This window comes from Bradyrhizobium sp. STM 3561, from assembly GCF_045571455.1.
Taxonomy (GTDB): Bacteria; Pseudomonadota; Alphaproteobacteria; order Rhizobiales; family Xanthobacteraceae; genus Bradyrhizobium; species Bradyrhizobium vignae.
On record NZ_CP120695.1, the window covers coordinates 5163991 to 5220441 of the forward strand.

The 56451-nt window shown below is 61.3% G+C and carries 49 protein-coding genes and 6 pseudogenes (2 of these 55 cut by a window edge); 28 read left to right on the forward strand and 27 right to left on the reverse strand.

What is annotated here, in order from left to right; translation table 11 throughout:
• On the reverse strand, positions 1-772 hold the 5' portion of the coding sequence (locus tag P6U28_RS24470; RefSeq protein ID WP_209295033.1) for a hypothetical protein. Its footprint begins 44 nt before the window's first position; only the first 772 of its 816 coding nucleotides appear in the window; its start codon is at positions 770-772; the stop codon falls past the left edge of the window.
• A gap of 156 nt (positions 773-928) precedes the next feature.
• Between P6U28_RS24470 and P6U28_RS24475 the strand changes: the two genes are divergently transcribed.
• Positions 929-3667, forward strand: a complete 2739-nt coding sequence (locus P6U28_RS24475; RefSeq protein WP_407120107.1) for a MobA/MobL family protein — start codon at positions 929-931, stop codon at positions 3665-3667.
• 678 nt (positions 3668-4345) lie between these two features.
• Here P6U28_RS24475 and P6U28_RS24480 read toward each other — a convergent pair.
• The 4 genes from P6U28_RS24480 to P6U28_RS24495 form a co-directional block, all read right to left on the reverse strand.
• Positions 4346-5671, reverse strand: coding sequence for an MFS transporter (locus P6U28_RS24480; protein ID WP_122401635.1), 1326 nt, complete (start codon positions 5669-5671; stop codon positions 4346-4348).
• 113 nt (positions 5672-5784) lie between these two features.
• Positions 5785-6633 carry a fumarylacetoacetate hydrolase family protein gene (locus P6U28_RS24485; RefSeq protein WP_122401634.1) on the reverse strand — a complete coding sequence of 283 codons (849 nt, stop codon included), beginning with the start codon at positions 6631-6633 and terminating at the stop codon, positions 5785-5787.
• Positions 6630-8237, reverse strand: a complete 1608-nt coding sequence (locus P6U28_RS24490; RefSeq protein ID WP_209295031.1) for a bifunctional 3-(3-hydroxy-phenyl)propionate/3-hydroxycinnamic acid hydroxylase — start codon at positions 8235-8237, stop codon at positions 6630-6632. The genes P6U28_RS24485 and P6U28_RS24490 overlap by 4 nt, the downstream gene beginning before the upstream one ends.
• Complete coding sequence (locus P6U28_RS24495) at positions 8234-9136, reverse strand: VOC family protein (protein WP_122401632.1); 903 nt, start codon at positions 9134-9136, stop codon at positions 8234-8236. The genes P6U28_RS24490 and P6U28_RS24495 overlap by 4 nt, the downstream gene beginning before the upstream one ends.
• A 174-nt stretch (positions 9137-9310) precedes the next feature.
• On the opposite strand from P6U28_RS24495, the gene P6U28_RS24500 reads away from it, so the two are divergent.
• Positions 9311-10036 carry a GntR family transcriptional regulator gene (locus P6U28_RS24500; protein ID WP_122401631.1) on the forward strand — a complete coding sequence of 242 codons (726 nt, stop codon included), beginning with the start codon at positions 9311-9313 and terminating at the stop codon, positions 10034-10036.
• Positions 10037-10222: 186 nt separating this feature from the next.
• Here P6U28_RS24500 and P6U28_RS24505 read toward each other — a convergent pair.
• Positions 10223-10564: pseudogene (locus P6U28_RS24505) on the reverse strand (DNA polymerase/3'-5' exonuclease PolX); the annotation flags it as partial.
• Between P6U28_RS24505 and P6U28_RS24510 the strand changes: the two are divergent.
• From P6U28_RS24510 to P6U28_RS24540, 7 genes and pseudogenes are all read left to right on the forward strand, one after another.
• Positions 10457-11191 (forward strand): hypothetical protein, encoded by a 735-nt coding sequence (locus P6U28_RS24510; RefSeq protein WP_162500032.1) that lies wholly within the window; start codon positions 10457-10459, stop codon positions 11189-11191. The pseudogene P6U28_RS24505 and the gene P6U28_RS24510 sit on opposite strands and share 108 nt — an antisense overlap.
• 58 nt (positions 11192-11249) lie before the next feature.
• Positions 11250-11387: pseudogene (locus P6U28_RS24515) on the forward strand (hypothetical protein); the annotation flags it as partial.
• Positions 11388-11396: 9 nt separating this feature from the next.
• A complete protein-coding gene (locus P6U28_RS24520; protein ID WP_347338440.1) occupies positions 11397-11573 on the forward strand; it encodes a hypothetical protein in 177 nt (58 codons plus the stop codon).
• A gap of 88 nt (positions 11574-11661) precedes the next feature.
• The gene (locus tag P6U28_RS24525) at positions 11662-12123 is read left to right on the forward strand and encodes a hypothetical protein (protein ID WP_407120108.1); all 462 of its coding nucleotides are present in this window, start codon (positions 11662-11664) and stop codon (positions 12121-12123) included.
• Positions 12062-13405, forward strand: coding sequence for an SIR2 family protein (locus P6U28_RS24530; protein ID WP_407120109.1), 1344 nt, complete (start codon positions 12062-12064; stop codon positions 13403-13405). The genes P6U28_RS24525 and P6U28_RS24530 overlap by 62 nt, the downstream gene beginning before the upstream one ends.
• Positions 13402-14613 carry a hypothetical protein gene (locus P6U28_RS24535; protein ID WP_407120110.1) on the forward strand — a complete coding sequence of 404 codons (1212 nt, stop codon included), beginning with the start codon at positions 13402-13404 and terminating at the stop codon, positions 14611-14613. The genes P6U28_RS24530 and P6U28_RS24535 overlap by 4 nt, the downstream gene beginning before the upstream one ends.
• A 205-nt stretch (positions 14614-14818) precedes the next feature.
• Positions 14819-15418 (forward strand): hypothetical protein, encoded by a 600-nt coding sequence (locus P6U28_RS24540; protein ID WP_407120111.1) that lies wholly within the window; start codon positions 14819-14821, stop codon positions 15416-15418.
• Positions 15419-15581: 163 nt separating this feature from the next.
• On the opposite strand, the gene P6U28_RS24545 is transcribed toward P6U28_RS24540, so the two are convergent.
• The 4 genes and pseudogenes from P6U28_RS24545 to P6U28_RS24560 all read right to left on the reverse strand — a co-directional run bounded on the left by P6U28_RS24545 (position 15582) and on the right by P6U28_RS24560 (position 17381).
• The gene (locus tag P6U28_RS24545; protein WP_244607909.1) at positions 15582-15707 is read right to left on the reverse strand and encodes an isocitrate lyase/phosphoenolpyruvate mutase family protein; all 126 of its coding nucleotides are present in this window, start codon (positions 15705-15707) and stop codon (positions 15582-15584) included.
• 402 nt (positions 15708-16109) lie between these two features.
• Positions 16110-16496: a response regulator gene (locus P6U28_RS24550; RefSeq protein WP_122406464.1), complete on the reverse strand. Its 387-nt coding sequence runs from the start codon at positions 16494-16496 to the stop codon at positions 16110-16112.
• A gap of 46 nt (positions 16497-16542) precedes the next feature.
• Positions 16543-17001, reverse strand: a pseudogene (locus P6U28_RS24555) (hypothetical protein).
• 83 nt (positions 17002-17084) lie between these two features.
• Entirely contained in the window at positions 17085-17381 is a 297-nt protein-coding gene (locus tag P6U28_RS24560; protein WP_122401626.1) for a hypothetical protein, read from the reverse strand.
• A 261-nt stretch (positions 17382-17642) separates the two neighbouring features.
• Between P6U28_RS24560 and P6U28_RS24565 the strand changes: the two genes are divergently transcribed.
• Positions 17643-20027, forward strand: a complete 2385-nt coding sequence (locus P6U28_RS24565) for an AI-2E family transporter (RefSeq protein ID WP_122401625.1) — start codon at positions 17643-17645, stop codon at positions 20025-20027.
• 484 nt (positions 20028-20511) lie between these two features.
• On the opposite strand, the gene P6U28_RS24570 is transcribed toward P6U28_RS24565, so the two are convergent.
• Positions 20512-22461, reverse strand: a complete 1950-nt coding sequence (locus P6U28_RS24570; RefSeq protein WP_162500149.1) for a PAS domain-containing sensor histidine kinase — start codon at positions 22459-22461, stop codon at positions 20512-20514.
• Positions 22462-22771: 310 nt separating this feature from the next.
• Between P6U28_RS24570 and P6U28_RS24575 the strand changes: the two genes are divergently transcribed.
• Complete coding sequence (locus P6U28_RS24575; protein ID WP_122401584.1) at positions 22772-23188, forward strand: ester cyclase; 417 nt, start codon at positions 22772-22774, stop codon at positions 23186-23188.
• 230 nt (positions 23189-23418) lie between these two features.
• Here the strand turns inward: P6U28_RS24575 and P6U28_RS24580 are convergent, their stop codons facing one another.
• The 4 genes from P6U28_RS24580 to P6U28_RS24595 all read right to left on the reverse strand — a co-directional run bounded on the left by P6U28_RS24580 (position 23419) and on the right by P6U28_RS24595 (position 27324).
• Entirely contained in the window at positions 23419-24219 is an 801-nt protein-coding gene (locus P6U28_RS24580) for a class I SAM-dependent methyltransferase (RefSeq protein ID WP_407120112.1), read from the reverse strand.
• A gap of 152 nt (positions 24220-24371) precedes the next feature.
• Positions 24372-25160, reverse strand: a complete 789-nt coding sequence (locus P6U28_RS24585; protein ID WP_122401623.1) for an ABC transporter ATP-binding protein — start codon at positions 25158-25160, stop codon at positions 24372-24374.
• Positions 25154-26173, reverse strand: a complete 1020-nt coding sequence (locus tag P6U28_RS24590) for an ABC transporter permease (protein ID WP_244607908.1) — start codon at positions 26171-26173, stop codon at positions 25154-25156. The genes P6U28_RS24585 and P6U28_RS24590 overlap by 7 nt, the downstream gene beginning before the upstream one ends.
• 20 nt (positions 26174-26193) lie before the next feature.
• A complete protein-coding gene (locus P6U28_RS24595; RefSeq protein ID WP_407120113.1) occupies positions 26194-27324 on the reverse strand; it encodes an ABC transporter substrate-binding protein in 1131 nt (376 codons plus the stop codon).
• A gap of 494 nt (positions 27325-27818) precedes the next feature.
• Between P6U28_RS24595 and P6U28_RS24600 the strand changes: the two genes are divergently transcribed.
• The gene (locus tag P6U28_RS24600) at positions 27819-28148 is read left to right on the forward strand and encodes a hypothetical protein (RefSeq protein ID WP_122401621.1); all 330 of its coding nucleotides are present in this window, start codon (positions 27819-27821) and stop codon (positions 28146-28148) included.
• A 350-nt stretch (positions 28149-28498) separates the two neighbouring features.
• Here P6U28_RS24600 and P6U28_RS24605 read toward each other — a convergent pair whose 3' ends face one another.
• The 3 genes from P6U28_RS24605 to P6U28_RS24615 all read right to left on the reverse strand — a co-directional run bounded on the left by P6U28_RS24605 (position 28499) and on the right by P6U28_RS24615 (position 30379).
• Entirely contained in the window at positions 28499-29089 is a 591-nt protein-coding gene (locus tag P6U28_RS24605; RefSeq protein WP_129146347.1) for a hypothetical protein, read from the reverse strand.
• A 208-nt stretch (positions 29090-29297) separates the two neighbouring features.
• A complete protein-coding gene (locus P6U28_RS24610) occupies positions 29298-29939 on the reverse strand; it encodes a transporter (RefSeq protein ID WP_312016243.1) in 642 nt (213 codons plus the stop codon).
• Positions 29936-30379, reverse strand: a complete 444-nt coding sequence (locus P6U28_RS24615; protein ID WP_208738583.1) for a hypothetical protein — start codon at positions 30377-30379, stop codon at positions 29936-29938. Before P6U28_RS24615 ends, P6U28_RS24610 begins: the two co-directional genes overlap by 4 nt.
• 425 nt (positions 30380-30804) lie before the next feature.
• On the opposite strand from P6U28_RS24615, the gene P6U28_RS24620 reads away from it, so the two are divergent.
• The 3 genes and pseudogenes from P6U28_RS24620 to P6U28_RS24630 form a co-directional block, all read left to right on the forward strand.
• Positions 30805-34149 carry an AAA family ATPase gene (locus tag P6U28_RS24620; RefSeq protein WP_407120114.1) on the forward strand — a complete coding sequence of 1115 codons (3345 nt, stop codon included), beginning with the start codon at positions 30805-30807 and terminating at the stop codon, positions 34147-34149.
• Between the two features lie 127 nt (positions 34150-34276).
• Positions 34277-34459, forward strand: a complete 183-nt coding sequence (locus P6U28_RS24625; RefSeq protein WP_376707334.1) for a pentapeptide repeat-containing protein — start codon at positions 34277-34279, stop codon at positions 34457-34459.
• Between the two features lie 753 nt (positions 34460-35212).
• Positions 35213-35569: pseudogene (locus P6U28_RS24630) on the forward strand (hypothetical protein); the annotation flags it as partial.
• 48 nt (positions 35570-35617) lie between these two features.
• Here P6U28_RS24630 and P6U28_RS24635 read toward each other — a convergent pair.
• Positions 35618-35791 carry a hypothetical protein gene (locus P6U28_RS24635; protein ID WP_174221560.1) on the reverse strand — a complete coding sequence of 58 codons (174 nt, stop codon included), beginning with the start codon at positions 35789-35791 and terminating at the stop codon, positions 35618-35620.
• Positions 35788-36024 carry a hypothetical protein gene (locus P6U28_RS24640; RefSeq protein WP_122401616.1) on the reverse strand — a complete coding sequence of 79 codons (237 nt, stop codon included), beginning with the start codon at positions 36022-36024 and terminating at the stop codon, positions 35788-35790. The genes P6U28_RS24635 and P6U28_RS24640 overlap by 4 nt, the downstream gene beginning before the upstream one ends.
• 345 nt (positions 36025-36369) lie before the next feature.
• Here P6U28_RS24640 and P6U28_RS24645 point away from each other — a divergent pair, with 345 nt between their 5' ends.
• Entirely contained in the window at positions 36370-38553 is a 2184-nt protein-coding gene (locus P6U28_RS24645; protein ID WP_122406458.1) for a PAS domain S-box protein, read from the forward strand.
• Between the two features lies 1 nt (position 38554).
• Positions 38555-38950, forward strand: a complete 396-nt coding sequence (locus P6U28_RS24650; protein WP_407123112.1) for a response regulator — start codon at positions 38555-38557, stop codon at positions 38948-38950.
• Between the two features lie 175 nt (positions 38951-39125).
• Here the strand turns inward: P6U28_RS24650 and P6U28_RS24655 are convergent.
• Positions 39126-39320, reverse strand: a pseudogene (locus tag P6U28_RS24655) (nuclear transport factor 2 family protein); the annotation flags it as partial.
• Positions 39321-39692: 372 nt separating this feature from the next.
• Here P6U28_RS24655 and P6U28_RS24660 point away from each other — a divergent pair.
• From P6U28_RS24660 to P6U28_RS24675, 4 genes are all read left to right on the forward strand, one after another.
• Positions 39693-39908, forward strand: coding sequence for a hypothetical protein (locus P6U28_RS24660; protein WP_407120115.1), 216 nt, complete (start codon positions 39693-39695; stop codon positions 39906-39908).
• A gap of 129 nt (positions 39909-40037) precedes the next feature.
• Positions 40038-40451 (forward strand): transposase, encoded by a 414-nt coding sequence (locus P6U28_RS24665; protein WP_407120116.1) that lies wholly within the window; start codon positions 40038-40040, stop codon positions 40449-40451.
• A complete protein-coding gene (locus P6U28_RS24670; RefSeq protein ID WP_407120117.1) occupies positions 40342-41220 on the forward strand; it encodes an IS3 family transposase in 879 nt (292 codons plus the stop codon). Before P6U28_RS24665 ends, P6U28_RS24670 begins: the two co-directional genes overlap by 110 nt.
• A 427-nt stretch (positions 41221-41647) precedes the next feature.
• Positions 41648-43606: an APC family permease gene (locus tag P6U28_RS24675; RefSeq protein ID WP_122401612.1), complete on the forward strand. Its 1959-nt coding sequence runs from the start codon at positions 41648-41650 to the stop codon at positions 43604-43606.
• 1148 nt (positions 43607-44754) lie between these two features.
• On the opposite strand, the gene P6U28_RS24680 is transcribed toward P6U28_RS24675, so the two are convergent.
• A complete protein-coding gene (locus P6U28_RS24680) occupies positions 44755-45369 on the reverse strand; it encodes a hypothetical protein (protein WP_209296577.1) in 615 nt (204 codons plus the stop codon).
• A gap of 68 nt (positions 45370-45437) precedes the next feature.
• On the opposite strand from P6U28_RS24680, the gene P6U28_RS24685 reads away from it, so the two are divergent.
• A complete protein-coding gene (locus P6U28_RS24685; protein ID WP_283809948.1) occupies positions 45438-45569 on the forward strand; it encodes a hypothetical protein in 132 nt (43 codons plus the stop codon).
• Positions 45570-46158: 589 nt separating this feature from the next.
• On the opposite strand, the gene P6U28_RS24690 is transcribed toward P6U28_RS24685, so the two are convergent.
• From P6U28_RS24690 to istA, 3 genes are all read right to left on the reverse strand, one after another.
• Positions 46159-47685, reverse strand: coding sequence for a transposase family protein (locus tag P6U28_RS24690; RefSeq protein WP_407120118.1), 1527 nt, complete (start codon positions 47683-47685; stop codon positions 46159-46161).
• Between the two features lie 500 nt (positions 47686-48185).
• Complete coding sequence (gene istB / locus P6U28_RS24695) at positions 48186-48947, reverse strand: IS21-like element helper ATPase IstB (protein WP_122404610.1); 762 nt, start codon at positions 48945-48947, stop codon at positions 48186-48188.
• A 14-nt stretch (positions 48948-48961) separates the two neighbouring features.
• On the reverse strand, positions 48962-50503 hold the full coding sequence (istA, locus tag P6U28_RS24700) for an IS21 family transposase (protein WP_407120119.1): 1542 nt from the start codon (positions 50501-50503) through the stop codon (positions 48962-48964).
• 177 nt (positions 50504-50680) lie between these two features.
• Between istA and P6U28_RS24705 the strand changes: the two are divergent.
• The 5 genes and pseudogenes from P6U28_RS24705 to P6U28_RS24725 form a co-directional block, all read left to right on the forward strand.
• Positions 50681-51045: pseudogene (locus P6U28_RS24705) on the forward strand (DNA ligase); the annotation flags it as partial.
• Between the two features lie 441 nt (positions 51046-51486).
• Complete coding sequence (locus tag P6U28_RS24710; protein WP_122406454.1) at positions 51487-51699, forward strand: hypothetical protein; 213 nt, start codon at positions 51487-51489, stop codon at positions 51697-51699.
• Positions 51700-52083: 384 nt separating this feature from the next.
• Positions 52084-52260, forward strand: a complete 177-nt coding sequence (locus P6U28_RS24715; protein ID WP_174221559.1) for a hypothetical protein — start codon at positions 52084-52086, stop codon at positions 52258-52260.
• A gap of 681 nt (positions 52261-52941) precedes the next feature.
• A complete protein-coding gene (locus P6U28_RS24720) occupies positions 52942-53241 on the forward strand; it encodes a hypothetical protein (RefSeq protein WP_145986995.1) in 300 nt (99 codons plus the stop codon).
• Between the two features lie 105 nt (positions 53242-53346).
• Complete coding sequence (locus tag P6U28_RS24725; RefSeq protein ID WP_407120120.1) at positions 53347-54207, forward strand: hypothetical protein; 861 nt, start codon at positions 53347-53349, stop codon at positions 54205-54207.
• A 580-nt stretch (positions 54208-54787) separates the two neighbouring features.
• On the opposite strand, the gene P6U28_RS24730 is transcribed toward P6U28_RS24725, so the two are convergent.
• Together P6U28_RS24730 and P6U28_RS24735 are read right to left on the reverse strand one after the other, a co-directional pair.
• Positions 54788-55132: a hypothetical protein gene (locus P6U28_RS24730; RefSeq protein ID WP_407120121.1), complete on the reverse strand. Its 345-nt coding sequence runs from the start codon at positions 55130-55132 to the stop codon at positions 54788-54790.
• On the reverse strand, positions 55132-56223 hold the full coding sequence (locus tag P6U28_RS24735) for an IS5 family transposase (protein ID WP_122402508.1): 1092 nt from the start codon (positions 56221-56223) through the stop codon (positions 55132-55134). The genes P6U28_RS24730 and P6U28_RS24735 overlap by 1 nt, the downstream gene beginning before the upstream one ends.
• Positions 56224-56449: 226 nt before the next feature.
• Here P6U28_RS24735 and P6U28_RS24740 point away from each other — a divergent pair, with 226 nt between their 5' ends.
• Positions 56450-56451 carry a 2-nt sliver of a hypothetical protein gene (locus P6U28_RS24740; RefSeq protein WP_407120122.1) on the forward strand. The gene runs 241 nt beyond the window's last position, so a 2-nt sliver of its 243-nt coding sequence is all that appears in the window; the start codon is cut by the window's right edge — 2 of its three bases fall inside, at positions 56450-56451; its stop codon lies off the right edge, out of view.

A 56451-nucleotide genomic window follows, 5' to 3' on the forward strand; every position in this document is an offset into this window, starting at 1 on the left:
GACGGGCAAGTGGCCTGGGAAACGCACCAAATCTCGGCGGCGCGGCCGGCCTGGCAACAGCATCGCCGGCGCTGGTGACGACGGCGGCATCGGGGTTGTCGTAGGCGTCGTCCGCGGGTGGAGTGGCAGCGCCTACAATCATCCCGGCCTCAGGCATCGAACCCAAATCGACACCTTCATCCTCTGCTGGAGTGGCGAGTGCATCTGAGGAGGAGTCCGGCCCCATTGGCGCCGGAGGTGTGCTTTCGTCCGCTGATCCAGCCTGTGAGGGGGGCTCCTGCTCGCCGAGGATTACGACGCGATCCACGAAGTGATTCTGCAATTTCTCGATCGCCGTGCTGTCCACCCTGCCCTTCCAGCCCCCGAGCTTGCCGTTCCAGCCCAAGCCTGCATCGTCGATGATTGCACGATTATCGGCCGAAACATTGCGAGAAATCTTGACGAACACCTCGCGCACAGCCGCGTCCTCGGAGCCGTACAGCGATCCACCCGACGCACGCTCAGTGGCCTCGAGCGCACGGTTCCTGGGGATGTCCTTCGCAGCGGCCTCGGCCCCAAGCGCACGGATTGTGGCCAGAACCTGCGTCAGCGGCAATTTCGTCAATCCCGCCTCACGGAGACTGCTCAGGATCGTGGCTTCCACGGCCTCATCGTGAGCCTTCTCGTCCTTGGCCAACTGGCCAGCCTCCGCCTCATGGCGCAGGCGCCGTTTGAGCAATCGTGCGGCTTCTGCCTCCAACTTTTTGATCTCGGTCGCCGCCTCGCCTCTCATGACATCCTCGCCTGTTGCGCCCCCCTAAGACCCTGATGCCATGAGAAAATCGCCTCCGCCACCCGATTATTTTTGACTAGTTTCAAGGTCGCCCCTTTGAATTTTCCGGAATCGACGGCAAGCTCAATATGCAGATCGGAGTATTTGGTTGCATCAATGGCAATTATCTACCTAGGAGTTTCATTTACCCACGTTGAGCGAGACGCCGGCGCGCCCGGATTTCTAGGGTACCTGGGCCGTAGCCGGGTGTTGGACACCCGTTTGGCGCGGCACTTTGATTTCTCGAATTTGGACGGCGACCTCGTTCATAGCGAAATCATCCGTACGGACGAGGTCTCCGAGTGGTTCTGCGAGATTGAACATTTCGCCAATTGCGTCGATGAGGCTGAGGTTTATTGGGGCAACTTTGGCGCCGATAGCCGTAGGCAAAATGGCGTTGCCGTGGTCGTGGCTTTGCCACCAGACTCGGAAATCACGCTTGCCGAATGTGCGGAGTTCATTAAACGCATCGCGCTGTTGATCGCTGGAAAGCGGCGCCTTGCGATCCACGCAGCGATCCACGATCCGGCGCGGATGCGACCACGCGATCGAAACCGGCACGGTCATGTGTTTTTTCCGCGCCGTGAGATCCATCTCGACGAAATCTCGGGACCCGCAATTCGCGACATGTTCGCGCATCCCCTACAACTTAAGACGGGCGGAAAAACAGCGACGATCGAAGGCAATCGCTGGCCCGAATTTCATCAGCGCCAACTGCTGGGCTACTTTGCCGAGCTCGGCATCGATCTGGTCGTCGACCCAATTGCCCCGTTTCCCGGCCGTCATTGGCCGGTCGGTACGAAATTTGACGACCCTCGCGTTCAGCACACACGGGCGCGGACGACGCGTCTGAACATCGAAGCGATCCACGGTGATGCCGTCCGCCTGATCGACAAGCTGTTGCGCGGACGCTCGGCGATCCGCGTTGCCGAGCTGCAGCGCTTGATGGACCGGTTCGTAGACAACGAGAACGAACGGAGTTTGCATCTCGAGACTATCCTGAGCCATTGCGATCTCGAAAGTTTTGCTGTGCTCCCTACGGCGACCTACCCCCGGGTCGTTACCACTGCCCCAGTTCGCTCAACCATCGAACAGGCCTGCAGGCTGGTGGATCGAGCGGCTGATAAATCGCAAATCAGCACCATTCGCGCGGTCACCGCCCAAAGTCACGAAGCGGCAATCGACTGCTTCAAAAGCATCGTCGACACAGCGGAACATGACAACCCACCCCTGGTGCTCGGAAACAATCATTCCGATTGCCGCCAATTAGCGCAGGCGATTAAAGCAGCGAAGCCGCAAGTAGGTACCATTAAGGCTGCGCTGGCCGAGTTGCCGAACACGCAGTCACTGATCGTTAAAAATCGGCTGGTCATCGTTCCGCGAGCTGAGTCCATCCACGATCAGACACTTGCCCGCCTAATCGCAACGGCAGACGCGCGAAGTGCGCCTCTCGTTCTAGTGCATGATCAGAGCAAACAGACTGGCATCGCGAGCCATCGCTTGGCGGCGTATGCGGTGGATCGCCTTGCAGCCCTGAATCCGGCTCAGAGCGAAGATGACGTCGAGAGATATCTGCGCTGTGGGCTTATCGCTAGGAGCATTGAATTGATGGCCCAACATCGAAAGATCGAATTCGATCCCGCCGAGCGCTTCTTCGATAAGAGCACCAGCTTCGATTTTCTAGTCTGCAATGATCCACGCCTTCTCGAGGGGCTTAATGACCAGATTCGCACGCTTCGGATTCGCAGCGGCGAACTCGGGACTTCCATCCAGTTGGGCCATCCGCTCAAACCCATCCAGTTGTCACACGACGAGTGGATCGTGTTCACACGGGACGACTATTCCAGCTGCCCACCTGTCATACGCCGCGGCGAACTTGCACAAGTCCTGAACATCGATAGTCAGAAGAACCAGATAACGGTCTCGCTGTTCAGCGGAGGGAACGCGACAATCGATTTGAAGCTGTTTGCCCATTTCCGTCCGGCGCACGCTCTTCTCATCCGGGAGGCAAGGAATGTCGATCGACGACACCGTCTTCTGATTGACATCAACGATGTCCACCATGTGTGGGCAGCAACGCTGCTTGCGGCTCAAGCGCAAGGCTCGGTACTTGCAGTCAACCCGCAGGTTGCAACCAATATCTCATCCCTAATCCTGGCAACCGCGGCGTCGCTTCCCGGTGCTCTCCCGCATCAATTGACACTTCGGCGTGACCCCAACGCAGAGCTCGCTGGCATATTGCGGGGGGAAGGTCCCGTAGGACCGCTTTCGTCGTCGCAAGTCATCGAACCCATGCCGGATCCACAAGCACCGGAAATTGGTTTTGTCAGAAAAGCAGAATCACCGGCACCGGCCGGGACGGTCGAGATCGAGGCTTTTCCGGAGCCTAAGCCGCCGCGCGAAATTGGACATCTGCCAATTGCGACCCTTCACGAAAGCGTCAGAGCCATCGTGGACTCCAACGTTCATACGCGAAGAGGCATGGATCGTCTGCGGCGGAGGCTGCGACGTGGTGAGCCTGAGAGAGATGTCAACGCTCGGCATATTCTTGGACTGTGCGGTGACGACAGCCCGTTAGGGGCCATTGTGAACATGCTAATGAAGTCCCAGACGCCGGCCCCTGCGGATGAAATGGCTGAGCTCGATCTACCCACCGAGATCGAACAACTGTCGCCCCAAGCATGGAATGAATGGGACCTGTACCGGCTAAAGATCGAGTTCGCGACGCTGCAATGGAATTTCACGAGCTGGGAGATGACCCCGGTTGAATTCAAACCACCGGTCCGAGACAGCTGGCGGCGGTTGTTCAAGAACGGCGAGATGTCCCAAGATGAGATCCGGACGCTCTCGATGTAGGTGACATCGCCACTCTTTCGCGTTCTCGACGCTGCGGTCAAATGCGATGCCGCGCGATAGGACGAGTTCATCCGGCGATTCCGCTACTGACTAGGTTAGTCCAGTAGAGGTCCAGGTTATCCTAAAAGCCTTCAGTAGGAAGGTTGCGCATGTGGGAGACCTCGCGCGTCGTGGCCAGGCTTTGAGGCCTCGTTTGCTAATAGCGAGAAGAGTAACTACGGCCAGCACACGCCCGACCTACGGTTTAGGAAACCGTTTTGATGGCAATAATGTCAATACTTTAGATATCGCGTGTCGCAGATATGTTGCGTGCGCGCAATCTCTCCGAGACGAACTCACCAGATTCGTAGTCTGGTCAGGGCCGTTGAAATTGCTAGGATTTGTTACCGTAACGCGAAGCTCAATCCCTCAAACGCGCAAATTCAGCCTTGTCGCTTGGGCAGAGTTACCAGGCATCGATCAGTGCTGATCGTAAGGTGGCGGAGAGAGTGGGACTCTCTTCCTCACAGCGCCGCGTGTGCGAATACCGCCGAAAAACAAGGATTCCCGGAAGGCCCGCCGAAGCTTGTGACCACCGCTGTGTACCACCGGTTCGGCCCGGTGGGCGGTCAATCTCGGGCGATTTCGAGGGGTATCAAGCCCCCGTCGAGCTCGGCTCCTCCCGGGGTGCGGGCTTGCCTAGAGGGTTCGTTTCGCGCTTTCCGGGGCGAACAGGATGCCGATGAAGGCGCAGGCCGCGATCGCCTCGAAATAGAGGATCACCGGGGTGAAGCTGCCGCTCGATCCCATCAGGGCGGTGCCGACCAGGGGCGCGATGCCGCCGCCCAGGATGATGCCAAGCTGCTTGCCGAGCGAGGAGCCGCTGACGCGGACCTCGGTCGGAAACAGCTCCGCCGTGAAGGCAGCCTCCGGCGCGAACATCAGCGCGTGGATGATCCCGATCGAGACAACGAGGCCCATGATCAGCAGCGTCGGATCCTTGGTCGCGACCAGCTGGAAGTAGATCGGATACCAGGCCGCGGCCAGCAGGATGCCGAGTGCGATAAACGGGCGGCGGCCGAGGCGGTCCGAGTAACTCGCGATCAGCGGCACCATGCACATCTCCAGCACATTGGCGACCATGGTGCCGAAGGTGACGCTGGATTGCGCCATGCCGAGCGTCTTGACGGCATAGCCGAGCACGAAGACCGTGCTCATGTACTGGAACGTGCTGTGCGCCATGTTGGCTAGGCAGCCGAACAGCACCGATTTCTTCCACGACTGCACCACTGCCAGCAGCGGTGCCTTCGGCCGCGCGGCCGAGGCCTGTACTGCCTTAAACAAGGTCGACTCGTCGACCTGGAGGCGGATGTAGGTGCCGAGCACCACCAGCGCGAGGCTGAGCACGAAGGGCACGCGCCAGACCCATTGCGCAAAATCCTGCGGCGTCGAAAAGAAACCGAGCAGCGCGATGAACCCGGATGCCAGGATCACGCCGATCGGACCCGAGGCGTTGACGAAAGAGGCGAAGAAGCCGCGCCTTGCCGAGGGCGCATTCTCCAGCGTCAGCGACACCGCGTTCATGTATTCGCCGCCGAAGGCAAAGCCTTGCACGAAGCGCAGCGCGACCAGCGCGATCGGCGCCAGAAGCCCGATCGAATCATAGCTCGGCAGGCAGCCGATCAGGAAGCTCGCGACGCCCATCAGCACGAAAGTGATCGTCAGCATCGCCTTGCGGCCGAGCTGGTCTCCGTAATGGCCGAACACCATGCCGCCGAGCGGCCGGGCGACGAAACCAACCGCGAACGTCGCATACACGGCCAGCATGCTCGCGGTCGAATCCATCTTGGGGAAGAAGAAGCGGTCGAACACCACGGGCGCGGTGAAGGCGTAGATGAAGAAGTCGTAGTGCTCGATCACCGAGCCGAGCGAGGAGGCGATGACCAGCTTGCGGAACGCGGCCGTGATCGGCGCTGCCGTCGTGGCGTCGTTGGTACCGACCATGACATCTGCGCTGTTGCTCATGACGTTTCCCCTCTCCGTCTTGTTTGTCTGGTTTTAATCAGCAGCATTCCCGCGGGCGGACGAAGCCGATGGGCTTCGCCGCCGCTCGGAGCAGCTCCCGTCCGATGGACGTTTCACCGCGCCTCGTCCTCGACCGGATTGCGCAGCACGCCGAGCCGCTCGACCTCGACCTCGACGATGTCGCCGGGCTTCATCCAGAGCGGCGGGCTGCGCCGGGCGCCCACCCCACCAGGCGTGCCGCTGACGATGACGTCACCGGGTTCGAGCCGAGTGAAGGTGGAGCAATATTCGATCTGCCGCGGGATATCGAAGATCATGTGCTTGATCTGCGCTTCCTGCACGACCTCGCCATTCAGGCGGGTGGTGAGCTTGAGCTCGGCCAAATCGCCGAGCTCGTCCGGCGTCATCATCCACGGTCCGAACGCGCCGGTATCGGGAAAATTCTTGCCCGGCGTGAATTGGTGGGTGTGGCGCTGGAAATCGCGGATGCTGCCGTCGTTGTAGCAGGCATAGCCGGCGACGTGGCCCATCGCTTCGCTGCGTGAAATGTAACGTCCGGCCTTGCCGATGACGACTGCAAGCTCGCCCTCGAAGTCGAGGTCGGTCGAGACGCGCGGCCGGACGATCGGCCTCAAATGGCCGGTCTGGCTGTTAGCGTAGCGTGAGAAGATGGTGGGATGCTCGACCTCCGTGCGGCCGGTTTCCTTCCGGTGTGTCTCGTAGTTCAGGCCGACGCACAGGATCTTGTCGGGGTTCGGAATGACGGGCAGGAAGCTGAGCTTCGCAAGCGGCGTGACCGCTGCCTTCGGCTTCGCATCCGCGACGCCCGCCAGAGCGGCGGCGATGGCGGCTCTGAGATCGGCATAGCGAGAAACGAGCACGGCGCCGATATCGATGAAATTGTTACCCTCGACGAGGCCCCAGGTCGTGCGGCCATCGATGGCAACGGTTGCGAGCTTCATGCTGTCTTCTCCATTCTGAGATTGGGATCGGGTTGTCCATGCAGGCGCGCGGTGACGTCGCGCAAGAGATCGTCGAGCTCGGCCGCATCCTGCGCCGTTCCGAACACGTAATGATCGGGCCGCACGATTGCGGCAGCGACCCCATACCTGTCGAACCAGCCGGCCAGCACGCCGTCAGTCTCTTCGAGCACGTTTGAGGCGCCGACGCCGGAAGGCGCGATCGCCGTTGCGGCCAATTCAGGGTGAGCGGCGCAGAGCGCCATCAGAGCGGGCACATCGCTGCGCCGACCGTCGATGACCACGCGCAAGCCCGGCCCGGTGATCTTGTCGAGCAAGCAGCGCGCGCCGCCGTGCAGGACCATCGGTTGTGGAAACAGGGTGCCCCGCGCGGCTCCGACGTGCTCCGCCAGGAAGCCCGTGCGCAGCGGCGGAATGATCTCCTGCCGCGTGATCTCCAGCGGTTTGCCGCCGCCTTGGTCGAGGATCTGCGCGTCGCGGCGCCGCGCGGCCGCCGGATCACGCTCGCAGATCGACTGGCCGATGGCCTTGATCTTGCCGGTCAGCTCGATCACGTGCTGCTTGCGCTCGGCAGTGTAGCAGTCGAGCAGCGTCTCGGGCGAGGTGCCTTTGAGCACGCAGTCGAGCTTCCAGACGAGATTGGTCGCATCGCGCAGGCCTTGGCACATGCCCTGGCCGATGAAGGGGGGCTGCTGATGCGCGGCATCGCCGGCGATGATGATGCGCCCGTTGCGCCAGTTGGCGGCGACCAGCGCGTGGAAGCGATAGGAGGCTGCGCGCCACAGCTCGCCATCCTGCGGCCTCAGCCACGGTGAGAGCAGCGACCAGACATTCTCCAGCCGCTCCATCTGCTTTGAGTCCTCGTCCGGCAGCAGCATGATCTCCCAGCGGCGATGGTTCTTCGGGCCGATCAGGAAGCTGACAGGCCGTGCCGGATTGCAGAATTGCGCGGAATTTTGCGGCAGCTTTGCAAGCGCGCCCTCGTTCACCCGCACGTCGACCACGAGCCAGGGCTCATCGAAGATCAGGTCTTCGAGGGCGATGCGTCCGATCTGGCGCACCGTGCTCGAAGCACCATCGCAGCCGAGGACGTAGCGCGCCGTCACCTTCCGCGACTGCCCGTCGGCGTCCCGCAGCGTTGCCTCGACACGGTCGGATCGCTGCGCGAGATCGAGCAGCTCGACGCCGAGCTCGGCGCAGACGCTGGCGAAGCTCAAGGCGTGACGACGCAGCTCCGCCTCGACCGGCGGCTGGCTGAACACCATGCTCGGCGTGTAGCCGAGCGGATAGGGTTCTGCGACCATGTGGACGCGCCGGATCAACTGGCCATCGGTGCCAAAATGCTCGGAAGCGGTGAAGGGCTCGACATGGGGCGCGATCGCTTCGGCCAGTCCCATATTGTCGAAGTGGCGAAATATCTCGTGGTCGAGCGCGATCGCGCGGGGCTTGTCGTAGATGCCGGTGAGACGGTCAACGACGAGCACGCGATGGCCGAGGCGGCCAAGCAGGCCGGCCGCGACGGCGCCGGTTGGTCCGAAGCCGACGACGAGGACGTCGTAATACATAGGGGCGGAGGACGTCGTCATGCGCGGCGCTCCGTGTCGAACAAGACGGAGAGCTGCGCGGTCTTGCAGGCTTCGCTCTTCGGCGGCGCGATACCCCATTGGTCGGTGCGCCCGGGCGGCCAGACCCATTCCGAGGGGCCCTTGGCGCGATAGAAGTCGTCGACCTGAAGGACTTCGGCGGTGTATTCGATGACGACTCCGGTCGGGTCGACGAAATAGGCGAACACATTGTCACCGGGCCCGTGGCGGCCGACGCCCCAGCCGATCGGGAAGCCATGGTCGACCATGCGGCCCGAGCCGCGCATCACCGATTCCAGGTCAGGCATCAGGAAGGCGATGTGGTTGAGCCCGTTGATAGGGGCTTCCGCAAGCACGACGGCATGGTGATCGCTGTTGCAGCACAGGAAGGCCATCAGCTTCGAGCGGTCGGTCAGGCGAAAGCCGAGCGCCTGCTGGTAGAAGCTCGACAACTTCTCGATATCGGCGCTGTTGATGTTGACATGCGCGAGCCGTTCGGGGCGATCAGCCAGGACGCGCGCGGTCTTGGTGCGGTCGCCCTGGACGAACTCGATGCAGCAGCCTTGCGGCTCGCGGATCACGAAGTGCTCGCCGCCCGAGGGCGCACGCGATGGGCCGGGCGGGGAGATGATCTCGCAGCTCGCCTCGTGCGCACGCGCGAACAGGCGGTCGAGGTCTTCGCGTGAACGCACGCGAAAACTGATCTTGCGCAACGCGGGGCGGGTGCCTTGCGTCAATTCAAGAACGTGGAAGTCCGCTCCGGTGGCCGCCAGATAGATCGTGCCGTCGGCTTCAGCGGCAAAATCGAGCCCCCAGACTTTCCGATAGAAATCCGCCGAGGCGCCGAGATGCGGCGTCGCGATCTCGACGCTACGCAACGCGACCACCGGAAAATCGGACATCGGGCTTCCTCGTGAAAGGCCGGGAGACGCGCGCCGAAACAGCCGCCGATCGCCACCAGGCCGATTGTTGTTGGTCGAGGATTAATGTATACAAATAGCTTCGTAAAGCAGAAATTTATAAATTATGGCTTTGGCGCAGCCTGATGTACAAAAAGCCTGATGAATCAGCACGCTATGAGCTCTGACCTGTTCAGCCCGAAGACGGATGCGCCGGCGACGTTGGCGACGACCATCTATGCCCGCCTCAAGGCCGACATCCTGACCACGCGGCTTGCGCCCGGACGCAAGCTCCAGTCGCGCTTCCTGATGGAGCACTACAATGTGGGACAGACCCCGCTGCGCGAGGCGCTCAACCGCCTCACCACGGAGGAGTTCGTCATCGGCATGGAGCAGCGCGGCTTCTTCGTGAAGCCGGTCAGCAAGGACGAACTCCAGGAGCTAACCAAGACACGCTGCTGGGTCGAAGGTCTCGCCTTGCGCGAATCGATGCAGAACGCCACCCAGGACTGGGAGGAGGCACTGCTGGTGACGCACCACCGCCTCGACCGCACGCCGCGTTCACTCGATCCGGGCAAGTTCACGGACAATCCCGACTGGGAGAAGGCGCACCGCGCCTTTCACGCGACGCTGATCGGGCAGTGCGGCTCGCGCCCGCTGCTCGGCTTCTGCGAGCAGCTCGCCGACCGGCTCTATCGCTATCGCATGATGTCGATCGCCAAGGCCTATCCGGTCCGCAAGATCGGGACCGAGCACGCGCAGATCCTTCAGGCGGTGCTCGATCGCAAGACGGATGACGCTGTCGCACTGCTCCAGCAGCACTATCAGCGCACGGCCGACGTGATCTATTCAGACCTCGCGGCCGTGTTGCCGAAGTCCGATGCGTCTCACGGCACGCGATAATCCGCTGAGGCTGGCGGCGGGCGAGATAGCCGTGTCGGACGAAGGGGCCGGCGTGGGCGTCGCCTTCGACGCCATGGCTTTCAACCAGCACGATCCGATCCCGTGAAGGCTTGCTAAAGTGGTGCCCGCGATCGGCGGCGACCGTCACCACCCTTCCCCGCAATGAGAATTCGTGCTTCTGCGGCATTAAGCGGCGCGGGCGAGCGAGCGCCGCTTCTGGCGCAGGTAGCGCGTGATCTCTGAGAGCGACATCGCGTTCAGGACCCGCTCGGTGGGGACACCGCCCTTGCGGGCCATCAGGACGCCCCAGTGCATTTGGTCGAGCTCGGGAATCGAGTGCGTGTCCGGATTGATGCTCAGCATGCAGCCAAATTCGAGGGCTGCCCGGTGCCAGCGCCAATCCAAGTCGAGACGCCACGGATGTGCGTTGATCTCGACGACGACTTCGTGCTTCGCGCACGCCCGCAGCACCTTTTCGACGTCGATTTCGTAGCCCGGCCGCCGCTGGAGCTGTCGCCCCGTCAGGTTACATCGATACGACTGGCGGACGTCGTCGGGGATGCGCTGGGTGTCCCGCGCGAAACAGCTCAACTTCATCTGAAGACCATCCGCGCTGCCAAGGAGATCACCTTCAAAGGTTTCGGCAGAAGTGCTGCGGCGATGACGCCGCTCGACGCCTCTCGCCTTCTCATCGCAATGGCCGGCAGTTATTTCGTGAAGGACGCGACCGCAGTCGTGAAGCGGTTCGGCAGGCTCAAACCCATTACTCAACGGACCCGAGTGACTGAGACCCTGGAGGATTGCCTGGCCAAACGCCTGGCGGAGCTTCCAATGGACGTTCGTCCCGCAGAGGTAGAGCGCCATTCACCGGAATGGCATCAGAGGTTCGGATCGACGCGGCTTGCGGAGACAGCCCTGCAACTGCTCGATCCCATGCCGAGGGGCGAAGAGAGCGACAAACTCGATCGGTATGCGATCCTGCGATGGCTGAACCAGCGCGGCCGCGCCGAGGTGGTTGTCTTCGGCCCGCAGGGCGCAAAGCAATTGGAGCGCGGCACCGAGATTGCCGATCTACTGGACCTCCAAGAATGGGCTGGGTCGACAATCCCGTCGATATCCGACCTACGGTTTAGGAAACCGTTCAGTGCCAGCTGAAATCAATGACTTAGCTGCTGTGTTCTGCAGGTTAACAGGAAAGGTAAAAGTTTAACCATTGATTGGGTCAGCTCGCCCCGTTCGGAGGCCCGGCCGGAGAACTGATAGATTCCGATGGACGACCACCTGCTCACCCCCCTCCCTGCTTCGAGCAGCGCGCGCGCTGCTCGGATGGAGTCAAACCGAACTTGGGCAGAAGGCTGGCGTGTCGCGGAAGGCCATCGCAACGTTCGAGACGGCCAAGCCATCCGATCGAACCGATCCGCGCCGCAAGGCCGTGCTGCAGACGCTGCGGCAATATCTCGAAGTCGAATGCGATATCGAGTTCACCTTCGCGAGTGACAAGACGGGCGAAGGCGTACGTCGCGCGAAGTCGAAGTGACGGGAGCGACCAAAAGATTCCGGTGTGCAGGATGACAGAAGACCAATCCTAAGCCGTACAAGGCAAGTCCTACAACTAGAATACTCGCATGTCAGCCGATTCGACCTATCTAGCCGTCGCTGCGGATGATTTTGCGCGCCGCTTCTCGCAACGGGGCGGAAATCTGATGTGGTTGCTCGGAGCCGGTGGATCGGCGGCCGCCGGTATCCCGACGGCGTGGGACATGATCTGGGAGTTCAAGCAGCAGCTCTACATAAGTCAGCGGCGCGTCTCCCCGAAAATGGTCGCCGACCTCGCCAACCCAGCCGTCCGGCGCGAACTGCAGTCATTCGTCGACGGCATCGGGAATTTGCCGCCGCCCGGCGCTCCCGACGAGTATGCGGCTCTCTTCGAAGCCGTCTATCCGAGCGAGGCGGACCGTCGAACCTACATCGCGTCGAAGGTGAGCGGCGCCAAGCCGTCTTACGGAACACGTCGCTCTTGCGACAATGATGCGGACCGGACGTGCTCGTCTCGTCTGGACGACCAACTTCGATCCGTTGATCGCTGACGGCTGCGCGAAGGTCTACGGCGGAACTGGTCAGTTGACGACGGTGGCGATCGAGACCGGAAGTCTTGGGCGCCAAGTCATCGACGAGGGGCGTTGGCCCGTCGAAGTCAAATTGCACGGCGACTTTCGATCGCGCAGACTGAAGAACACCGGAGACGAACTGCGCGAACAGAATGCGAAACTCAGGTCGCTGTTGATCGACAGTTGCGGCCGGTGGGGCCTGATCGTAACTGGCTACAGCGGCCGCGACGACTCCATCATGGACACCCTGGAAACGGCTCTCGAACGCGACACCCCTTTTCCTGCCGGTATCTTCTGGCTCCATCGCGGCGAGGACCCACCGTCGCCGCGCGTCAAACGGCTCTTGGCGGCCGCCGCCCGCAAAGGCGTCGACGGCGGGCCGGTGCCGATCGAGAATTTCGACGAAGTCTTGCGCGACCTCGTTCGCCTGGCGGAGGATCTCGACACTAAAGCCTTGGACGAACTCGCTTCGGAGCGACGAATCTGGTCGCCCGCACCGCGACCGACCGGCAAGCGCGGTTTTCCAGTGGTCCGGCTCAATGCACTCGAATTGATCGAAACGCCGACCGTTTGTCGCCGCGTCGGATGCGGCATCGGCGGCGTGGCGGAGGTCAGGTCGGCGATCGAAGCCGCAGACCTGCCGGTGCTCGCGACCCGGTCACGAGCCGGAGTACTCGCTTTCGGCTCTGACGCCGACGTGCGAGCCGTGCTTTCGGCCTACGACATTGAAAGCTACGACCTGCACGCGATCGAAGTCCGCCGATTGCGATACGAAAGCCAAGAGCGTGGGCTTCTCCGTGAGGCGTTGACCCGCGCGCTGACCCGGACGCATGCGATGACTGCAGATCGTCGCCGAAGCAGCGATCTCTTGACCCCGGCCTCGATCGACGACGCGAAGCGGGGGCCGCTCAAGAAACTGACCGGCAGCCTTGGTGGAACGGTACCGAAGCATCCCGAACTTAGTTGGCGGGAGGGCCTGGGCATCCGGCTGGATTGGGCGGACGGGCGGCTCTGGCTTCTGCTCGAGCCGCGCACCGTGTTCGAAGGCATCACGCAGGGGAACAGAACCGCGGCGACCGATTTTGCCCGCGAGCGCACAGTGAGGCGCTACAATCCGGCTCTCAATGCCCTTCTCTCGTTCTGGTCGACGCTGTTCGCGTGCCCGGAGCGCGATATCCTGGCCCTCGGCATCAGCGCGGGCGTGGATGCGGCCTTCAGGCTCGACGATACGACAGCTTATTCAGGAAGAGGCCGCCCATGACGAGCGAGATATCGCCTCACCTTTTCATCCCGGAAGCCGAGCTCGCATTCCATCCCGAGCGAACATCCGACGTCGACCTGCACCCCCTGCGCGGGCTGTTGCGGTTTGGTCCCTATCCGCGCACCAAGGGTGTCGGGATCGTGCACCACGTTACACGTAAAGACGCGCCCGTGGCCTTCCGTATCGTATATCCGTCGAGCGTGGCAAGATTCGCGATCCCGGCCGCTTCGGACCAGGTCGTCGAACTCTTGAGCTTCGCCGGCAAAATCTGGTGGCCTTACGGAGAGCCAAACTTCCGCGACCTCGGCAACTTCCTCGTTGTCCGGCAGCACTTGGTGACCCCAGACGAGTGGCGTGACGATATCTACGCGACGCGTGATCTCCTGAAAGTCGTTCCCGAAGGAGATAAAATCGTAAACACGGAATCGTTCTCGCGGTTCGATCTTCCGAACAAATGCGATGAGGTGACCGCCCAGCTCCAAAGAATACTCGCAGAGAATTTCATGGTCTGCGACGACGTCGTCTACGCAGCAGGCGGCGTGCCGGTCCACGCGGTATGGCGCCATCCCCGCTTCAGCCAGGTGGGCGTCGTCAGCTCCGGCATCGATCGTCGGGTGACGGGTCTCGAACCGCTGAATCCCTACCCCGGCTTCTTCGCTCGCGCAGAAACGCAGGAAGCTTTTTCCGAGAGACGGTTCTGGCAACCCGGCGTGCCGGCACCGATCAAGCTGCCGCGTTCGCAACAAGTGTTCGCCCAGATCGAAGTCGTCGGTCCGACGCCCATCCCCGACACTCTGAGCAACCAGGTACAGATCGACGCGCTTTTCCGCATCATGATGCGCAGTCTAGACTGGTTCATCTTCCATAAGACGCTACCCGACAGCCCCCCTCGATTTTCCGAGCAACGCGAGGAAAAGCGGTTGTTCAGAGCGCGGGTGCGGCAGGCCTTCCGCGATGCGGTGCTCGCTTCTCCGGATGACTTCGTCACCGACACGAAGCGAATGGAGACACTTCGGACCTTATTCGTCGGCGCACGGAAGGTGTCGAGGAAGCATAGCCGGCTTGTCGAGGCTCTGGAAAAGAGCTTCAGGGCGCTGAACAGGCGCAATCCTCGCGAGGAACTCGCACCCGAGGATTTGGCCACCCTCGATAGCCTGGTCGATTCGAACGAGAGCGTTCCGCCTCCGTCGAGCGGTGGTCTTCCTTGATCGCCCAAATCCACGAGGTAGGGCACCGGAAGCCGTCAGCCTCGCTTGGTTATCATGATCACGCCGGACCTCGTGCGGGAGATCCGGATCACCGGAAGTCCCAGCCGATCGCGACGAGAATAAACATGGGGAGAACGCGCGATCGAGCAGCTAACTCGCCTTAGCTTCCCTATCGCGTTTGAGCCTCTTGGTTCCTCCCGATACCGTGAATCTGGAAGCAGAGGCCACACTGGCCATGCCGCGACGGATCGGTCCGCTCGCCAGCTCAAAGGAAACGATGATGCCCAAACAGATGCTTACGGTCGAGGACGTCGAAACCATGCTCAAGCGGTTGTCCGGTGCGATCGAACGGGACCAGACCTACGTCGACGGCCTGCCGCGGGGGCTGTTCTCGCATCAGTACGACGACGACCTGTGGCGTAATTGGCGCCGCGGCCATCGCACGTTCATCGGCGACCTGCTGGCGACCGTCGGCGCCATGAGCCCCACCGACCTGCGGCAGTTGACCGACGTCGCGTCCGGGTTCGCGCCCACCGCCGTGAGGAAGGTCGCGCTCGAGACTTTCGCGGAAGTCGTCGGCGAGTGCGTCGACGCGGACAAAACGGCACGGCAGTTCTTCGCCCGGGTGGCCCGCGAGGTCGTGCGACAGGGACGCGGCAAGCGTCCGGCGGGAGATCCCCGCGAGGCGATCTCGCAGTGGTTTTCGGACATCGATCCTCTGACGATCGCTCAGGATCCCGAATGCGGATATCCGCTCGACGTGAGGGCGTCAATGTCCGTCACGCCGCATCGCAGCCGGCCCTGACTTTCGCAAGCGATAGCGCTCCGCCCTTAAGGCTCGAGCGGGGCCACGCCAGTTCCAAAGTCGCGAAGGGCGGCCAGATTCGTGCCTTTCGACGCCCGGGTCGCCCTCGGCCAACCGGCGGCACCCGTCCAGAGAACGGTACCCTGGCCGTCCGCCGCCCGGTTCAGGAAAACAATTTCCTTGCCTTCTCCCGAAGCTTACTCATGGATTCCACGTAGGGAATGGGGCCGTAGCTGATGCGGGCGAGGCCCAACTGCGCGAGTTCGCCGTTCGAGGGCACGTCTTCCATGCAAAGCGTCCGCCGTCGTTGCGAACGGCTTCGGCCTCAATACGTCTTCGCCGATCGGGCAGATGAACCAACATTCGCTCTTGCCGTTGTGCAGGCATCCCGACCCCTCGACTGTGCCCACCAACCATGAGGACCGACCAGCATCTCGAATCAGGCGGCGCCTGGGACCGCGCCTATCTCGAGTCGCTGATCCGCGAAGACTTCGAGCGATGCCATCCCGGCGAGACGCTGGACGATCTCAAGCGGCGCGCGTCCTTTTCGAGGGAGGACAGAGGCCTACTGCGGGACTGGATGGCGGTAGCGACGGCTCGCGCCGCGGCCGCATGCCCGGCCAAAGCATCGCCGCCACGCTGACGATGCGTTGGTCCGCGCCGAACCATCCGCGCCTCCCAACGATCCGGTTCAACCTGGCACGGCCCCGCCACCGAGCAGCTGCGAGACGGCGGCGGCCAATTGCGCCGGCGCAAAGGGCTTCCTGATCAGGACGCTGCCGTCGACACCCTGCGATTTCCAATCCGGCGCGCTGGCGCTTGTCATGTAGACCACGGGAAAATCAGGCGTGATTTCCCTGATCTGACGCGCCAGCTCCCATCCGCTGATGCCGTCACCCAGGTTGACGTCCGTGAGCAGCGCCCGACACCCCTCGCGGCCGTCGCGAAACGTAGACATAGCCGCCTCTCCCGAATGGACCGAGCAGGCCTCGAAACCGTTGTCGAGCAACGCGTCCTCGATGACGCTGCAGATCAGCGCTTCGTCCTCGACGACCAGAACACGAACGGTATTATCCACTTTCAAGCCTCAAGCGACCTGCCTCGAGGGCCAACCCACACCCGTCTTATCTGCCCCTCAGGGAGAGACTGATGCGCGTGACGATGTCGTCCCACTCGCGCTCTTCGCTCGCTGGGTAGTTGATCAGGACGCAGTGAATCAATCCGCTCGAGAAGTTGCACCGGTTGTATCAGACCGTATCGCCCTTGTAGCTGGACACCGCAAAGAACCGAGGCGTCGTTCGCTTGTACTGAATGCGCGCGGGCGGATGCTTCTTTGCGAGAAATGCAGCGGGTGAATCGTTCGAGAGGTTGGGTACGGCCTGTATCGTAAGGTCGGCTCGGCCGTCAGCCGTCCGAAATCGCTGTCCGTAGCCATCCGGCCGGCCGGCTTCTTCGGTAAAGATCGAGGCCGGGAAATCCACCGAGGTACCCGTCTGCGGGATGGAATAGGTCGTCCATCTCACCCGTTGAGCCGAGACCATGGAGCTCGAGACCGCAAGTCCGAGAACGAGCGCCGACTGCATCGCGTCTCCTCCCAGTCGTGAAGACCTGACGAGCGGCGTCTCGGCTTCGATCATCATGTGGCTATCGATCGCCAACGACAACGTCACTGCTGATCCGGCTTCTTAGCCGGCGGACCGCTCTTGTTTCCGGGCAGCCCCTTGATGTTGGACGTGTCCTGCTGCTGGACGGTCGGATTCTGCTGGTTGAGCGTGGAGCTGGAGCCGACGGTCTCTCCCGGTTTTGCCGCCGGACCATTCTTGTTGCCAGGCTGACCGGCGATGCCAGTGCCCGAGTTCTGCGCGCTCGGCGCGGATGAGACATCCGGTTTGGTCGTCTGGGCAAATGCAGCCGAAGCCGACATCGCCAGGGCGAACACGAGAGCGCTCGCGATGGACCTCATTTTGACTCCCTCCACTGTGAGTTTCGGAATCGCGGATCGCGACTAGCTGGAGTCCGAACGTGCGGTTGCGTCGTGCGTTCCTAGCTGCCCGACTGACATCGCTCGCCCTGATCCGAGAAGGCCGAGCGCGACGCGCCAAACCACCGTCTACGAGCCGAGCGCGTCGGCGGGCAGATCCCAGAAACCTGGAAATGTTCGGGATGGATCAAACCCGTTGATCTGGGGTTGATTGGCCGAAACCCTATTGAAAGGCTCGCCCCTATGGCTGAGCTGGCTCCGGCGGCGCCGCAAGGCACACCGGCCTCGCGCGTCGCGTCTTCGCCCATGCTGACCGCCGGTGGCATCGTCCTAGCCATCGGAGCGCTCTATCTCGGCCGGGAAATCTTCGTTCCTTTTGCTCTTGCTATCCTGCTGAGCTTCGTTCTCACACCCCTGGTCAATTGGCTAAGGCGCTGGAAAGTACCTCGCATCGCAGCGGTACTAATCGCCGTTTCCCTTGCTTTTATCGTGGTCGCGGGAATCGCCTTGGTCGTCGGGCGGCAACTTGTCCAGCTCGCGACCAACCTCCCAAACTATCAGACCACCATCACCGAGAAGATCCACTCGTTGCAGAGTTCGGCCCCAGGCGGTGGAGTCGTCGACACGGTCACCACGACGATGCAGGATCTTGGCAGAGAGATCTCGGGCGAGGAGAAAAAGTCCGAGGCCGCCTCGTCCGGGCTTGGCGCAGGTACCGGGACTCGGGAACCTGTCACGGTGCGGCTGGAGCCGCCCCAGCCGAGACCGTTGGAGCTCATTCGCTCTGTCATAGGTCCGTTGCTGGCACCGCTCGCGACTTCCGGGCTAGTGGTCATTTTCGTGATCTTCGTGCTGCTCGAGCGGGAAGACCTGCGCGATCGATTCATTAAATTGGCAGGAGCCGGTGATCTTCAGAAGAGCACGCAGGCCCTCAACGATGCCGCCTCCCGGGTCAGCCGCTATCTCCTGATGCAGCTTGTTGTTAACCTGACTTACGGTATTCCGATCGGTGTTGCACTCTACTTTGTTGGCGTACCGAACGCGATTCTTTGGGGCCTGCTCGCAGCGGTACTCCGATTCATTCCCTATCTCGGTCCTTTTTTGGCGGCGATCTTTCCTGTTGCCCTGGCCATCGCCGTTGATCCAGGCTGGACGATGCTGTTCTGGGTCGTCGGGCTATTCCTCACCGCCGAACTCATCAGCAATAATGTCATTGAGCCTTGGCTTTACGGCTCCAGCACGGGGCTGTCATCCCTTGCGATCATCATCGCCGCGATCTTCTGGACGATGCTGTGGGGACCGGTTGGGCTATTCCTGGCGACACCTTTGACCGTCTGCCTGGTCGTCATCGGGCGTTACGTCCCGCAGTTGGAGTTCTTGGGCGTTCTGCTTGGCAGCGATCCTGTGCTCGCGCCGGAGGAGCAGCTCTATCAGCGTTTATTGGCTGGCAATATCGAGGAGGCGGTCGAGTTCGCCGAAAACTATGTCGACGAGTGTTCCTCGCGCGAGCTGTACGATAACGTAGGCATTCCAGCTCTGCGCTTGGCGGAAAATGATCGTCAGCGCAGCAGCACAGACACGAACTACCGGCGCCTTGTCGCGGAAACGGCCATCTCGGTTGTGCGGGAGGTTGACGACCACGTCCGCGAGAAAGCGTCTGCTGTGGAAGTGGGAAATCATCTGACGCAACAACCATGCGTCCTTTGTCTCGCCGGACGTACGGAGCTTGACCATGCAGCGTCGGAGATGCTCGCCCAGGTACTTCAGGAACGCAACGTCGGGGCCAAAGTCCTGCCGCCGATCGTGGTGAGCCGGGGAGCATTGGAGCAGCTTGATCTCCAAGGGGTAGACGTGGTGTGCCTGTCCTATTTTCACCCGCAGCCCCAGGTCTATGCGCGCTATGTCTTTCGTCGCCTACGTCGACGGGCTCCCCAAGTGAAGTTTGCCGTCTGCTGCTGGAATTTGATTGCCGGAATGGAACACGCGGAAGAGCTCAAGAGGCAAATGGCGGCCGACGCAGCATTCGCATCTCTGCAAGCCTGCACCGAGCAGGTGGAGGCATGGATCGGTCGGGCAGCAGTTCGCGGCGATGCGCCCCAGGTTACGGCTGAGGCCGAGCGGGCGCAGCTCACCGCGCTACGCAGCCTTGGCTTGGATGCCTCGAAACGTCAGGCCTTGGATGAGGCGTCCAAAAAGATTGGGCAAGCCTTCAACGTTCCGATCGCGCTGGTATCCTTGGTCGATGAGACTCATCCAACTGCCGCTGACAGCCTCCCCCAGGAAGTTCAAACAGGTCTGCAGGGCAATCACGAGGGCTCCCTCGACGCCCATGTGATCGCTGCAGACGATATGCTGGTTTGCGAGGATGTCACCGAGGATCCGCGCTTCGCCGATGATCCGCGTGTGCTGGAGAGAGGCATTCGCTTCTACGCAGGAGTCCCGCTGAGAACTTTGTCCGGTCATGTCGTGGGTTGCCTTTGTGTAATCGATACCGAACCGCGGGAGTTCACTGAGCGAGATCGACACCGTCTGCAGGAAGTGGCGAACCAATTGATGGCCGATATCCAGAACGCCCAAGCGACCAATGACGTCTATTCTGAAAGAACTCGAACATCGGATGAAACATGACCAAGTTCGCGGTACCACGTCCCTGTGCAGATCCTGATGCCGCGGCGCGCCGGCTAGTCCAGCTCGCCGCTAGCATCGAACCGGTTCAGGACGACCGCATCCAGAGAGGATCAACGCGCCTTTCCTCTTCACCCTGAAGGGCAGAGCGTCCGAGTTCGGCGCCGGCATAAAGTACGCCGTCCAGCACGGGTGGCTAGAGCTCCACGAGAGCGGGACAAATGTGCGATTGAAATCCGACAGCCAGAAGCTGATCCGAGATAATCAAGGCGCTCCGGGTGACCCCCTGGCGCCGTAATCATCTGAACTCTCGCGCACCAGCCGGGCAACTCTGCGAGGCCCGTCCCATACCTCAACGGAAGAATGTCCGTCTCTAAGAATTTCTCGGCCCGAGCCTGGGCGTCTGTGTCGGTCGGGCAATCGATCTCGTAAACTGCACGAGCAACACCTGATAGATCTAATAACTCGGGCGGCTATCTGGCGCTTTTCAGGTTCGATCCAGAAGCTCGCGAACCTTCAACGCAAGCCTTGCTTGGGTGACCGGTTTCTCCAGGAGATCGACACCCTCGTCCAGCCTTCCCTGGTGAACGACGGCGTTGCGCGAGTAACCAGTCATGAAGAGAATCCTGAGATGCGGCCTGATCTGCTGCGCGCGCTTTCCCAACTCACGGCCGTTGATGCCGGGCATGACGACATCGGTCAGAAGGAGATCAACATGCTGATCCTCCTGCAGCAGGATGGTCAAGGCGGCCTGCGCGCTAGCGGCTGACAAAACCCGGTAGTTGAGATCCCGCAGCACGTCCGAGACGTAGGTCCTGAGATCGGCATGGTCTTCGACCACGAGAATAGTCTCTGAAGACACGCCTTCCGATATGAGCTCGTCCGGATCGTCGGGCGCAGGTTGCGCATTGCCGGCGTAGCGAGGGAAATACATCTTGATGCTCGTGCCTTCCCCGACCTCGCTGTAGATCTTCACGTGTCCGCCCGACTGCTTGACGAAACCATAGACCTGGCTGAGTCCAAGCCCTGTTCCCTGCCCCGGCTCTTTGGTGGTGAAGAACGGCTCGAATGCACGATTGAGCACCTCTGGAGTCATGCCGGAGCCCGTATCGCTCACGCTGATGACGACATATTGCCCGGCCGCGAGTTCCGGGTTGATACGCGAATAGTCGTCGTCGACGGAGACATTCGCCCCCTCGATGGTCAGCTTTCCGCCATTCGGCATCGCGTCCCGGGCATTGATGGCCAGGTTAACGATGGTTGATTCCAGATGGTTGACGTCCGCTTCGATCTGCCAGAGGCCGGCTCCGCCGACGGTCTGAATTTCGATGCGTTCGCCCAAGGTGCGCTGAAGGAACTCCTGGAGGCCACTCAGGAAGCCATTGAGGTTGACCGGCTTCGGGTCGAGAGCTTGGCGGCGTGAGAAGGCGAGCAACCGGCTTGTCAGTGCCGCAGCCCGTTCAGCGCCGCGCTTCGCATTCGTCAGCGCGCGGTGCAGGTTCGGCCCCCCGATATTGCGGCTGCTCCGCTCCGCGTTCTCGAGATTGCCAAGGACGATCATCAGAAGATTGTTGAAGTCGTGAGCGATGCCGCCGCTCAGCTGTCCGACCGCTTCGAGTTTTTGCGAGGCAACGAGCTGCTCCTGGACGCGTTGAAGTTCGTCCTGTGCCTGCTTGCGTTCGGTCAGATCACGCGTGACTTTCGCAAAGCCGATGATCGCGCCACTCTCGTCCGTAATTCGATCGATGACGACCGATGCCCAGAAGCGCCTGCCGTCCTTGCGCATGCGCCAGCCCTCGGCTTCGAACCGCCCTTTCTCGGTGGCCTCCGCTAGCGCCGCTTTCGGCACCCCTCTTTCGAGATCCTCAGGCGTGTAGAACGTGCTGAAGTGCCGGCCGATGATCTCCTCCGGCCGATAGCCCTTGATGCGCTCGGCTCCGGGATTCCACGTTGCGACATTCCCGGAAGGGTCGAGCTGAAAAATCGCGTAGTCGACGACCGCTTCCACAAGCCGGCGGTATCGTCTTTCGCTTTCCAGAAGGTCGCTATGGGCCCGCTGCCGATCGGTGATGTCCCGCGTCACCTTCGCAAAACCGACCAGGCGGCCTTCCTCGTCACGGATGGCGTCGAGAACGACAAGCGCCCAGAACCGGCTGCCATCTTTCCGGACTCGCCAGCCTTCGGATGCGAAGCGCCCGGTCTCCGCGGCTGTCGCCAACGCTCTGCTCGGCAGACCCTTCTCTCGATCTTCAGGCGTGTAGAAGATCGAGAAGGGCTTCCCGACAATCTCATCGGCGGCATAGAACTTGAGGCGCTCGGCGCCCTTGTTCCAGGTCCTGACCAGGCCCTCCGTATCGAGCATGAAGATCGCGTAATCGACAATCGCGTTGACCATCAGTTCGAGGCTGCGGGCATCCCCGACGGCGGTCTTTTTCATTTTTGGAACTCAAAAAGGGAGTGAGACCAACTCAAAAGCTTGGGACAGGTTCCGAGCCAGCGCAGCGGTTGGTGGCATGGAGGCGAACGTCAGCTCGTGGCCCTTCGCGACCCGTTTGCCCGGCGCGGGGACATGTCAGAAGTGTGGGGCAGGCCGGAAGTGATTGGCCGAGGCTCAAATCGCCACTGTTGACCTAACCGGAACCGCCAGCAACCAACTCTGCGCGTGCATTTTAGGAGTTCGCCCAGAAACTAGGGTAGTATGGGTGTGGAGCGACAAATTCAGAAGGCCGCGAGAAAGGAGGCGTCTGATGTCGACCGAAGAAAACAAGCGCATCGTACGCCGGTTCTACGAAGAGATTGACAATGGCAATCTCGACGCCATGGATGAACTGGTTGCTGAGGACTATCAGGATCATAATCCCCCACCTTTTCCCGGATTACGGGTGGGACGCGACGGCCTCAAGCAGGTCTTCGAGATCTTCTGGAAAGCGACGCCAGGCTATCACAAAATCGAGGATCAAATTGCCGAAGGAGATAAAGTCGTCACACGCCTCACTTCCTACGGCAAGCATGAAGGCGACCTGCCCGGAGCTCCGCGCACCGGCAACGACTTAATGATGACCTCCATAACCATTCATCGCATCGCAAACGGCAAGCTCGCCGAGAAATGGGCGGAAAAGGACGTCATCGGATTCCTGAAGCAGATCGGTGTGATGCCTAGTTGATCTTCAACTGAACGCGGCGGAATGTCTGCGTGTGTGGCCCTTCGCGACCGTTTGCCGGGCGTTTGCCCGGCGCAGGACATGTCGGAAGTGTGGGGCAGACCGGAAGTCATTGGCCGAGGCTCAAATCGCCGCTGTTGACCCTGAGCGGACTCGCTCATCGGTAACAATTCCGAACGCCGCTGCGCGGTTGAGGGAACGATTTCGGATTCAGGACCTCGGAGGAGATCGAGTCAGGGGACCTTGCCACGGCAGGCCCATGCGACATTTGCAAAGGATCGCGGGCCATCGGGCCGGCCGGCCTCGTAGGCATCGCGCACGGCGGCATCGGTGCGCGCTCGCTCCGTAGCGTCGAGCGCTGCCACATACTTGCCGAGCGGCCCTTCGCCAGCGGCAATCGGAGCCCAATAGTCGGCAAAGTCTTGGTAGTCCATTCGGATCATCAGCTCGATTTCCGCAATGTCCACGAGACCCTGTTCCGCAAATGTCCGTCTCAGTTCGCCTGGCTGCATCATCGGTTGAAAGCAATAGCGACGGCGCAGCTCGCGTCCGCTTTCTCCGAGTGCCGCCACCGTGTCGACCATCATGCGCATGCCGGGCATGCCGCCGAGATGATCCCACACCGTTGCCGCGACCACGCCGCCCGACCGAACGGCACGGCGCATCTCGGCTACTGCCTTGCCGGCTTCGGGAACGAAGTGGAGCAAGAGAAGCGCCAAAGCGCGATCGAACGTGCCGCCCTCGAAGGGCAGGGCGCAGGCATCCGCCTGTCGGACTTTTATTCGTGGGTTTGTGTTGCGCCGGATCACCTCCTCGACAAAGACTGGTGAATAGTCGACCGCGGCAATCTCGGCGAGGTCGGCGGCTTTGGCTAGCGCGAAGGTCAGGCTTCCGGTGCCGCAGCCGACGTCGAGAATCCTTTCGCCGTCGGCAATTCCTGTGAAGTCGATGAATAGCGGCGCGAGTCTTCGGCTCCAGCGGCCCATGAGTCGCTCATAGCCCGCAGCGTTGTGGACGTTGAATTCCGAGGTCATCGAAGTCTCCATGCGCTTCCCAGATTGTTAGACCTCGTCTGCATGGCTACCAAGCCGCTAAAGCAATCGCATTGCAATCGCGGCAAATACGCCGTGCGGCTGCTCTATGATATGTATGAGAAGATCCGCCACGGCCGAGCTCCTTTCGACGGCTACCATGCCTCATCGAGGCCGAGATGCTCGAACACCTCGCGACGAAGCTCAACGAAGTGCGGATCGCCCCGGTGGCGAGGATAGGGTTGGCTGTTGACGACTTCGGCCTTGATCCGTGCCGGTCGCTCGCTCAGCACGATGATACGGCCGGCGAGCAAGAGTGCCTCCTCGACATCGTGCGTGACCAGCAGCGCCGTGAAGTTCGAGCGTTGCCAAAGTGATACGAGTTCCGCCTGCATCGCGATGCGAGTCAGGGAGTCGAGCTGGCCCAAAGGTTCGTCGAGAATGAGCAGCTTCGGGTCGTTGACGAGCGCACGCGCAAGAGCGGCGCGTTGCGCCATGCCGCCGGAAAGCTGGTGCGGGTAGGCATGGGCGAAGCCCGTGAGCCCCACCAGGCGCAACGCGTCCTCGATACGTCCGCGATGGGTGCGCAGCAACCCGCGGGCTTCCAGACCGAGCGCAACGTTGCTCCATACCGTCCGCCATGGATAAAGCGTGGGGTCTTGAAAAACGACGACGCGCGACGGATCGGGTGCTTCGATTTCGCTTCCCTCCGTTAGCAGGGAGCCGGCTGTTGGAGTGTCGAGCCCCGCGACCAGCCGCAGCAAGGTCGATTTTCCGCACCCACTCGGTCCCAGGAGCGCGACGAATTCGCCGCGGCCGACCTGCATGCTGATGCGGTCCAATACCGGCAGGGGCTGCCCTTCGAGATCGAAGCTATGGCTCACTTCGCGGAGCGTTAGCGTCGATCCACGGACCGCGTAATCGCTCGCGATTGCCGCTACCATCGCACTACACCTTTCTGCCAGGATAGCAGGCGGTCCCGCAAGCGGAACAGCAGCGTGATCAGCCCGGAGCACAAGAACGCCATGAGCAGCAGCGCGGCGTACATATTGGCGTAGGCCGCCCAACCCTGCGCCCATTGCAGATACCAGCCGAGCCCGGCCTTCACGCCCAGCATCTCGGCTACGACAAGAACCGCAAACGAGTTGCCGAGCCCCATGAACAGGCCAACAAAGACATGCGGCATTGCCGCCGGAATGGCAACCTTGAGCACGAGGAAGCGCTGGGTTGCTCCCAATGTCCGCGCAATATCGTAATAGGCGCTCTTCACGCAGGCGACGCCCGACCAGGTGAGCACGGTGACCGGAAACCCGGTGGCGAGCGCGATCAGGAAAATGCTGGCGCTGAAGCTCGACGGGAAAACGAAAAATGCAAGTGGCAGCCAAGCTGTCGCGGGCAGCGGCCCGATGAACCGCAAAACTGGGTGGATCCAATAACCGGCGAGCCGCGACCAGCCGATCGCGACGCCGGTTACGAACCCCACCGCCGCACCGAGAAAATAACCGGTCGCGAGCAGACGAGCTGAGGCGAAGATGCCCTGAGCCAGCCGCCCCCAATCGTCGATTACGACTTCGATGATCGCCTGCGGCGGTGGAAAAAATGGCAACGGCAGCAATCCGAGCTTTGCCGTGACGGTCTCCCAAGCAGCCAAAAACACCGCCAGCGCGAACAGCCACGGAAAAAACCGCTGGAGGCGCTGAAAAGCAACGAAACGAACGCCGACAAGGGCCGCCAAGGCAAGGACAAGGGCCAATGCGCCGCACGCAATGGCGAAGCCGCCCGTGTAGGCCCAATCGCTTTCGAGCTTATCTGGCCAGAACGCAGTGAGCGCGGCGACCATAGACCATGCGGCGGCCACAGACAGTCCGCCGATTAGCGACCGAGCTGTTGAACTTTCAAAAAAGCCGAAACCCGATTTCTCTGATGGCCTCGGCACTTCATCGATGACCGAGCTCACTGCAGATGTTCCCAATCGGCTCAGCTTAGAACGTCAAGATAGATGCGGTCGGCGAACTTGGCCGGGTCAGTGCTTCGCTTGATGACGTTCACTGCCTTGAGTTCATCGGTATAGAGTAGAAGTTGCTTCTTGAGTTCCGCCCCGACGGGATGCCTGTGGTGAGTATGGCTACGATACATTGTGGCGAGATCCTCTACGGACCCTCTCCCGCCGTAGCCCGAATAGATTGCCGCGGCATCGGCGGGATCGCTGGCAACTCGATCTGCCGCCTCCAGTATCGATCGTGTCAGAGCGGCCGCCACCGGCATTTCGCCTCGGGTGAGGCTGCCACGTATCGCGAGAACGCAGCAGGTGCGGTCGGCAAATTCACCCGATAAATTCGTCGCGATCTCGTTGAGTTTGCCTTCCTTCAGCCAGATGTAGGGCAGCGGATCTATCTCGGCTAGCGCCTGCACTTCGCCCTTCTCGACGGCAAGCGCGAGCAGATTGGCCGGGTACTGGCGCCACTCTACCTCTTGGGCCGGATCGATGCCCTTCTTGGCGAGATAGATCGAAAAGAAGTTCTTCGCCGGGCTCGCCTGATCGCTAATCGCGATAGCCTTGCCGCGCAGGGACTCCAGGCTGTCAATATTCGCGGCCTTGGAGCCGAGGAGCCGGATGCATCCGCCGTGCACACCCGCGGTGATCCGAACATCGAAACCTTGCTCCAACGGTTTGAGCCAGCGCAGGGCCAATCCCAAACCGGCATCGGCCTTGCCAGTCGCAATCGCCTCCAACAACTGGTCGGTCGAACCGCCGAAATTGACGAAATCGACATCGAGATTGTGCTTGGCGAAGATACCCCGTTCTTTTGCGACCGGCGCAGCGACCGTGCACGCCGCGTTCGCGTTCCAGGCGAGCTTTAGGTGCCGGGGTGGGCCCTGCAACTCTTCGCTGTTCGCCGCGGTGCGGCAAATAAAAGGCGCGCCCGGAATATAAGACAGCGATCCAGTCCCGGATGCCGTCAGCGCGCGAGCCGCTCCGAACATCCCAAACGGCGCCGCGGCGCCGAGGGTGCAAACCAACGACAGCACCGAGCGGCGGGAGAAGGCGCCCCGCTTCGCTTCGGACAGATCTTTCGTTAAACTGTTGCCAATTTCGCGCTTTTCCATGTGTCGCTCCCAAACTCGCGTGTGAATGGAATGGAACTGGGTGGCGCTTTGCGGGGCCGTAGCTCCCCTCTCTTCGGGCATCATGCGAGCCCGTCTGCTACATAAGCGTGAAGCGATTCACATTACCGCAAAAAATTGAAAGCAGAAAGCTGCGCGGCGATTAAGGCCCCCCGTCAATCGTGTTGACCTGCTGAAGGCAGCGTCTGTCGCTCTTGACCGCGATCGGCGAGAGCGGATGATGGATCTTTCGGTGGGTGCGAACGCACCAGCATGTAGCCTTGCGCGAATTGAGGGATGCCTATTCCAACTATTATAGGGTGAGGCTGAACTTCTAACGTTAGCTCCAGCAGGCTCTGGAATAGTCGGATTGTCGCAATAGAGGACTGACGATTCGTTCGGCTTTGCGCCTTTGACCCATGTCGACTTCCCGCTTCGCTTGCTTGATCGCGGGAATGCCCAATTTTGCGGTCGGAGGTATGCTTCAAGGAGGTCGCATGATTACCGCCGTTGTACGATACAAACTGCCGCCGCAGATCGACTGCGCCGCGTGTCGCGAACACTTTCACAAGATCGCACCCAACTTCCGCGAGGTGACGGGGCTGATCAGCAAGCACTTCATCTGGTCCGAAAGCGGCTGGGCCGGCGGCGTGTACCAGTGGGAGCGCATCGAGGACGCCAAGGCGTTCTACACCGGGCCGTGGCTCGAGGGCATCATCCAACGCTACGGCATGAAGCCGCAGATCGATTTCTACGAGGTCTTTGCGGTGACAGACAACACGTGCGGCAAGGTTGAGCTGTTCAAGGAGGCCGTTGCCTCCAAATGACCCCTGAGCAGATCTCGCTGATCTGCTGTGCGAGAGGTGGCGGTCCGTCGCGCAGGCGAATGCCGGCGCTCACTTCCGCCTGTGGGGCGAGCTCTTGACGCATCCGGCGCGCCGCAGGCTGCGCCGCGACGCGCAGTGTCGCCTAGGCGAGGCGCACAAACTCGCGCACGTCAGCTTTCGACGACCAAGCGGAAATCCTACGATCAGTCAGAGCATTGCCGCTCGTGACCCAACTCCCACACGGCGACGTGCGTCGTCATGCAGCCGATTAACTCGATTTTACCCCATTGAAGCCCCGAGCTGACGTTCGCCGTGCCGCTGGTCTCGAGGCACGGCGGCGTTCACGCGCGTCACCGCGCGCTGCCCGTGGTAAGCTCTTGCGAGTGCACCGGAATCATCAGGTGCTCATTGGGTTTGCCGGGGAACATGACATAAGGCTGGGTCGCGTCCTTGACGTCCAGATCGCGCGGATAGGGACTGAGCATCTCACGTGCTGCGCCCCCGACAATCATCACGTGCGGGCCGGTCTGGACCCAATGCTTGTGCGTGTGGCGTTCGGCATGATCATGATTGCTCGTGCCGGTGTCTCCGGCCAGCATGAAAATCAGGCCGATCTTGTTCGGCGGCTCCTGTTTGGCCTGTAGAGCTTTGCGCCATTCCATGGCGTTCTGGTCGTCGCATTCGGGCGTTCCGTCCGTGCCGATAAAGCACGTGAAACCGTTCGATCCGGTTTGGACGGTCTTAGAAGACCCATCCGCCTGCGGCATGGTGATCGTCGCGTTATTCACGACCGACGGCGGGGCGGCGGTCTTCACCTTGGCGATGTAATCTGGTTCGGTCTTCGGGACTTCCTCCGTTGGAAGAGCCGATGCCGAAGTGGTGGTGAAGGCTGCCAAAGCTACGCAGAACCCAACCGACGCGAGAGCATAGAATCTATTCATGGCTTACCTCCTGCAAGTGGGGCAACCGCACGAATTGTACACCGAAACCGAGCGGGTGCATCCTCCGAAAAGTATGGCAGGGAAATCTTCGAGTTCCGCCGCCGCCAAGTCGGGGGAAACTAGCTACCGTTGAGCTAGTGCATCAAAACAATCTTTAAGCGGACGCGACTTCACTAGAAGCTCAGCACCCACGTGCTCAACATGTCGATCACGGTCCAAAGACAGCAGAGACTCCTACCAAGGTGCGCCATGCGGGCGTGGCTTGCACGCCGTTGTAGTCGTTGACAACTGGGATGCCGACAAGCACGTAGCTCGACCAGTTATCAACCGTGAGCCGAAGACCCGGCGAAACGAAGATGGTGTTGCCGCCCGAATTGGGATCACTGATCCCGGCAATTCGCTGTCTGCCATGCCATTCGCCGTTGATCTCGAGTAGCGCATCGAGCGCAATGTGGCCGTGCGGTGCGGCGATAGTCGGAGCCTTGGTTACCATCGAGTGGCTACGACCAGCATGCGCATAAGCTTTCCGTGGATCGTGCGTATGCGGCTCGCTCGTGGTCTCGCCGAAAACCCGGTAAGAAAGCGCGGCGTTATAATGGAAACGGTTGCCAAGGTTGGTATTTTGCGTTCCGGTGCCAGTAGCAATCGCGAGCACGTTGGTATGGAAGCTCAACGCTGAGGTTAGACGCTGGCTTAACGCTGCGCCGAATAGCCCGTCCCAAGAGCCCGATCCCGGCTGAAATTCGGCCTCGAAGAGTTCACCGAACCTGTCAACGAGATCGGTTGTACCCGTCGGAGCCTTGACCCCAAACAGCACTGCCGCTTGCGTTCCGCTTACCTGATTGTTCACGAAGCGGTACTGTCCAAGTAGTGTGGCATCGCCAAATCCCGATGTATTGCCACGGTCACGCACCGCAGCCGGATCCGCCGGGTCTTCCTGCACGGCTTCGAGGATGCGGTGCGGCGTACCCACGGCAAGCGCACGGACACGGTGAGATCATTGGTGATACCACAGGCAAGCGCAACAGCGTAGCTCTCGACCGTTTGCAAACCATGGACGTCGTTGCCGACGTTCGCGAGCAGCGTCGGTTCGCTCAGTTGTTTGAGCCGCAGATAATCGACATAAGTTGAAGACGCGAACTGGCCCTCGTCGAGGGTGCCAGCGCCTATCGTGAAGATACCGCCTGCGCCACCGATACCGCCGATTCCGGGATGATGCGAGGATGCGTCGCTCACGCCAATGGTTATCGATCCAATCAGGGCCGCCGCGAACCGGAGGCGATTTGCCATGCTTGAAATCCCTATCCTACATTTTCCGCCGACCCTCGTGGAACGGTCCGGCGGACTTACAATAATTGCCGATCAGTTGCGACCGTTGTTTGATAGTGCGGAATTCTATCTCGACGGCGTATCGCTCGTAGGACACACGACGCGCGTATCAACAAGTGGCCTTCTGTGTCTAGGCTGGTAGAGAGCCACGTGAGCTTGACGGCGCTGCTCCGTCATGGATCGTTATCGGCCCATCGGCGAAGTGGCGGCTTGCCGCCTTGAGGTCTGCTCCGCGGGATCTAGCGGACCCGAATTGCTCAGGTTGAGTTTTTCGCATTTTAACCCTGATGGACCCGCATGCGGGCGCTGCGATAAATTGGAGGGCGTGGTAGACTTTCCGTCCCCTCGGTCCGGACTGGATAGCGTGAAGTCCCTAGGGGGCCGCGATGCAGCAGGTTGCCGACTGGCTCGAAAAGCTCGGCATGTCCGAGTACGCCCAGCGTTTTGCTGAAAACCGCATTGATTTCTTGGTCCTTCGTGAACTGACCGATCAGGACCTGAAAGAGCTCGGTGTCGTCCTCGGCGATCGCCGAAAAATATTGCGCGCGATTGCCGACATCGACGTTATCGAGAAGAACGCACCAGCCGCACCCGCCAGGGCGACTGCAGCGCAGCGTCGTACACCCATCGCGTCAGAGCCAATTCCCACCGCGACGCCACCGCCGATCTCCGCCGAGGCCAGCGGCGAGCGCCGCTATGTCACGGTGATGTTCTGTGATCTCGTCGGCTCGACCAGCATTTCCGCGCAGCTCGATGCCGAGGAGTGGCGCGACCTCGTCGGCGGTTATCTCGATGCCGCGTGCGCTGCGGCAACCGAAATGGGCGGCCATGTCGCCAAGAAGTTGGGCGACGGGCTCATGGTGCTGTTCGGCTATCCGGTGGCGCAGGAGAACGACGCCGAACGCGCGGCGCGGGCGGCGCTCTTGATCCAACGCGCACTCGCCGAGGTGAACCGCAACGATACTGAGGCTGGCAAGCCAGCGCTTAACGCGCGCATTGGGATTGAAACCGGAGCGGTCGTGATCGATGCGGCGGGCGAGATTTACGGTGACGCGCCGAACGTTGCGGCACGGGTGCAAGCGCTGGCGGAGCCGGGTGCGGTCGTGGTGACGGCGCGGGTGCAGCACCAGGTCGCCGGGCTGTTCGTCGTTGAGGACCGCGGCAGCCATGAACTTAAGGGCGTGCCGGAGCCGGTGACACTGTACCGGCTGGTACGGGCAAGCGGTGGCGGGCGCCGCGCGGGACAGCGCCATCTCGCGCCGCTGGTGGGTCGCGAAGAAGAGATCGCAATGTTAATGCGGCGCTGGGAGCGGGCGCGGCGGGGCGACGGTCAGTTGGTGATGATCGTGGGCGAGCCAGGATTGGGAAAATCCCGCCTGATCGAGGAATTCCACCCGCGGCTGCGCGAGGTGCCGCACACTTGGGTCGAATGGAGTTGCTCGCAGCTTCTGCCGAACACGCCGCTGCACCCGATCGCCGATTGGGGTCGGCAGCGCTTCGGCGGCGCCGACATACCCGCCGAGCGGCGTCTCGCGGACCTGGAGAATACGCTGGCGCTGGTCAAACTCGACCCGGCGGAGAATGTCACCTTGCTCGCGCCATTATTGGACATCCCCTTGCCGCAGGACCGTACGCCCACTTTAGAGCCGGAAGAATTGCGGCGCCGACAGCTGACAGCGCTCACCAATTGGGTCATGGCCGGCGCGCGAACTCAGCCGGTGGTGCTGGCACTTGAAGATGTGCACTGGGCTGATCCGACCACGCTCGAACTGTTGCGCGGCATCGCCGAACGCGGTGCGCTGGCGCCCTTGCTCGTTCTCAGCACCGCCCGGCCGGAGTTCCGGCCGCCATGGGGCATGCGCTCGCATCACAGCACAATCTCCCTGGCTCCGCTCGATCGCTCGCAGGTGCGCCAGATGGTCGGCGAGCTTGCCTCTCGCTATGCGTTGTCAAGGGAAGTGGTTGACGGCGTGACCGAGCGCACGGGCGGCGTGCCGCTGTTTGTCGAGGAGGTGACACGGCTCTTGCTGGAGAGCGGCGGGCGGGGCATCCAGGCGATTCCGCCGACCCTGCAGCAATCGTTGACAGCGCGGCTCGACCGGCTTGGCCCGGCGCGCGAGGTGGCCCAGATCGGTGCCGTTATCGGGCGCGACTTTTCCTACACACTCCTTCGCGCCGTAACCGCTATGGAGGACAGGCCGCTACAGATTGCGCTGGAACGGCTCGCCGAGGCGGACATTCTGCTGGTGCAGGGCCTACCGCCCGATGCCGATTATCGCTTCAAGCACGTGCTGATCCAGGATGCAGCTTATGAGAATTTGCTTAAGAGCCGGCGCCAGGTTTTGCACCGCCGCGTCGGCGAAGTGTTACGCGATGATTTTGCCGCCACCGCCGCGGTCGAGCCGGAACTGTTGGCGCATCACTTTACAGCGGCAGGACGCAGCGATGCCGCGGTCGAGTATTGGCAACGGGCGGGGGATTTGGCGATGGTGCGCTCGGGACACGCCGAGGCTATTCATCACTTTTCCGTTGCGCTGGACCTCTTGAGCAAGCTCGGTGACAAGCCCGATCGTGCAGCGAAAGAGTTGGAGTTATGCGTCAAGCTCGGGCCGGCCCTTATGATGGTGAAGGGGCCAGGGTCATCGGAGGTCGAAGCAATCTATAGCCGCGCCGTCGCTCTCGAGGCGGGTGAAGAAAATTCAGCGCGGTTCAAGGCGTTGTGGGGCCTCTACTATCATTCGATGAGCTCCGGTCGCTTGCGTGCGGCGACCGCTCATGCCGACGAGCTTCTCGGGCTCGCGCAGCGCTTGGGCGCTGATGATCTCGTCCTAGAGGGCCATCACGCGAAGTGGGCGACGTCGCTTTGGTGCGGCAACTTGGCCGCCGCAGGCGATCATTCTCAAAAAGGCATTTCACAATACGAGTGCACCCGGCATCATGCTCTCGCGTTCGCGTTCAGCGGTCATGATCCTGGCGTGTGCGCTCACGCGGCCGGCGCGATCAACCTGGCGCTGTTAGGCTTCCCTCAAAAGGCAATGAAACTCAGTGCCGAGGCCGTCACGTTGGCTCGGAGCTTGTCCCATCCGTACAGCCTCGCCCTAGCAATGTGGTTCTGTGCGATCGTCCTTCAGATCGGCCGCCAGAGAGAATCCTGCCGCGAACTTGCAACTGAGCTGATCGAACTGTCGCGAGAGCACGACTTTCCCATGATGCGCGGCGCTGGGATCTTCTTCTTGGGGTGGGCGACCGCGGATGGCGGCGAACTCGAGCGCGGAATCGCTTCGATGGAACAGGGTCTCGCGCTCTTTTCGGCTGTCCGCCAAGTCACCAGACCTTACATGCTGGCCGTTTTGGCAAGCGCTAAAGCAGATCTCGGCAGGCCGGACGAAGGGCTCGAATTGTTAAAGGATGGGCTCGCCTTGACAGCGGTGAGCGGCGAAGTTTGGTGGCAGGCCGAAATGCACAGCCTTAGGGGTCGGCTGCTTGCGGCTTGCGGGCAAACCGACGAGAGCGAGGCCTGTTTTCGATGCGCAATCGAAGTCAGCCGCGGACAGAGTGCGAAGACGTTGGAGCTGCGTGCTGCCACAAGCCTCGCGCGGCTCTGGAGCGACCGAGGCAGGAACGCCGAAGCCCGCGATCTCCTCGCCCCCATCTACGGCTGGTTCACCGAGGGTTTCGGCACGCCCGACTTGCAGGACGCCAAAATGTTACTCGACGCGCTGGCGCCATGAGGGCGCCGATGCTCGCGAGGTCTGTAAGGAACGTCCGCAGTTGGCCCAAGGGCGAAGTTGCGCCGCTCTGACAGAGGTCCGCTCATCGCTCCAGAGCGGACCAGATTTGCTCAGCCTGCTTCGCATTTTGACCCTGGCTAACCTCTTCAGGGCAAAGCTGGGCGGGGCCTCCTTGACACGGGCTATCCTGAACGGGGCGGACCTCAGGGGAGCGGACCTCTCCGATGCCCATCAGCTCCTTGGGGTACGGGCGCCCATCCTTGGCGAAGAACAGCGAGCGGTTCGCGTTCACCTGATCGGAGTTCAATAGGAACGAGTGTTCACCTTGGGTGCTTAGACCGCCCAAGATAGGGTCAAAAGTGTGACCGCGAGAGCGAGAACCAAGTGCTGCGCCAATGCCCCCTATGCGGGCAAGATGATCCCCGGTTGACCCGCGAGATCTTGGACCCCACTACCGGGAGGACCTTTCGCCTGTATGAATGCCGATGCGGTGGGCGCAAATGGGAACTGCAAGAACCTGAAGGATCTACTCAGCCGCGATAAGGCGCGGTTGCCTTCCTTCAGGTGGACGTACTTGGGCGACAGCAATTGAGAGACGCTCATCCCAAGTCACGTATCCGCATTCCCGGCATCGGTACGCCACCACAGACCTGCCAATGCGGAGGTTCAGGAGTTCAGTGACGATGACACGACTGCTGCCGTGGCAACGATCGCATGTTGGCAAGGCGCCAAGAGTACGGTTGATATCTTCCACACCGACACCTCGACTCGTTATTGCAACCGCAAGGTAGTCCTTGACGGTCTTTGCAACAAGTCGTCGTGACCCGGAATATTCTGACAGAAAATCTGAGACACCCCCTCGATCCACGACGCCCGGCGATACGGCAGCCCCCAGAGAGAACCGCAGGTGCATGACCCCGCTGTACAGGCACAGATTCGGTAGACGCAACTGCGGAAAGGGGCTCCCGCGGGAGCGATTCCACACTAGCTGAGGTTCATGCCCAAAGCCTTAGACTTGTGCCTGGCCACAGCCGCAAAGGTCGCGCCCGACGGCTCCGTCGAGGAGGTGCAGCTCTATGCCTTCGACGTGCTCGCCCTCGGCGGCGAGGACCTGCGGCCGCTGCTGCTCTCGATGCGCAAGACCAACCTCGCGCGCCTGTTGCGCGGCCGGCCGGACGGAATGTTCGTTGCGCCGTTCGAGGCCGGCGAGATCGGTCCGGACCTGTTTCGCGCCGCCTGCCGCATGGGCCCGGAGGGCTTGGTCTCGAAACGGCGCGTTCGGCGCTACAGCAACGGCCGATCCACGGACTGGATCAAGGTGAAGAACCGGACGCATCCGGCCATGTCGCGGGTGATTCGCGCTATGGGCAGCCCTTCTCCGAAACGGGGCGCCATCTGGTCAGTCCAGCCGCGGTCTTGACGCTTGGCCGAATTGCGCTCGGCTCGCCTGGAGGCAGTCGGCGGAAAACTATCCGGGTGGACTTGGAGGCGGCAGGCCGTATTCCCTCGCTCGTTTTGCAGCGATCCTTCGATATGAGGCCGCTTGCTCGAGCAGTTGTGATTTGAAGGCGCCGTCGAGTTCACTGGCCGCAAGCTGTTCAAGCTGCACCGCGCGCTCGAGATACTCCGTCAGCAGCTTCATCGGATTTCGCGTGTCGCTTTTCTGTCAGCTGCCCAAGCGCAGATGGCGGGGCTGCGCCCTGGGGTGGCCAGCCAATCATTGATTTGCAATGCGGCTTCGGCCTGCCTTACCCGCTTCATCAGCAGCTCTCGGGCGGTGCCGGGCGGCAACTCTTCAGCGGCTTTCCGGAATCTTTCAGCTTCATCCGCGAGCCGCTGATTGAACGAGATGGATTGCTTAACGCGGTGACGCATACAACATCTCCCCGAACGACCGCCCCGGCGCTGACACAAACGCATAATGTTCAACTTAGTTTCCGCCTACAGAACCCATTTTAGCCGACCTGACGGCAGGGAAACTTCATCGAAAACACCTAGGCGCGGCTTGGATTCCATCGAGGCCATACCATTCCCTGGTCGAGGCGAGACCTTGCACCAGCGCGCCTAAACAACGCCAAGGGACTCCAGGTAAGGTATAGGGAACCGTCAGCCCTCTAATGCGTTATGGCTTGTTCGGCGGCCCAACGGGGGGAGTCCGCCATTGTCCTCCCAAACTGAATGGCCCCGCGCAGGCCCCCTCTCGCCCCGAGAGACGCATTTATGTCCAATATCGAGGAATTTCCGCTCTCTGTCCATCGCCGGCCCACGGAGTTCGAGGCGCTGGTCGCGGCCGGTAGTGCCGCGCTCGACGCCATTCCTGGGGCGGTTTATCTTTGCGATGCCGAAGGGCTCCTGGTCGCTTACAACAGCGAAGCCGTGGAATTGTGGGGCCGGACGCCCAGCGCTGCCAAGACAGAACGCTTCTGCGGTTCGCATCAACTTTACCTGCTCGACGGCGCCCCGCTTGCCCATAGCGATTGTCCGATGGCGACCGCGATTCGTCTTGGCACGCCCACGCGCAATGGTGAGGTCATCATGGCGCGGCCAGACGGGTCTCGTTTTACAGCACTAGTCAACATCCGCGCACTGCGCGACCACTCCGGTCGTATCCAGGGCGCTATCAATTGTTTTCAGGACATCACCAGACGCAAGCAGATTGAGGAGGAAGTCCGGCGGAAAACGCAGGATCTGGAGGACTTCTTCGAGAATGGCGCCGTTGGGCTTCATATCGTAAGCAGCGAGGGAATTATCCTTCGCGCCAACAAAGCCGAGCTGGATATGCTCGGGTACAGGCCCGAGGAGTATATTGGCCGCCACATTGCGGAGTTTCATGCCGACGCGCCGGTGATTGGCGATATCCTTCAGCGTCTCTCGTGCGGGCAGGCGCTCGAAGCTTATCCGGCGCGGTTGCGGGCGCGCGATGGTTCCGTGAGGCATGTGCTAATTACGTCAAACAGCCGGCTTGTGGACGGCAAATTCACCAACACGCGCTGCTTCACGGTCGATGTGACGCAATTGCGCGCTGCTGAAGAGCAGCGGCGAGCCAGCGAAGCTCGGCTCGCGGCTACCTATGAGGCCGCAAACGTCGGCATCTCGGAAACTGATGAAAATGGCCGGTTCTTGCGGGTCAACGATGCGCTTTGTCGAATCACCGGACGCACGCACAACGAACTGCTCGGAATGACTTTCTCCGACTACACCGATCTCGATGACCGGTTGGAGGATGGCGAGCTATACGCGCAGCAGGTACGCGGTGACATCGCAAACTATGCCGTTCGAAAGCGCATATTACGGCCCGACGGGTCCGTCCGACATCTTGATATTTTCAGCTCTTCCGTGCGCGATGCGGAAGGCCGCTTTCTCTATGGCGTGCGCGTCGCCCAGGATGTCACTGCCACCCAACAGCTCGAGGATCGTTTGCGGGAAGGCGAGCAGCGTATGCGCGATCTGCTTGAGGCCTTGCCCGCTGCGATCTACACGACCGATGCTGAGGGGCGCATCAATTTCTTCAACAGGGCCGCAGTCGAGATGGCGGGCAGGACACCGCAGCCAGGTGACGAATGGTGCGTCACCTGGAAACTCTACTGGCCTGACGGCTCACCCCTGCCGCACAATGAATGTCCGATGGCTGTGGCTTTGCGTGAAAACCGTCCCGTCCGCGGTGCTGAGGCAATTGCTGAGCGACCTGACGGGAGAAGGGTGCCCTTTATTCCCTACCCGACGCCGCTGCGCGACGCAGACGGAAAGTTGGTTGGCGCCATCAACATGCTCGTCGACATCAGCGAGCGCAAGCGGGCGGAGAATGCCCAGAAGGTGCTCATCGATGAGCTGAACCACCGTGTGAAAAACACGCTGGCAACGGTGCAGTCCCTCGCCAGCCAAACTGCTCGGCATGCCGCCGGCCTGGAAGAGTTTCTGCCGACATTCACCGGTAGGCTGCTGGCGCTTTCCCGCGCGCATGATCTGCTCACGATGCGGAACTGGCAAGACGCGCCTTTCGAAAAACTGGTCCACGATATCGTCGCCGCTCTGTCGGGCGGACGCGTCGTGACGGCAGGGCCCCATGTCAGCCTGGACGCGCGGGCGGCGCTGAGTGTCACTATGGTGTTCAACGAGCTTTTGACTAATGCGACAAAATACGGTGCACTCTCTGCGTCGGATGGATTCGTATCACTCACTTGGAAGATTAGTGTCGGCGACCAATCGCAAGGCACTCTTGAATGCGAATGGCTCGAACGCGGGGGCCCCCCTGTTACGCCGCCCAAACGGCGTGGATTCGGCACGCGACTGATGGAGCGCTGTGTGGAACATGACCTCGCCGGAGAGTTCGATTTGATCTTCGATCCGCAGGGCGCACGCTGCACCATGGCATTTCCCGTTATGCTTCCGGCCGCCCATGGCTAAAATGTCCGGCACAAGGGTTCTACTCGTCGAAGACGAAGCGTTAGTTGCGCTCATGATCGAAGACATGCTCGAGGAATTGGGATTGAAGGTGGTTGCCTCCGCCGCGCATGTGAAAAAGGCTTGCGAGCTTGCGACTACCACGTCTTTCGATCTGGCACTCCTTGATGTCAATCTGGCTGGAGAGCGTGTTTTCCCGGTAGCTCGCATCGTGCGCGAACGAAAAATCCCCATCCTGTTCAGCACGGGCTATGGCGCGCCATCTTTGGAGGAGGAGTTCAGAGATGCGCCCGCGATCGGTAAGCCCTTTTCTGTAGACCAGTTGGACCAAAAGTTGCGGGCCCTGCTGTCCGCAGGTGACCAGACGTTGTACGATGGTGGCGGCGACCGCCGCTCGTGACCCGTGACCCTTTGCAGACTTCGTCTTGGCAGGAGGTGAACGAGGCCTGATGTGTCGGCCTGCAGCTCAGGGGCCTGATTTTCCCCGCATCATTAAAGTCCAAGACCGCGTGCACTACGTTTTCCCCGCTGACGTACGAGATCATCGCGCCACCGTGCGAGGGCTGAAGATCGTCCAGCTCGGCAGCTGGGTGTTCCTGCAGATGGATAGCCCAGTAGCCTCGCAGGTGTTCTCTGCCGGAGATCGCCAATTGGTCACAATCGCAGTAGACCACGGCATCCTCGGCGTACATTTCGAGTAGCGCTTCGATATCGCCGGCGCGGTAGGCATCGGGCCAGTCGACGGCGGCGGCCATCGGGTCAAAAGACATACGAGCGTCTCCTCCGCGAGAAACAGAGATTTGGCCGGGGTATCCAGCTGATTCTCTGCGCCAGTCGATTCGCGAAGTCTTTGATTTTCACTCGGCCAAGCCATATGCCGAATGCCATACGGCGCATACTTATCCGCTGGCTGTGATACCCCGTGTCGGACGCTGTGATCGGTCTCCATGTGGCCCATCGCTGCCACGCCCCACGGCCCTGTCAGGGGTAGATCGGACCTAACTTAAACCGGGCCAGACCGTCGCGATTGACCCTGAGCGGACCGTCGGTCCTTGCCCTTTCGACTGTCGGCGCTGGCCTGTTTCCGCCGCCATTGCCCTATTTTGTTCTTAGAGCGGCCTGATTAGGCGTATGCTGCCCCGATGGACCTTCGGCTCATCCAGGCACACCTAGCTCAGGCTGAGCTCCACGTTGCGCTGAGCGACAAGCATATTGCTCGCCAGATCGAAATCATTGACGAGTTAGAGCGCGCGGGCGGCTCGACCGTCCTCGCCTTAGATCTTCTGGCCACGTACCGGCTGCTCCGAGCTTTGCATGTTGAGCACAGGAATGTCATCCGCAGAGAGCTGGGAATGTGAGGCACCTTCCTTGATCTATCTCAAGCGGCGCACGGCTCTATGCCGCTCCATCGGGCTATGAGGGAATGACCTGCCCCTGCGTATTTCCTCCAGATGGAGTTAGAGTCCGGCCCGAAGAAGGACGGACAGATGAAGCGAGCAAGGTTCACGGAAGAGCAGATTATCGCAGTGTTGAAGGAGCATGAGGCTGGGGCAAAGACGGCCGACCTGGCTCGCAAGCACGGGGTCTCGGAAGCAACGATCTACAAGGCCAAATTCGGCGGCATGGACGTTTCAGAGGCGAAGCGGCTGAGGGCGCTGGAGGACGAGAACGCGAAGCTGAAGAAGCTTCTAGCCGAGCAGATGCTCGACGCCGCCGCCCTTCGCGAGCTTCTTTCAAAAAATGGTAGGGCCCGCCGCCAAGCGCGCTGCGGTCGCGCATCTGCAGGCCGTCATGAGCCTGTCGGAGCGGCGGGCCTGTTCGATTGTCGGAGCGGATCGGAAGATGATCCGCTATCGCTCCAGCCGTCCTCCGGACGCGACTCTCCGTGGCCGGCTGCGTGACCTTGCCAACGAGCGGCGGCGTTTCGGCTACCGCCGGCTGTTCGTGCTGCTGCGGCGGGAGGGTGAGCCATCGGGGATCAACCGGATCTACCGGCTTTATCGGGAAGAAGGGCTCACCGTCCGCAAGCGGCGGGCTCGCCGCAAGGCCGTGGGGACCCGTGCCCCGATCCTAGTCGAGGCGATGCCCAACGCGCGCTGGTCGCTGGATTTCGTCCACGACCAATTCGCCAACGGTCGGCGCTTCCGCATCCTCAACATCGTCGACGAGGTCACCAAGGAATGTCTGGGCGCCATTCCGGATACGTCGATCTCAGGACGACGCGTCGCTCGCGAACTGACGGCCGTCGTCCAACGACGCGGCAAGCCAGGAATGATCGTGTCCGACCACGGCACCGAGTTCACCTGCAATGCCATGCTCGCCTGGTGCAGGGACGCAGCTAGCTATCGACTGGCACTTCATTGCACCGGGAAAGCCGATGCAGAACGGCTTCTCGAGAGTTTCAACGGCCGGATGCGTGACGAGCTGCTCAACGAGACTCTCTTCTTCGATCTCGACCATGCCCGCGCCAAGATCGCCAATTGGGTTGCCGACTACAATCTTCAGCGGCCTCACTCGTCGCTGAAATACATGACCCCCGCGGCTTATGCCGCCCACCTCACCGCAACGGACGATCGGCTACGCAACCCCGACCAGCTCCGCCGATCGTCCGTTGCTCCAACCGCGCCACTTGGCGTACAAAGCTCCGAGACTCTAACCGCTGCCGGATGAAAATTCAGTGGCAGGTCAGCTGGGGCCGATGTGGTCTTGTAAAAGATCAGCGGCACTTTGAGGCACAGAGGCCGCCGGTTCGCACTGGCGGCCCGCTGGCGCTCTAATCAGTTAGTGGACCTCTCTGTCCCATTGCGAGCGATCTGCAACGGCATGAGGCAGGCGGCCCTCATGGTCCAAGACGGCGGCAAGATCGCGCAGATCGATACTCGCAGGTCGGGCATTTCATAAAATGCTTGGCTTCGTCTGCGGGCAGATTCTGTCGAAAAAGGCCGCAATTGCGACGAGATACCAGTGATGCTCATTCATAGCAGTGTTGCCTTGAACGGCAACATGCAGGTGTCTTGGGGCCGTGCGGCGCTAGGAACTTTTGCAGTTCGGCTCCCTTGTTTCGAAGTGAACATCCTTCAGCCGGACCGATTTAGTCGTGAGTCTGCTCGATTTTTTTCTCGGCCGGCGCCTGGCCAATAGGGAGTTCAAGGAACGCAAAATCGGAGCGTTCGAGGGGCTTCCCGCGATGGGGCTGGACGGGCTCGGCTCATCCGCTTATGGGCCCGAGGCGGCCCTCACCATTCTCATCCCGCTCGGCGCAGCAGCGACATCCTACATTGGTTGGGTCATGGCGCCGATCGTGGCGCTTCTCGGGATACTGTTCGCCTCCTATTGGCAGACCATTCGGGCGTACCCCAATAACGGCGGCGCCTACATCGTTGCAAAGGACAACCTCGGCACTAATGCCAGCTTGCTCGCAGCTGCTGCGCTCATGGTCGATTACGTCCTGAACGTCGCGGTGGGCATTGCAGCCGGCGTGGGTGCGTTGGTCTCGGCTGTGCCGGTCCTGCATCCTTACATTCTTCCATTGTGCCTCGCCATTCTGGCTTTGGTAACGATCGTGAACCTCCGCGGCACGCTAGATGCCGGCAGGGTGTTTGCTCTGCCTACGTATGTCTTTGTCGCAACTTTCGGCATCATCCTGGCCGTCGGCACGTATAAGGCACTTACGGCCGGCGGATCGCCGCAGCCGGAGGTCCCGCCCCCGCCCGTTGGCAAAGCTATCGAGGGTGCCAGCCTCTGGTTGCTGTTGCGCGCTTTCGCCAGCGGTTGCACGGCCATGACGGGCGTTGAGGCCGTGTCGAATGGCATGACCGCATTTCGCGAGCCCACCGTGAAATATGGTCATCGGACCCTCACCGCCATCGCCGTGATCCTCGGTATCCTGCTGATCGGGATAGCTCTCCTCGCCCGCGTCTATGGAATCGGTGCCATGGATCAGGAACAGGAAGGTTATCGAAGCGTGCTGTCGCAGCTTGCGGCCGCCGTCGTAGGCCAGGGTCTCGTCTACTACACCGCGATCGGTTCTCTCCTGTGCGTGCTGGCCCTTTCGGCGAATACCAGCTTCGTGGACTTCCCTCGTCTTTGCCACGTGGTCGCCGAGGACGGCTTTTTGCCAAAATCCTTCGCTGTCGCGGGCCGTCGCTTGGTCTTCGACATCGGCATTCTCTACCTCGGCTTCACGTCGGGGCTTTTCTTGATCGTCTTTGGCGGCATAACGGACCGGCTGATCCCGCTATTCGCCATCGGTGCATTTCTCACGTTCACGATCTCGCAAACGGGCATGGTCCGGCACTGGCGACGCGCCATCGATCAAGCCGGAGGGCCGAAGGGGCAACTGAGAGCCCATCTTCTGGTCAATACTGCAGGCGCAGTAACTACCGGTATTGCGCTGATTATTATTGTTGCCGCCAAGTTCACCGAGGGAGCCTGGATCACCCTGTTGGTGCTCCCAATCGTCATCATTCTGCTCAAAGTAATAAGGTCTTACTACGATGAACTCGCCACGCAGCTCCGCGATCCGAGGCCGTTGGATCTCAGCGGCTTGAGCCCGCCAATTGTCGTCGTTGCCTTCGAATCCTGGAATAAGTTGAGCGACAATGCATTGAAATTTGCGTTGAGCATCTCACCCAACGTGGTTGGCGTTCACCTGATGCAGCTGTCAGGCCCGGATGCCACTGAGGAACAGCGCATGCTGCGGGAGCAATGGAAGGTCGACGTGGAAGTCCCCGCGCGACGGGTCGGGCTTGCGCCACCGCGTCTCGTGGTACTCCACGCCCAGTACCGCACCATTCAGTTGCCCATCTTGAGAGCGATTGACGAAATCAGAAGCCAATTCCCCGGCAGGCCGATCGCCGTGCTCATTCCAGAAGTGGTCAAGCGGCGCTGGTACCAGCATTTCCTGCATACCCATCGCGCGCTTCGGCTACGCAGGCAGCTGATCGCCCTTGGACAACCGGACCTCACGGTGATCAACGTTCCGTGGCGACTGGATCTGAACAAGAAAGTGCGCGTCGCACCTGGCAGCGCCCACCGGATTGGACAGCCTGCCTAAGGCACGATCTGCGGAGGTCGCGGGACTTGCTGCCTATGGCAAAGACCACGAAAGACCCAGGTGTGTCTGTCCTGATCCAGCGGGCGGGCGGCGAAAGAGCGCTTGTGTCCGCTCGTGGACCGATTTTGTTGAAAAAGGCGGCAGTTGCGACTCGAGGATAGCAGTGATTCAGCCTGTCTAATTGGCAGGATTGAAGATCATGTTTGGCCAGATGCGCGGATGGGCCTGAGCGGAATTTTAGTCTGTTGCCACTGCGGCCATCACGTCGCCTTGGACGGCGCCCCGTGGCTGGACGAGATGCGGCTGTCGGACATTGAGCCCCGCTTCGTATGTCAGGGCTGTGGGGCCCGCGGCGCCGACGTCCGGCCCGACTTTGAGCGAGTTAATCCGAAGATGGCAATTGCGGGCCACCGACCCGAAAGCGATAAAACGTGACAAAGTTCGCGGCCCCACGGCCCTGCGCAGATCCTGACGCCGCGGCGCGCCAGCTAGTCCAGCTTGCCGCCGGCATTGAGTCCGTCCAAGACGGCCGAATCCATATCGAGAAGATCAACGCTCCGTTCCTCTACACGCTGGAAGCAGCGGCCCCGCGTTTGGCGCCGGCATCAGGTATGCCGTCGAGCACGGCTGGCTGATGATCCACGAGAGCGGGACGTATGTGAAGCCACTCACGTGACTGCTCTCGCGGCATGTCAGCACATCTTCACTATTGCCGCCCTTTTGCTTTTGGGTCGTTCATCGTGGCGCCGGGATTTGCCGACCTGGGGCTGCTTGACGCACCTTGGCCGGTAGTGAGAGCCGACGAGTCGGTCTGGCCACCCCCTCCGGCACTGGCTCCGCCGGTTCCGCCTGCTCCGCCGTCGCCGCTTCCACCAGCGCCCGCGCCGGCACCCGCGCCGCCCGCACCACCTGCCCCGCCCCCAGCTCCGCCTTGCGCCGAGGCTGCGGCAATCGATCCGAACACCAACGCGGCTGCTAAGGCAATCGTAGCGATTTTCATGTTGTACCTCCTTGCTGAAGTTTGCAAAAACTGAACGTCGCAAGGATCGTTCCTAAGGCGCGGTATGTGTGCGCACTTTCGCGGTCGAGGCGATCATCGATAGGTGCCTTGAAGCCACCAGACCTCGGCAAGTTAGGACCTGCGATCGTCAAGTCACCGGTCGGGCCGCTTCCTTGACGGCCTGGCCCGTGGTGGCCACGCCGGCGGCGTAGGCTGCTCCCGCGCCAAGAAGAAGGGCGCAGAAGCTTGCAAACATCGCGTAGGCGAAGTGCTTCCGGGCTGCATCAATTTGAGCGGGCGTTGCAGCTGTCGTTGTCGCGCCCACGGTTTCCCGTCCCGTATTGTGCGTCCAGTACGCGACGCGCGTGCTGGCGGAATATGACGGCCCGACGAGGTTGCTGGCGATGCTGGTCGCCGAAGCCGGCAACATCGCCGCCGCAGCGACCACCACCACGGTTGCGACCGCCCAGGCGGCCATCGCATGCCCGACCCGACCGAGGCCAGTCTGATCCGGCGAATTGGCTGCCGCAATGGCCCCACCTAGAAATGCGGCGATGATCCCAGAGACCGCCCACCACACGAATGCGGCCCAGCCTGCGCCGGCAGGCGCCGATGAAGCAGTGGGAATGTCGATTGCAAGCAGACCGATGCCGAACCCCAACATGGTCAGCAGGATCTGGACAACCAACGAAGTGAACACGCCGGCCAGTACGGCTGACCATGTCCAGGCGAAAAACATATTGGGAAGGGTGCGTGTAGCCATGGCGAACTCCCTCGTGCTCCGGTTCCAACGCGCGGTTAAATCGTCCGTTCCTGTTACAGGAACTCCCGATGGGTTCTGAATTTGGTGTTCTAGGAAACAACAGGAGGATGTGCGCCATGACGTTTGGCAGAGGTGCCTTATTGTGGCTGCTCGGTATTCCTCTTCCGGTGATCCTGCTGCTTGCACTGTTCTGGCGCTAGCTCGCAATCGATCGGAGAAGATGCAGCGAAGCCGATTAGTCGGCTGACAACGCCGCAAGATGAAGTAGGCCAGCCAGGCCGCTCGGCTGGACGCTGTGGGCGGGCCGTTTGTCTGTGAGATTTGCGGCCACCGAGGCGCCATCCTGCGCGCCGGCAGCGAGTTTAGAAGGTACCCCACAATAAAGTCGGCCCCAGCTGGGCAGCAACTGAGGCCGTTGGTCTGCTCCGGTTTCGGGGGGTGAGTTGGGGACACCGGAGTAAGGAAGCAATTCGCCAGATTGCGACTTGTTCCCGACTCATGAATCCTGCGGAAAAACTTATCTTCGGCCCATGCGTATGGCGTACGAGCTCTGCCTGGCGACCGCCGGCAAGCAGGTCCCGTCAGGACCGGACTGGATTCATGAGGTAAAGCACGACGGCTTGTAGCGCGTCGATCTGGATGGGAAGCGTATTGCCTCATGTACTGATGCTCCCGGGTGCGATCGGTTGCCTCATTTATTTTGCTCCTGGCTTGAGTTGAGGAGGAGGCCGGGTGCGGAGATGGCCGGGGTTTCGGAGCGCCCGGCCTCCTCCGCTGGTACCTCGCACGTCATTGGGGTGTTGTGACCTCGTACCCTGGCGGCATTTTCTCGCTAGGAGCGAACAGCAGCGCATTCGCTTGCTCGCTGCGCCAGGATTTCAGCCGACGTTGAAGGGTTCGAAGAAGCTTGTTCGGATAGGCTCCAGGATATTCCATCTGCAAGCGCGAGAGCAGTTCGCTGCCAGTCCGCCAAGGCTCAGCTTCAAACCATTTTCGCAAATCTGGCGTTGCTCGGATGAGCGGGTCGGGACGACGTCGGCCTCTTTTCGCCTTCACGAGTGGCCGATCCGTCGGTCGCATGGCTCCGTCCTTCCAGGCCGTGCGCAAGCTTGCCAGGAAGCGATCGATCGGTTGCGATGCCACAGCAGGATGGCCGATTGGTTGGGTATCAGCGAGGGCCGCGAGGCGCTCCTGCACGTCGCGGATGTCGCGCAACAACGCGACTGGATCGAGAGCGGCATAGATTTCTTGGAGATGATGGCTGACAGCGTCAGGCGTGCGGGCGTCCGCTGCCAGGCGCTGGTGTGGTGTAGCCGGCGCGCTGTATGTCTTGCGTACACGGGCACCGTCGCGCTGCTTGGCTATCAATTTGAACGAGGGTTGGAAGAAGTTCACGAACAGCCGCGCCGATCGATAGAGTTCAGCCAGCAGCTTGGCCGCTTCCAGGCCCTCGAACCGACGATAGCCGACTATCCTGCGCACGACGGCGCCGTTCTTCTGCTCGACGAACGCCTGATCGTTCTTCTTGTAGGCCCTGGAACGAGTGACTTCGACATCGTGAGAACGGCACCACGACACGACCGTGTCGTTCATGAAGGCGCTGTCGTTGTCAAAATCGAGCCCCCGAACGGGCCAGGGAAATAGGTTCTGCGCGCGCTCGAGAGCTTCGACCACAAGAGCTGCTTCACGCACGACGAGCGGAAAGCATTCGGTCCACCCCGTTGCGATATCCACCATTGTTAGCGTCTGAATGAACGCGCCGGATACGGACATGCCGCCGTGCGCAACCAGATCCGCTTCGCAGTACCCCGGCGGAGGTGATCCCCAGTCATTGAATGTACGCACCGGGACTTGCCGCCGTACGGCACTGGAAAAGCCCGCCCGCCGTCGGCGTCCTCCGGCTGCTGCGATCTTTACGTCGCTCAGCAGGCGATCGATCGTCGCCGCGCTCACCTTCAAAACCTTCGACCTCTCATCGGCAGAAAGCTTCAATCTGCCGTGCCGTTCAAGAGCCGGAAGCAAAAACGGGATCATCGCGACGAGCCGCTTACTGCAGAGCCGGTCAGAGGCGTCCCATAGCACAATCAGTGCAACGCGAATGGAAGCTCCGTAGGTCCGGCTCCGTCGCCGCGGCACGGCCGATCCCGATGCCCCGTCCACCGACAGTGCTCGGATAGCGTGCTTGCGATGCCATCCCGTAACGGCACACAGCTCGTCCAGGATCCGTGCCTTCTCGAGCCGTCCGCTCGCCCGATAACGCTCCACCAGCGCTGATGTGATCTCGCGCTTTGCGCGCATGCTGATCTTCCCTGCCATACCCGCCACCGAACTGATTCGGCAGCTCCGCCCCAGACACGACAGGGAAGTTGTCCGGTAACATTTTTACTGAGGCAATGCGGGGGTTAAATCCGGACGTCGCTTGACATAGCCACCCCATCTTCGCCCCCGCTCGCTCCCGATCCAAGGGAGCAATTTACGTGAGGCAACGGCTCAGCATCTGGTAACAATTAGGGCGAGGCAATGCGCTCTCTCACCTTGATTGACGCGCTCTTCCATCCTGATCCGCGCGCGACAACGGCTACCGGCTGCTGGTTATCCGGGAGGACAAGCGCGTGCGCCTGCTCTCCCGCAACGGCAGCGACTGGACCAGGCGCTATCCCTGGATTGCCGAAGCCACGCTAAAGATGCGCATTCCGACGAAGTCGGCCGCGGATTCCGAGCGAAGCCGGCCGCCTGTACCGATTGAAGCCGGCCAGGGATTCCGATGATCCCGGCCGCCTACCGAGGCGGGCTCTCGCGACGACGTCGTCATCAGGTCAGTTGGCGGGCTCGTCGTCAAGCGTCTGACGCTTGGCGGCGGCTTTGCGTAGGCTCTCGCCCTTGAGGGTGAGCCTGTGGGCGTTGTGCACGAGGCGATCGAGGATAGCGTCGGCAATGGTTGGGTTGCCGATGAGCTCGTGCCAATGCTCGACCGGGAGCTGGCTTGTCACCACGGTCGAGCCGCGGCCATGGCGATCCTCCATCATCTCCAAGAGGTCGCGTTGCTGCTCGGCAGTCATCGGGGCAAGTCCCCAGTCGTCGAGGACCAGAAGCTCGACGCGCGCCAAGGTCCTGAGGAGGCGAGCATGGCGGCCGTCGCCCCGCGCGAGGGTGAGCGCCTCGAACAGCCGCGGCAGCCGTTGATAGAGCACGGAGCGGTTATCCCGGCAGGCCTTGTGGCCCAAGGCGCAAGCGATCCAGCTCTTGCCGACGCCGGTTGGGCCGATGATGAGCAGGTTCTGATGCCGGTCGATCCATTCGCCGGCGACGAGCTTTTGGAACAGCGGCTTGTCGAGCCCGCGCGGCGCCTTCATGTCGATGTCCTCGACGACGGCGTTCTGCCGGAGGCTGGCGAACCGCAACCGAGCGATGAGCCGCTTGTTCTCGCGTTCGGTCGCCTCACGGTCGACCAGCAGTGCGAGGCGCTCCTCGAAGGCCAGCGTGGCGATGTCGGGCTGTCGCTGCTGTTCGTCGAGGGCCTTCGCCATGCCGTTAAGCCCGAGTGCGACGAGGCGGTTGTGGGTTGGATGTGTCAACATCGTCTCTCCTTTCTTCAGTGGTAGTAATCGGTGTCGCGGATATTGCCGTGGCGGATCGGTGGGTCGTCCGGCGGCCTCTCGTTTGCGTAAGCGCGATCGAGCCCGTGCTGCAGGATCGACTTGATCGAGCCGTAGGAGGTCGCGCCGATGTCGTTACCGCGCCGGCAGGCGGCCTCGATGCGGGCCGCGCCGTAACTGCGCGCGAGCCGCAGAATGCCGAGACAAGCCCGGAAGCCCTGCTCGGGATGTGGCTTGGCTTTCATGATCGCCTCGAGGAGAGCGATCGTGGCGGGGCCGATCTTGGCGGCTTCTCGTTTGATCCGTGCTGGCGTCCATTCGGCATAGCGCCGGTGCGCGCTCGGCATGTGCTCCGGGATCGTGGTGTGGCGATGGGGCACGTCAGAGCGGGCGTGGCTGGCGACCCGGACTCCCTTGTGCAGGATCTCGATCGTCCGGTCGGTAATGCGCGCCTCAAGCTCTTCGCGGATCAGACGCGAAGGCACCGAGTAGTAGTGACCGGCGATCTCGACGTGATAGTCCGGCGCGACGCGGCACTTCTTCCATTCGGCGTACTGATACGGCAGCGGCGGCAAGGCTTTGAGCGCCGTCTTGTCGATCTGTGCGAACAACTCGTTGCGGCTCACACCGAGCTTGCGCATGATCCTGGCGTTGAGGTCGGCAACCGCCTCGCGGATGGCCGCGTTGAGCTCGTCAAGCGAGAAGAAGCGCCGGTTGCGCAGCCGCGCCAGCACGAACCGCTGGACGATTTGCACCGCCACTTCCACCTTCGCCTTGTCGCGCGGCTTCCTCGGACGCGCGGGCAGGATCGCAGTGCGGTAATGCTCGGCCAGTTCCTGGTAGGTGCGATTGATGCCCGGTTCATAGCGGCAGGTGGCGGTGACGCCGGCCTTCAGATTGTCGCAGACGATCGCCTTCGGCACGCCGCCGATCATGCGCAGGGCATTGACATGTAACCCGATCCAGTCGGCCAGCCCTTCCGACCAGCGCGCCTCGGCAAAGGTGTAGTTGGATGCTCCCAGCACCGCGACGAAGACATGGGCCAGCCGCTGCGCGCCGGTCGCGGCATCGAACACCGGCACGGTATCGCCCGCGAAGTCGACGAACAGCTTCTCTCCGGGCCCGTGCACCTGCCGCATGGTCGGCGAGATCGTCTCGCTCCATTTCCGGTAGAGATCGCAGAACCGGCTGTAGCCATAGCCGTCGGCGTGCTCGGCGCGATATTCCTCCCACAGCAGGAGCAGCGTCACACCGCGCCGCTTCAGCTCCCGGTGCACCGCCGTCCAGTCGGGCAACGGCCGCGCAGGTTTCTCCTCGAACGTCGGCGGTGTGAACAGCCGGCGCTCGAGCTCGCCGTCGTCCATCCCTTCCGGCACCGGCCAGGTGATGCCGATCACCGCAGCCCGCCGCAGATACTCGCCAACCGTCGATCGGCTGATGCCGACGGTGACCGCGATCTGCCGTTCGCTCACGCCAAGGGCGTGCCGCAGTCTCAAGACTTCTCGAACCTTCCGCATCGGCGCTCTCTCGGCGGGCATCAGACCTCCCCTTGCTTGACCGCAAAGGAGGGCTGGTCCGCGATTCGGTCGCCGTCTTCGAGAGCGTCAGGCTGGTCTCAACAGGGTGGCCGGCTTCGATCGGAATGGGTGGCCGACTTCCGTCGGAATCGGTGGCCGGATTGCCTCGGAATCAGTGGCCGGCTTGCATCGGATTACGCACTAAAGAACCGGCAGAAGCATTTCGTCATCGATGGCGAGGCCGTGATCCTCGGCGTCGACGGCATCTCCGATTTTAACGCGCTGCACTCGCGCAAGCACGACCCCGAGGTGCAGCTCTACGACTTCGACATCCTCGCAATGGCGAGCGACGATCTGCGGTCGCTGCCCCTCCACATGCGCAAGGCCAAGCTGGAGAAGCTACTGGCACGCCGGCCCGATGGGATTTCAGTGGCGCCCTTCGAGTGCGGCGAGATCGGGCCTGACCTATTCCGCGCCGCCTGCCGCATGGGTCTCGAGGGCCTGGTGATCGCGATCGCCCCTATAAGAACCGAAGTCATCCCGCGATGGGGCGAGAGCTATAGTATCGGGCCGGCGGACGCCACTCAGGTGCGGCTCCCGCGGCCCGAGCCGCGACGTTCCGCACGATCGGCACGGCGCTTACATCTAAGCATATGGCGCGCCAGCTCCACCATGATAATTAGCGAGAATCTGTCAGTGTTGCCCTTGGGACGGGGCCGTGGGGGACATACGCGGCCTTGCTCAGAGGTGAAGGCCCGCCAGCTCGCCAGCCCGGGAGGGCCTTCCCTCACCTTGAGGCCCGTTAAGCCTGCCGAAGAATGTGAAGTCGATCATATTGCAAGCCAAAAAGGCTGCGGTACGCTTCCGTCTCACGGGGGCTGGCTCCATATTTCACTTAGACCTTTTCACCCGGTCTATTTTGACCATCGCGCTGGCCGCAGCAGCCCCCCTGCTGCGGCCTTCGTGCTGACGGGGGCGCCGCCTGATCGCTATTGGAGACCTTTATGCCCAAAGAGAATTGCGTGATTGTTCGTACTGCCGGGAAACAGCTCGACCTCTTACGAGGCGAAGCTTCCCGCATCGCAAAAGCTGCTAACGTCGGTTGGTGGACCGATCGCGCGGAGATCGGCACTAGGTTCTGTTTTGAAGACCCTAAATCAAAAGAGTCGTTCGCACTCACTTGCGACAGCCTCGGCATCACCTGCCACGAGGGCTAGTCGATTGAAAAACCCGCCGACCTGGGAGCCGGCGGGTTTTCAATGCCCATGCGTGCCGCGGTACTCGTCACCAATCCGCATGCCTTAACTAAACTATACCCATCAGCCGTTGACGTTGAGTTACCTCGCCCAGCGTGAACCGGCGGGCCCTAGCGCTCTAGCCCATCGTCCGCGCCCGGCGCCCAGGTCGCTACGATCGTTGCAAAGGCTCTTGGCTCCAATCGAGACCGCATCCCCGAGACGTTGTCGGGACAGGGCGTAGATGCTGGTCCTGCGACCGCTCCGAGGCAAGTGCGCTGCAACATGATTATATTTTCGATTGCTTGCCCTAACCTAATCGCGCGGATATCTTCGCCTCCCTTTGTAGAGTTGGGGTGTTTTCCGATGACTGGATTTCAGGCAAAGCTGGAACGTTTTGAAAGTCTCGCAGCCGAATGCGATCTGATTGCGAAAAAATCTGACGGCAGCAATCGAGAGCTGTATCTGCGCGCCGGGCAGCACTATCGGGAATTGGCGAACGAGGTCCGCGAACTGATTGCATCGTTTGACATCGCCGCATAGATTTTCGAGCGCCGCGCTACAGCGCGCCTGAACCACCTCAGATCGCGGCCAAAGTTTTCGGCGAGCGTCGCCAACGGACGCGATCTCGCTGAAACTGCCTCGATTGCTCCGAGTGGTGCGCCGCGCCTACTCTAGGCTTGCTCGTTGGGCGGGTCGCCGACGAGCGCGGCGCCCGTCGCCGCGAAGGAGTACGCGAAACTAGGACGCTCTTCGCGAATACGTCTAGCAGACACAATTGGATTGCGATCGCCTTGTCACGACTGGAGGGCACGGAGATACAGCTCCGTTAGATCACAAACGTAGCTGACCACCGTAGCAGAAATGAGAAGCGATCACGTTACAACGAAAAAGCTACACTAGGCCAACAAATTGGCATTTCGGTTTGGAGGAGTGGATATCCTCTTCTAGGCCAGGCATGAGCCCGCAGGGATAGCCCATAGCCCAAACCTCGAGCGCCAAGGGGTGTCGCGTCAACAGTTGTAATCGATGCGCTTTTCTGGCCGCGCCTCATTCGATCCGCGGTCCTGGCCACAGCCATTTGGTAGCATCCCACGCCCGCGGGGCCTGCTTCGAAGGTGCGCGGCCAAGAGTCGGCTGCACAAAGTGGCCGCCTGCGATCATATGCAAGGAACCACGGGGGTTAGGGGGGCTATGCCGGATCCAATAACGATCGCGTCCGCTGTGGGTGCTGTAAAGCCGACGTTTGATGCTTTACGTTCGGCTCTCGGCCTGCTGAAGGATGCCAAGGATCTCCTGCCAACCGGAGAGAAGCAGGCGGCAATCACCCAGGCTTTGGTGACCGCTGAATCGAGCGCAAAGCTTGCGGAAGCCGAAATTGCAAAGGCGCTCGGATTTGGATTTTGCAAGTGCGAGTTTCCGCCAACGCCTATGCTCACGGTCGGGCACATCAGCAATGCCCACGCCGCTCGGTATGGTATCCAAGGTGCCGTGTATGAATGGCCCGAAGTGCGGCTTCAATAGTGTGCTGAGTTTCAGCTATTCGCGGACCGCGCCGTTGCGAGAAAAGTAAAAGGCTCGGAATTTTCCACACCCAGGACGCTCTGTAGCCGACGCGAGGAGCATGAAATGACTGCCGCCAGTTGGACGGGCGAAGCCTTCCCGCCCGTCGATCATTGCATCTACGCTCATCGGGATGAGGAACACACGCCCTTCACTGATGAGCACATCATTCCGTTTGGATTGCTGCCGAAAGGCGGCGACTGGTTCTTGCCCAAGTCAAACTGTCTGAAATGCAATGCGATCACAACGCGCTTTGAAGACACGTGCCTACGCGGGACTTTCGGTGTCTTTCGCGAGCATCTAGACCTAAAGACAAGACGCAAAAAGAACCGAAACAAGCCCCGAGAGGTCTGGTTCAAAGGGCCCGACGGGTCCGATTCAAAGCAAGAAATGCAAGTCGCGGACATCCCGAGATATTGCCTTGGCTTCAACTGGCTCCCCCCAGGCATTTTGCGGGGCCAATCTCCGACATCCGAACTCAATTTCAGCGGTGAGACCGTGCTTCGCTACGCTCGCGGCGAATTAGAGAAATTTATCCCTGACAAACACGGATTCAGGCTCGGCAGCGTTCGAATGCTCGACTTTGCCCGAATGCTTGCGAAGATCGCACACTCATACGCAATTGGGAAATGCGGTGAGAACGCTTTTGAGCCGATGCTCCCAGACCTGATCCTTGGTCGCGATGAGCACGCACCTTACCTGATCGGAGGAGATCCAAGAGGAACACCGCCCGCCCAGCCACGCGTACTTCATGACATTTACCCAATGAGCGCGGCCATCGGAGATGACGGCATCACCTACCTCGGCTTCGTAATTCGGTTGTTTGCGTTCTGGGAGACGCCCACCTATTTCGTCATTGTTGGCCGCAAGAAATGGCGAGTTGGCCCTCGAAATGAACGTCTCGCGCGATCAGGCCCGTCAGCGTGAACCGGCGGCCTTTTCCACACCCACGACGCGCTGTAGCCCGCGGTTCCGGGGATCTTGTGTTGCTTTTTGCCATAATTAGTGAGTTGCCGTCACCAGGCGCCAGCAGAAATAATAATCTCGCGATGGTGACGGGGTTGATTATTACCGGCTGTGTTGGCTTCCTAGCTTTGGGCGCGACGTTCGCCGTGATCGTCTACATCGATGCACGAGCTGAGCGCCGACGCCAGCAGTAACGAAGCGAGTCCTCCATACGTCTACTTACGATACCAGCCGCGGCAATTGTCCACATCCCCCTGCCCGCAGAAGCTCGCGCGCCTTCCAAGCCACCAGTAATCGATAATTTGACTCTCGCCGGCGCCGAGCTTCGATGGCCGCATGCCACGTCCTCGACGCAAGGACCGCACCGAACCTGATGGCCGCCCGCGCAAGATCACGCTGGGCGACCTGCATCAACGGGCGTGCGCGATCTCGTGTTCTGCCAGGACCATCGCTGCAGCCACAACGTCAAGCTTACGGCTGATTACGTCGACCGATGGTCGGACGACATCAGGATCTCGCAGCTAGCAGGCTGTTGAAGAACTCAGCCGCGTTCGCAAACGAAGGCTGAATCGTCGCCATTGTGGATGTAGAAGTGGCCGACGAGCCTGCCCGCAGTGCCGATCATAGCCCATCCGCGACCGCAGGACGGATCATTCTCGTCGTGCCCTTCCCATGAGAACTCGGCGCAGGCCGATCCGTCGCGGGCGCCGTAGCGCACGTCCAGGGAGCCCTTGAGAGCCCCAAAGGCGATTTCGCCATCGGACTTGCCCTGGAAGGTGAGATGCGCCTCTTCGGCAAGATCGAGGAACTCGCTGTCCCAGACGTCCATCTCGACGATGCGCCAGCGGCCGACAAAGGCCTTGGCGAAGCCGGGCACCTTGGCCATCAGCCAGTCTCCGCAATCAGCTTCGGCAGCCGCACCAGATTGTAGGCGGCGGCAGCGAAGGTAAAGGCCCATGCGACGCGATCACGGCCACGGAAGCTGGTCTTCTCTTGCCCGGCAACCGTCTTGATCCAGCCGAATGCCTCCTCGATGCGCTTGCGGATGCGCTGACTGATGGCATAGCCGCCGTGCCGGGTCGTTCGTCCGTCAATCGCAGAACTACGGCCGCTGGTGTTCTGTGCAACATGCGGCGTCACGTTCATCGAGCGCAGTTCGTTGACGAAGTCTTCTGCATCGTAGGCTTTGTCGGCGCCAAGCGTGATCGCTGTCGGTCGGTCGGCACGAGGCTCGATCATGTGCAGCGCGGCCACCCGTTCGGCATGCCCGCCGGCCTGCGTCAGGCAGGCGTCGACCAGCAGGCCGTGGCGGTTCTCCATCAGCCCGTGCCCGATGAAGCACAGCTTCGTCTCCTTGCCTTTGCCCTTGCGGTAGAGCCTGGCGTCCGGATCGGTGGTCGAAGCATGGGTGTCATTCGAGCGTTTCTGGCCATGAAAGTCCGCTTCGGCATTGCGCCCGCCGCCTGGCGCTGGCGGCTCGCCGGAGCCGTCCTTCGGCTTGACGCTCTTCATCGAGGCCCAGGCCTCGATCAGCGTACCGTCGACCGAGAAGTGATCGCTCGACAGAAGCCTCTTCACCTTGGGCTGCGCCAGCACCGCCGCCAGGAACTTGGCCGCGATGTCGCCTTCCAGCAGCCGGTCGCGGTTCTTCGAGAACACCGAATGGTCCCAGGCTGCGTCGTCAACGCCGATTCCGACGAACCAGCGGAACAGCAGGTCGTATTCCAGTCGCTCCATCAGAAGCCGCTCCGAGCGGATCGAATAAAACGCCTGCAACAGCATCGCCCGCAGCAGCTTCTCCGGCGGGATCGACGGCCGCCCAATTGGCGAATAGAGCGCGGCAAACTCTCGCTCCAGCGCCGACAGCCCTTCGTTCACAATCGTCCGGATCGCTCGCAGCGGATGATTACGCCGCACCCGCGCCTCCAGGTCGACGTAGCTGAACAGTTCGCCCGTTCGATTGTCGCCGCCGCGCACGCACCATCTCCGAATCTCATCGGAGCCAATGAATCACGGTCGCCGGTCGGCGGCGAGCGCCTTTTTCAACAGCCTGCTAGAGCCGCGGTTCGTCTGCACAGCGTGCGGCATGCGGGGCTCCAATATCGTCTCCGGATGCTATGGCACGGAGCAAGCCATCTTGCCGAGACCGGGTAATCAAGAATCGCCTATAGCTCGGCAGAATTTCCGGCTGGGGGGCCGATCCAT

What these genes read in the sequence shown, in the direction of transcription:
- P6U28_RS24570 (WP_162500149.1), bottom strand. Translation starts at nt 22,461, where the DNA reads ATGAAAAAGACCGCCGTCGGGGATGCCCGCAGCCTCGAACTGATGGTC.
- P6U28_RS24635 (WP_174221560.1), bottom strand. Translation starts at nt 35,791, where the DNA reads ATGAAGCTGCTGACGGAGTATCTCGAGCGCGCGGTGCAGCTTGAACAG.
- P6U28_RS24495 (WP_122401632.1), bottom strand. Translation starts at nt 9,136, where the DNA reads ATGTCCGATTTTCCGGTGGTCGCGTTGCGTAGCGTCGAGATCGCGACG.
- P6U28_RS24485 (WP_122401634.1), bottom strand. Translation starts at nt 6,633, where the DNA reads ATGAAGCTCGCAACCGTTGCCATCGATGGCCGCACGACCTGGGGCCTC.
- P6U28_RS24710 (WP_122406454.1), top strand. Translation starts at nt 51,487, where the DNA reads ATGCCCAAAGAGAATTGCGTGATTGTTCGTACTGCCGGGAAACAGCTC.
- P6U28_RS24545 (WP_244607909.1), bottom strand. Translation starts at nt 15,707, where the DNA reads ATGGAAGACGTGCCCTCGAACGGCGAACTCGCGCAGTTGGGCCTCGCC.
- P6U28_RS24500 (WP_122401631.1), top strand. Translation starts at nt 9,311, where the DNA reads ATGAGCTCTGACCTGTTCAGCCCGAAGACGGATGCGCCGGCGACGTTG.
- P6U28_RS24580 (WP_407120112.1), bottom strand. Translation starts at nt 24,219, where the DNA reads ATGACCTCGGAATTCAACGTCCACAACGCTGCGGGCTATGAGCGACTC.
- P6U28_RS24560 (WP_122401626.1), bottom strand. Translation starts at nt 17,381, where the DNA reads ATGAGGTCCATCGCGAGCGCTCTCGTGTTCGCCCTGGCGATGTCGGCT.
- P6U28_RS24680 (WP_209296577.1), bottom strand. Translation starts at nt 45,369, where the DNA reads ATGGCTACACGCACCCTTCCCAATATGTTTTTCGCCTGGACATGGTCA.
- P6U28_RS24620 (WP_407120114.1), top strand. Translation starts at nt 30,805, where the DNA reads ATGCAGCAGGTTGCCGACTGGCTCGAAAAGCTCGGCATGTCCGAGTAC.
- P6U28_RS24510 (WP_162500032.1), top strand. Translation starts at nt 10,457, where the DNA reads ATGTGCGTTGATCTCGACGACGACTTCGTGCTTCGCGCACGCCCGCAG.
- P6U28_RS24525 (WP_407120108.1), top strand. Translation starts at nt 11,662, where the DNA reads ATGTCAGCCGATTCGACCTATCTAGCCGTCGCTGCGGATGATTTTGCG.
- P6U28_RS24490 (WP_209295031.1), bottom strand. Translation starts at nt 8,237, where the DNA reads ATGACGACGTCCTCCGCCCCTATGTATTACGACGTCCTCGTCGTCGGC.
- istB (WP_122404610.1), bottom strand. Translation starts at nt 48,947, where the DNA reads ATGTTGACACATCCAACCCACAACCGCCTCGTCGCACTCGGGCTTAAC.
- P6U28_RS24600 (WP_122401621.1), top strand. Translation starts at nt 27,819, where the DNA reads ATGATTACCGCCGTTGTACGATACAAACTGCCGCCGCAGATCGACTGC.
- P6U28_RS24605 (WP_129146347.1), bottom strand. Translation starts at nt 29,089, where the DNA reads ATGAATAGATTCTATGCTCTCGCGTCGGTTGGGTTCTGCGTAGCTTTG.
- P6U28_RS24645 (WP_122406458.1), top strand. Translation starts at nt 36,370, where the DNA reads ATGTCCAATATCGAGGAATTTCCGCTCTCTGTCCATCGCCGGCCCACG.
- P6U28_RS24565 (WP_122401625.1), top strand. Translation starts at nt 17,643, where the DNA reads ATGGCTGAGCTGGCTCCGGCGGCGCCGCAAGGCACACCGGCCTCGCGC.
- P6U28_RS24475 (WP_407120107.1), top strand. Translation starts at nt 929, where the DNA reads ATGGCAATTATCTACCTAGGAGTTTCATTTACCCACGTTGAGCGAGAC.
- P6U28_RS24660 (WP_407120115.1), top strand. Translation starts at nt 39,693, where the DNA reads ATGGACCTTCGGCTCATCCAGGCACACCTAGCTCAGGCTGAGCTCCAC.
- P6U28_RS24730 (WP_407120121.1), bottom strand. Translation starts at nt 55,132, where the DNA reads ATGGCCAAGGTGCCCGGCTTCGCCAAGGCCTTTGTCGGCCGCTGGCGC.
- istA (WP_407120119.1), bottom strand. Translation starts at nt 50,503, where the DNA reads ATGCCCGCCGAGAGAGCGCCGATGCGGAAGGTTCGAGAAGTCTTGAGA.
- P6U28_RS24530 (WP_407120109.1), top strand. Translation starts at nt 12,062, where the DNA reads ATGATGCGGACCGGACGTGCTCGTCTCGTCTGGACGACCAACTTCGAT.
- P6U28_RS24690 (WP_407120118.1), bottom strand. Translation starts at nt 47,685, where the DNA reads ATGGCAGGGAAGATCAGCATGCGCGCAAAGCGCGAGATCACATCAGCG.
- P6U28_RS24595 (WP_407120113.1), bottom strand. Translation starts at nt 27,324, where the DNA reads ATGGAAAAGCGCGAAATTGGCAACAGTTTAACGAAAGATCTGTCCGAA.
- P6U28_RS24535 (WP_407120110.1), top strand. Translation starts at nt 13,402, where the DNA reads ATGACGAGCGAGATATCGCCTCACCTTTTCATCCCGGAAGCCGAGCTC.
- P6U28_RS24715 (WP_174221559.1), top strand. Translation starts at nt 52,084, where the DNA reads ATGACTGGATTTCAGGCAAAGCTGGAACGTTTTGAAAGTCTCGCAGCC.
- P6U28_RS24575 (WP_122401584.1), top strand. Translation starts at nt 22,772, where the DNA reads ATGTCGACCGAAGAAAACAAGCGCATCGTACGCCGGTTCTACGAAGAG.
- P6U28_RS24670 (WP_407120117.1), top strand. Translation starts at nt 40,342, where the DNA reads ATGAGCCTGTCGGAGCGGCGGGCCTGTTCGATTGTCGGAGCGGATCGG.
- P6U28_RS24685 (WP_283809948.1), top strand. Translation starts at nt 45,438, where the DNA reads ATGGGTTCTGAATTTGGTGTTCTAGGAAACAACAGGAGGATGTGCGCC.
- P6U28_RS24615 (WP_208738583.1), bottom strand. Translation starts at nt 30,379, where the DNA reads ATGGCAAATCGCCTCCGGTTCGCGGCGGCCCTGATTGGATCGATAACC.
- P6U28_RS24585 (WP_122401623.1), bottom strand. Translation starts at nt 25,160, where the DNA reads ATGGTAGCGGCAATCGCGAGCGATTACGCGGTCCGTGGATCGACGCTA.
- P6U28_RS24650 (WP_407123112.1), top strand. Translation starts at nt 38,555, where the DNA reads ATGTCCGGCACAAGGGTTCTACTCGTCGAAGACGAAGCGTTAGTTGCG.
- P6U28_RS24640 (WP_122401616.1), bottom strand. Translation starts at nt 36,024, where the DNA reads ATGCGTCACCGCGTTAAGCAATCCATCTCGTTCAATCAGCGGCTCGCG.
- P6U28_RS24665 (WP_407120116.1), top strand. Translation starts at nt 40,038, where the DNA reads ATGAAGCGAGCAAGGTTCACGGAAGAGCAGATTATCGCAGTGTTGAAG.
- P6U28_RS24725 (WP_407120120.1), top strand. Translation starts at nt 53,347, where the DNA reads ATGACTGCCGCCAGTTGGACGGGCGAAGCCTTCCCGCCCGTCGATCAT.
- P6U28_RS24480 (WP_122401635.1), bottom strand. Translation starts at nt 5,671, where the DNA reads ATGAGCAACAGCGCAGATGTCATGGTCGGTACCAACGACGCCACGACG.